Source organism: Parabacteroides sp. B2-S-102 (assembly GCF_023656665.1).
Taxonomy (GTDB): Bacteria; Bacteroidota; Bacteroidia; order Bacteroidales; family Tannerellaceae; genus Parabacteroides; species Parabacteroides distasonis.
In genome coordinates, this window is the sequence record NZ_JAMOKM010000018.1 from 1 (window position 1) to 57,671 (window position 57,671).

Below are 57,671 nucleotides of genomic sequence, written 5' to 3' on the forward strand. Positions count from 1 at the left end.
GTACCAATGTGGGGGACCTTCCTCTCAGAACCCCTATCCATCGTCGGTTTGGTGGGCCGTTACCCCGCCAACTGCCTAATGGAACGCATGCCTATCTATCAGCGATGAATCTTTAGCAAATATTCCCATGCGGGATCCCTGCTTCATGCGGTATTAGTCCGACTTTCGCCGGGTTATCCCCCTCTGATAGGCAAGTTGCATACGCGTTACTCACCCGTGCGCCGGTCGCCGGCGGGTATCGCTACCCCCGCTGCCCCTCGACTTGCATGTGTTAAGCCTGTCGCTAGCGTTCATCCTGAGCCAGGATCAAACTCTTCGTTGTTTAAATTGTTTTATCATATCCTCGCTCCGGAATCCGTTTATCGTAGTCCAAAGTCATACTTCTATTGACGGTATCGATCCGGAAAATTTCTTTTCCTAATACTTGTACTACTTGTTGAATTATGTAAATCTCTCAAAGAACTCTTGTCGCTATCGTTTCTCGATTGCGGCTGCAAAGGTAAGGACTTTTTCTTAACCTCCAAATTTTTCGGTGAAAAATTTTCAAGTTTTTTTTCTCAAGCCGATCTCCGGGCGGTTGGAAATTATCGCTTGGCCTAGCCAACCTCATCCCCTACCCAAGGATACCTCCACGTTTTCATCATTTCTGAAGCGCCGTTCTCTCTCGAATGCGGGTGCAAAAGTAATGCTATAAAACATACAATCCAAATTTATCGGGCATTATTTTTTAGGCTTTTTTTTCAAGACTTAACAAGTTATATAATGTACGTACGATAAAACACAATATATAGTATCCTTTTTTCCAAAATCCACTCATACCCCCTCCTATTTAAATAAAATCTGTTTTCTGTTCACCCCATGTTTTTTTAATGAAAGATGTATGAATCCCTTCGTACGATAAAGGATCGCCTGATCAAAATTCAGACAGCTTGCCACCAAGTCCTCCAATAGTCGGTTGCGATCCACCGTGTAAATGTCTACCGCCTCCCCCTTCATATGTTGCGAGCTAGGGGCACCTCCCAACAATCGGTTTAACTCTTCGCTTCGATAGCCACTCATGATATACATAGGCTGTCGATGATATATACGCAAAGGTTCCAACAACCGTACCGTTAGATTCCGTATCGCCGGTATTACCTCCGAAGGCAACGCATTATTAAGTCCAAGTTCCACCGCCATCGCACTATAAACAAACTCGTCCATACGAAAATGCTCTGTCAATCTCTTCTCATCCTTTTCCATCTTAACTCAAATTTTCAATTTTCAATCCTTAATTTTCAATTTATAAGAGTAGTCCACCCCAAACAACGCACCGGCAAACGTACAGATCTCCCCAAATGCGACCAGCACGCTGTTATCTATCTCACCGGAAGGAGCCACCCAAAAACCACAGAATACTAAGGCAAGGCCGGCCACGCAAAGCAGCACGGCCATTACCAGTTGCACGTTAAATCTCACTCGGGCTATCACTATCAGAGCCACCAGCCTCCGCAGTGGCACCATCTTGGGAGATCCGTGAGTACTCCAGTGTCTTCTTCGTATCCTTCAACTCACCTCCCGGAGTGAAAATGATACGCGGCGGGCGCAGCATACTCGAATTGAAATCCTTTTTATCTGTTACACCATCACTACTCACCGAGATCCGAAAACTCCCGAAATCGCCGAACTTTACGATACGCCCCTCCTGAAGTTCCATATCTAATACGAAATTAAGGTTATCCAATACCGCCTTCACATCTGCCGACGACACCGTACTACGTGCCGAGATCAACTTACATAGCGTTTTCATACTAGAGGTACCATTCGTTTTCGACACCGCATAAAACTTTTTCTCTGAATCCTTCTCGCCCGGCTTCGACGGACGCAACACCAACTTAAAACCTTGTGCCATATCTTTTAATTTTTATGGTTATATACCCCTTATGGAGCACGACACAAAGGTAAGATGAGCCGGAAGAGGTCAGCGTCCGTGGTTTTATCCATCAAACAAATAGTATTCAACGAATTAAAAATAAAAATGCCCAAAAATTCCCCTTTTCAAAGACAACAAAAACCTGCTATTCTTAACTAACATTCAAATCCATATCTCTTTTAAAACTCATCCGTCACCTCCCTCTTTCCAGCGAGCACCAAGACTGCTTCCGCAGAATGCCCCGCCTCTCGCAAATGAGAAGCCAAGCCACGCACCGAGCCCGGATAATCAAACCCCATCAACAGGCAAGAGGCTATTTCCAAAGAGGAAGGGGGAGTCTCACGATCCGTAAACTCCACAAGCTTCACTAGCTCCAACAAGAGTTCCGGACGAAATGGGGAATACAACAAATCACCACGCACCGTATACTTACGTATATAACACCGTTCGCACTCCCGGTCATGCTCCATATACTTCCGGATAAATTTACGGTACGCCCCGGGCATCTTCCTATAATAATCTCCATATCCCAAACTACACACATCCATTTTCCAAGACTCCCGCTCATCCGGCCCCAACGTTACCAAGAACGCGTCAAAATTCTTCACCGTGGGCTTATGCCCCAATCTCTCTCTCAAACGCTCATAGATCTTTTTCATCATGCGAACGCAGGGGGAATGTTTATCCCTGCGCCGCATATGGCCGGACACCGTACTTACATACGGATTTTCAAATACATATATAAAAACAGAACCGGCCTTCTAAATCCCTTTACGGGAAAAGAAGACCGGTACAAAACCTTGACCTTATATCGATTCTACAAAATCTCTATCATCCTATCTTTTCATCACAAAACCCACATGGTTCTTTCTCTTTTCTTGCAAATGCCTCTGGGGAGGCTCTTCTTTTTTGACGCTATATTTAAATCAACATTAATAGCATAGGCCCTCACGGATAAATCCATAATTTACTTTTTATTTCGCTCTATTCATCCAACACCTCATATTTAGAATGCTGGCTCTTGAACTCGGGAACGATCTCCTTCATCCGCTTCACGATCTGCATATCCCCCTCCACGGCACAAGCACGTACCAAGGCATCAATCCGCAGATTGGCGTCAGCATAGTCATACGCACGGACTTGGGCGATCTTGATCTTCGGATGAAAAGTAGGCTTGGAGGTCTCCTCCTCATTGAGTACCTCCTCATACAACTTCTCCCCGTCTCGCAATCCCGTGAACCGGATCTCGATTCCCTTCACCCCGCTCAGACGGATCATACGCTCAGCCAGATCCACGATCCGTACAGGTTTACCCATATCGAACACGAAGATCTCTCCCCCATTACCCATCGTACCGGCCTCTAGGACCAGCTTACAAGCCTCCGGTATCAGCATGAAGAAACGAATGATATCCTTGTGCGTCACCGTAACAGGACCGCCCCGCTTGATCTGCTCCTTGAATAACGGGATCACGGAACCGTTCGATCCCAGCACATTGCCGAAACGAGTCGTCACGAATTGCGTACGCCCCCTCACCTTCCCATCCTTGATGGCTTGATCCAAGCTCTGCACGTAGATCTCGCAAATACGTTTCGAGCAGCCCATCACGTTCGTGGGATTCACCGCCTTGTCGGTCGATACCATCACGAACTTCCTCGTGCCGTATTTCACCGCCAAGTCTGCGATCACCCGGGTACCGTCCACGTTGTTGCGGACACTCTCCTCCGGATTATCCTCCATCATAGGTACATGCTTGTAAGCCGCAGCATGAAACACATAATCCGGACGATGCTCCTCGAACAATTCCTCCATGCGTTCACGCACACAAATATCGCTCACAACCGTATAGGATTCTATATCCGGCCACCTACGAGCCATCATCAAGCGGACATCGTGTAAGGGAGTCTCCGCCTGATCTATCAAGACCATACGTTCCGGGGCGAACTGGGCTACCTGCCGCACGATCTCACTACCGATACTTCCGGCGGCTCCTGTTATCAGAATCCGCTTACCGGTAAGCTGCTCCCTCACCGCCTCCAAGTCTATCTCGATCTTATCACGGGGCAGTAAATCCTCTATATTCACCTCCCTCAACTGGGTATGGTTCAAGTCGCTCCTCCCGTCCCACTCTTGGGCGGCAGGAGTCATATAGATCTTTATATTCGCCTTGATCAGCCTGTCCACCATCTCCTGATTATTCCGGATCGCCTCAACTTTCAATGGAGACACCAGCAAGACATTAGACCGTTTTTTCCTCATCACAGAAACCAATTCCTCATCATTCGGGTAAACCTTGACTCCCATTAAATATCGATACTCTATCTCCGCTATGTCCGAGATAAACCCCGCCAGCACAAACCGGGCCGGATCCTGATTCTGGATACTCTTCGCCAAACTCACCCCACCTTGCTTCACGCCATAGATAAACGCACGCTCCGCCTTAGCCACCCGGAAAGTACTCACATAAAAGAATTTAACGAACACACGCATCATCCACATCAAGCTCATAGCCAACAATGCGGAGAGGATCAGATCCCGTTTACGGATATACACCAAATAAGGAGAAAAGTCCGTCAACGCCTGAAACACGACCACGCAAATCAAGCCAAACAAGACGGCGAATCCCACCTTTTGCAAGTCCACGAAAGAGGAATAACGTATAATCCCCGAATAGGTATGGAACAGGCGAAAGCCTACCAGATAAGGAATCAGGCATACCAACAGCGTGACCAATAGATGTCCTAAGATATCCAAGGTTGATAATACGCCATTATTCAAGGTATGCACCAACAACGCAGAAAATAAGATCAAGCAGCAATCCAGCAAGATAATACCCCAATAGGGTAAGGATTTCTTGGAAAAGTACCAGGTAGATAGTCGAGAAAAAAGACTCATAATAATCTCAATATATTTTTCTTTAAACAATTTACGATATAGGCCATATCCTTAGCACATAAGGATCAGGGGGGTATCACTCATGTAAGCAAGTAAAATCCACATAAAAACCATAACTTAATTCTCTTTTATAATCGAAGCTAAATATTCTTCATGCAAACAATAGTATTTTTTCATAAATACCACATACAACAACGCCACCACCACTACTACCGCCAACAAATACAACCAATGTGCCGTTACGGTATCAGGTATCACATAGATAAATGCCAAAGAAACCGCCAACTGTAAACACATATATACCAACGACACTTTAACGTGACCAATCTTAAGTTCATTCGCCATCAACTGATAAGCATGTTTACGATGCGCTTGACCTAGATTCTCATGCAGTAGAACGCGATGTATTATCGTCAAACAACCATCCACACCATAAACCAATAAAAAGACCAAGTAAGTCACGTCCGTTGTCTTAATAATCAGACTGCCTATCATAAACAGCAAAATATAGGCTATACTTATAGAACCTACATCTCCGGCGAAGCACTTAGCCTTTCCCTTGGGACGAAAGTTAAAAAGACAGAACACCAAAACACTAAGTGCCGAAACGTAGATCAAAGACGGATCAACAAAACTGGACTTCTCGTTTACCAACATCAATGGAAGCAATACTGATAGAGAATAACCAGCCGTAATGCCATTTATACCATCCATGAAATTAATGATATTCGAGGCTCCCACACAAACGATAAGCGCCAACAACAACACCCACCACATATTCAGGCGCAATATATCCAATTGATAAAACATCATCACCATGGCAATGAATTGGCCCACCAAACGCACAGAATCAGGCAAGCTACGTACATCATCTATAAAACTTACGCCCCCAATTAAGGTAACGGCCATAAGAAACCACGGCGTAGAAAATCCAAAAAAGAAAGCCCATGTCCATAAACCCAGTAAAAAGATAATGCCACCACCTCTCAAGACAATAGAGGCATGGGAACTGCGCTCGTTGGGTTTATCAATGATATTAAACTTATCCGCTATATGGAAATAAAAAAGCTCCGCAAAAAATAGCAAAGCGAAAATCAGTACATAAAGCAAGCCGTTCATATCTTATCACTTCTTAAAGCTAAGAATAGTACAAGCCAATCCCTCTTTTGCGGATACCGGCATCTTTTGTAACCCCAAAGCCTTTTTTATTTTAGCATTACTTACCACATAATTCTCTGTCAGCTTCTGCATACGAAACGGATTGAGTGGAAGATGTAGCCATCCACCCATCTCTGCCATCACGTTCATTACCCCTTTAGGGATATACAAAATTCTCGTCTTCTTACCCAACGCCTCACAAATCACCTCGATTAATTCATTGGTAGACAACGGATCGTCATCAGCCATATGATAGATGCCGCTCTCTACCTTTTGAGTCAAGAAACCTTCTATCACTGTACAGAGGTTCTGTACGCTAGTGAATGAACGACGATTCTCAAATGCCCCAAGCGGCCAAGGAATCCCTTTACTCACTACATTATATAACAGATTCAAATTCCCCTTATTTCCCGGGCCATGAATCATACAAGGACGCATGATATATACCTGTTTGCCGGGATAGATAGAACTATCTCCAAACGCATGATACAAATTGCCTAACGCTTCAGGCGCAAACCTCTCGATGATATAGTTCTCAGCCTTGATTTTACTTTCACCGTACGGTCCTATGGGAACAGGTACACATTCTTCGGTTAGTATATCTCCTTGTACAGAATCAGCCGCACTTTTTACCGTAGAAAAAAAGATAAATTTCTTGATAGAAGGCCGAGCCAAAAACCAATCAAAAATTCGTTGGGTCAATCCCGTATTAATCTTAAAATAAGTATCTGCGGCATTCCTATTTTTAGTATCATGCGCTTTCCCCGCCAAATGGATCACCGCGTCAAATTCCGGCATCTCCTTATCTAAGTCATCCCAAGAAAAAGTCTTTATCACACCGTCCTTTTCCGAGGTAACAATATCCAAACCATAGAGGCCATGACGCACCTTCAAGGCAACAACCAGATTGGAACCCACAAAACCGTGGATCCCTGTTATTAATATATTCATCGTGAATTTATTTACGGCATGTCATTTCAAGTCTTCCAACTTGACCAACGGAGTCTTATCCCATTCTATGATAGAGTCAGCCTGTTTTACACTCATAAAGTCATAATGGCTCAACAAGCGTTGGAATTTACCAAAAGCACCCTTAATACCCACATAACTTTTAAATCGTCTCATAACAGGCAAGGATCGGATAATCGGTTGCCCCGTGTCAAAATCACGAGGATGGAAATAAGTCATCATATAGGTACAATCCTTAGCCCAATGATCAATCAGCCAATAAGGAAATAAACGGAAAAATCCTCCTCCCGAGAAAACGATATATTTTCCACATATTGCTTGTATATTAATAGGGAACTCCTTGATAAACCCACCGAAACCCAAGTCTATCCGTTTCGGAACACCCATTCCATAACTAGGCATTCCACCATAATCATGGGGGGCAGGGAACATAGAACAATCATACTCGAACCCCAACTCTCCCAAACAACGAAGTGCCCACGTATTATTTTTAGTAATCGAGAACCCCGGAGCACGAAAGGCGTTCACTTCTTCCCCTATTAGATCTTCTATCAACGATTTAGCCATAGCAGTATCCCTTTTGAAGTCTTTTTCATTGAAGCGAAAAGATAACTCATGCTGATACGAATGACAACCAATATGATGCCCTTGCTTTTGGATAGAACGAATCACACCAGGATGCCTTTCGGCTATCCAACCTAAACAGAAAAACGTCCCTTTCAAGTTTCGTTTATCCAACTCCTCCAAAATGCGATCCACCCCTTGATATATGCGAACCTCGTGTCTATCCCAGTCAAAATCCTCTGATATAAAATCACAATTATACCAGTCTTCGATGTCGAAAGTCAAGATATTCATCCTTTATCAAACTAAATCATAACTTGACAAATTCACGTCCCAATTCTTTATATCATATAGAGTATCATCAAAATATGATTTGTCAATCAAATTACAAGTAAAATGAAAATGTTTAGGTTCAAATCTATGAGGTATCTTAATCAATGAAACCGGAACAAAATCTAAATCCCCCACATACATGATCAAATCAATATCCTTTGATCGCTCTTGGTATATGGATCGTACCGCAAACTCAAAATTTGAGCGGTTCATAGGATATACATCTAAAAGAAAAGCGGTCTTAACTGGATTAAAATTTTGATGGCGATCTTTATGATCCTCTATTCGATAAACATACTTACAGCCTTTTATATCCCGTATTTCATATTGCCCCTTATTCCATCTATAACGGACTTTATCGAAAGACTCACGATCCTTCTCAAAAACAAAGGAACGAATCTTTTTCCCTTTAGATAAATGGGACATCTTGATCAAAGACCAAGAAAAAAGTCTAAAGAAAGGATCAAGCCATCTCATCCTCGGAATGATCGGACCAATCTTGATCGGAAGGATATAAGTGGTCAAACGGCCTATATCCTTTACCTTAAACCCTTTTATCATCACCGGATAAGACTCGTCATTCGGGAAACCAAACAACAATTTGCACCCTATGCCTCGGAGACAAGGCCAACAAGCCCTTTCCGTCTCATAAAAAGTAAAGAAATCCCGGTATTCCTTCTTTACCATTGAATCAAAACCTAGAGCCGCAATGAATTTCTCACCCTTCTTCTTATAATAAAAAGGCATATATACATAATAAGCGACTAAGAGGCCCTTGTCATACATCAAACTATGTACGGAATATCCCAATGGAGCATTAAAACACTCCTCACGAACCGTAAGGATATCTCTTTGCAAGCCAAATACCTCGAAAAAGAGTGTATTTATGGACTCTATCTCCGCATCGGATAACTCTCCGGTTTTTTTCACGACCGAATCCATATCACAGTTTTTGCGTTAATACCCTTTCTATATCCTCGAAACACTTCATCCCGGAGATCTCCTCCGGATCGAACTCGACACCAAACTCGGATTCCAACTCCACGATCAAATTCAAATGGCGCAAGGAATCCCATTTATCACAGTTCTGTTGGGATAACGCTTTTGTCGCACTCTCCAATCCTAGCACGTTCTTTAATACGAACAATATCTTTTCTTCCATACTATCAATATGTTATTTTATAATAGGATGGGATTTTTATCTCCGCACCCATGTTCAAATGGTAGAACTTGCTTCCGTCCTTATCCTGGCTATCCAAGACAAAATCGGTTCGCTCATAGAAGCCTGAAACTTGCATATTCTTAGCTGTCGGAATATAAGACGCTTTTACGAGCTTAACACCTCTATTCCTCAGTATATTAAGAATACCGGACAAGAAAACCTCCTCTATCCCTTTCCCCAGAATCCGGCAACTGAGCAAGAAACTATCGATCTCATACCCCCCATCGATAGGTCTCAACAATACCGCTCCGGTTATCCCATTATCCCCGAAACGATCCTTGACGGAAAGACAATAGATCAACCAGCCCTCGGAGGAAAATCCCATGAGATCCGACTCCGAATACCTTCGGGTCGTCAGATTGAACTGGTTCGTCTTATGGGTCATCTGGGCGATACGGGATACATTGAACGAGCTTATCGGTTCGATCCTCATCTCGATCTCCAGACTCTGTAGATACTGATCGAAATCCACAAATTTCTTTCGCTCCTGTGTACGGCTCGCATTCGCCTTGTACTGCTCGGTCTTCCGCCGATCCTCCTCCGTCACCGAATAGACACGGAAATAACGATCCGACAAGGAGATCAAGAAATCGGGTAGCATATAAGGCTGTTTTGGAAACTCGGGAACCTCCACCATCGGAAGCATTTGGCGGACCAACTCACGCTCCGTCGGGTTATCATCCACGAAGACGAGACTGTCCAGACCTATGTTCAGCTCCTCCGAAAGCTCCCTTATGTTATCCGCCTTGTTCCGCCAATTAATACGCCAAGCCGAGAAATGTTCCTTCCGTAACAACACGAAAGGATTCTTCTCCCACAAATCCAACACGTCCCGCTCGTTGTTCTTGCTACAGATCGTCAGTATGACACCTCTCTTGGCCAGTTCCAACAAGCCTTCCTGAAAATACAGGAACGCCTTGCCCGGATAATCACCTCCTATCTTTATTCCATCTATACCGTCCTCCCCGAGGACCCCCCCCCAAAGCGTATTGTCCAGATCCAATACCAGACACTTCTTCCGGCAGAGGCTTATCTCCCTCAAACGATCCTCAAACCAGCAAGAGAAGTCGGAAGCCAGCTTAGGGTTAATGCCCATTTGGGAAATAAAATAGAAACGCCAGTCAAATAATTGGCTGGAAGAATAACGGCGAGTGAAATCCGGCAGATCCATATACCGGACATTACACCTCTCCGAGGCGAGCGAGCGTAGATACTTGTTATAGGTCTCTATGCTCTCCTGTACCTCCCATTCTGAACCGACCCATTGAAACGGACAAAGATCAACCAAGGAGAAGACCAGCACGCTCTTATGTGCCGGTATCTTTTCTATTACCCACCTTAACTTATCGATATAGGATAACACCTCCTCCGCCACACGGCACCTATCAAACCCGAAAGGGACTTGGTAGAACCAGATATAGCGATCCGCCCCCTCTTCCAGCGAGGAAATATCCCCATAGCCGGAGTAACGAGCATCCAGATTCCCGAACAAAGGCTCAAGCGTGTTGTTCCGAAATATATAATATCTCATCTTAATATTCTATCAGCTTTGAGATTCTTAGATTTTCCAAGGAAAGATAAGCCGTTCCCCAGGCCAAGCCCGCCCCAAAACCGGCCATAAGCACATGCCGCCGTCTCGGGAAACTGCCGTCATACATGGTATGGACCATGTTCAAGGGAATGGAGGCGGCACTGGTATTGCCAAAATACCCCAAGCTATACGGCACCCTATCCAACGGGAACCTCAATTTCTTGGCGAAGAAATCCGTCATGAAACGGTTGGCCTGGTGGAAATGGATTATATCCACATCTTCGATCCCCATACCTAATACTTTCAATATCTCCTTTATACCCGAGGGAACAACCCGCAAACCAAAATTGAAGACATCCATTCCACGCATGTGCAACTGCTCACCGCTCAGGATATTTCCCTCCTCATCCACTTTACGCTCAAATCCCTCCGTGCTACTAGGATTCCGGTATCCCCCGTACGGTACACGGAGCATATCCGAACCACCCCCATCAGAATGAAGCACGAAACAGGAGGAGCCATATCCCTCGCCTTTCTCTATCAGCGTGGCGGTACCGGCGTCGCCGAACAACGGTGTCGTCACCTTGTCATGATCCGATACGGTCTTGGACATGGTCTCTCCCACCAGCAAAAGGACACGCCCTATCCCGTCTTGCGAGGCTAGGGAATAAGCGATGGATAGCCCATATACATATCCGGAGCAAGCCATATTGATATCAAACGCCATCACTGTTTTCGGCAAGCCCAAACGATCCTGCAAAGAAGGCGCCGTGGACGGTTGGCGGTAATCTGGAGTCTGGGAGATGAAGATAAGAGCTCCGATAGAATCCCGCTCGATACCATGATCCGAGAACAACCGTTCCGCAGCTTTACAGCACAGATCGGAGGAACAGACATCCCGCTCCGCTATCCTCCTCTCACGAATACCGATGGAATGGATGGTCTTATCCAGATCCTCCTTGGATATCAGATAATCCAGTTCTGAATTTCGCACAACCTTTTGGGGAACACAAGCTGAGACCGAATGAATCCCAACATCTGTATATTTCAGTATCGCCATAGACTACAAGACCGTAAATCCTCCATCGACAACAAGGCTGGCGCCCGTGGTGAAACCGCTTGCATCCGACAAGAAATAAATGATGGCCCACGCTATCTCTTCCGGAGAGGCCGCACGTTTCAAGGGATACTGACTCTTCGTACTGAGCAATTGCTCCTCCGTAAACTCCGAGCCATAAATAATGGGAGTATCGGTCATTCCTGGCAATACGGCGTTAACCCTGATCTTTTTGGAGGCTAATTCCACGGACAGCCCCCTCATCATACCTTGCACCGCACTTTTAGAGGCGGAGTACACCGAGTTCCCCGGGTGTACCGTCAGAGGTCCCTCTATGGAGGAGATAAAGACTATCGAAGAAGGCTTCCTTATCTTTTTTTGTTTTAGCAGGCCGGTTGTCAATAAAGTCGGGGCAAAGAAATTCACGTCGAAAAGATGCTGCATATCCTGTTTTTTTAGGAATGTCACCGGTATTGTCTTTACAATACCCGCAATATGAGCTATGCCATCCAAAGCGGGTAACCTATTTACCAAGAGCGAGAGATCCTCTTCCTTTCCTAAATCAGCCACCAATTGAATATGACTATCCCCCTGCAATAAGGAGAACGTATCACTCAACCGTTTCTCATCCCGTCCCGTAATCACGACCCCAGCACCTAATTTCGAGCACTCAACAGCCGTGGCCTTTCCTATACCGGAGGACGCTCCCGTCACCAAGATCGTCTTCCCTTCTAATGAATATGGATTATAACTCATAATTACTTATATTTCTACCAAATCACTTATCACTACATTTTCATCCAACTCAAAATAACCGGTTCCCCAGGACAGACCAACCCCAAAACCACAAATAGCAATCTTGCTTCTCCGTCCTCTCAACGAACAAGCTGTCACCAACGTCAAAGGTATGGAGGCGCTACTCGTATTGCCAAAAAGAGGCATGGAATACGGTACCTTCTCCTCCGGTAACTTCAATTTCTTCCGAATCTTATTATTCATGAAATAATTAGCTTGATGCATCACGAAATAATCCAAGGACTCTCGATCCAACGAGAAGCGCTCCATCAACAGGTTAAAACTTTGAGGAGCTTTCGTTATCCCGAACGAGAAAACGCTCATGCCATCCATCTCCGTGTTCAAGCGAGTCCTTCGTAAGCCCTCCGGAGTCGTATACACATCCAATGATTGGTTATCAAAAGGATGCCTATAGCCACCATCACGGATAATGATAGCCTCATACCCGCTTCCATCCGTAGAAAAATGAAAACGGACAGGCTCATATCCTTCTTGATATTCTAAAGCCGTGGCAGTTCCGGCATCACCAAATAAGGGATAGGCGCTCTTATCCAACGGTGAGGATTGCAAATGGCAGATTTCCCCGGAAAGGAGCAAGCCCTTCTTTATCTGCCCGGAGGACAGCAGGGAGGTGATCACGCTCAAACCATAAACCCAACCCGAACAACCCAAGGATATATCCATGGCATAGCAGCTCTCGGGCAGTCCCAAACGCTCCTGCAGGATACAGGACGTGGCCGGCAGGATGTAATCCGCCGTCTGGGAGACAAAGAGCAAGCACTCGATCTCCGATTTATCCCAACCTAGATCTTCTATAAGACGTTCCGCAGCCGAATAGCAAAGATCAGAGGAGCAAACCCCGGGATCAGCGATACGCCTTTCCCTAACGGAGGTAGAGGCGATGTATTTCTCCGCCTCACCTTCCTCAAAATAGGGATAATCCTTATTGTACTCCACATGTTTCGGAACTCCGGCTGAGATACCGGAGATCCGTACATTCTTGAATTCCAGAAAAGCCATCAGAGACGGGATTTTACGATTTCGTAAAGATCATTGACCGTTTGCGAATTACGCACATCGTCACCCTTGATCTTCACGTCATACTCCTCATCTATCATGGCGATCACGGACAAGGCCGTCAACGAGGACCACTCTTCCAACTCCTTGAACTTTGTTTCCGGAGTAAACACGCTTGCATCAGTATCATCGAACTGATCGGCGAAATTTTGAATGAATTCTTTTATTTCCATAATGTCATTACTTTTTTGATTAATAAATGAATCAATGAATCTGATAATATATTTTTCTTTAACTTCAATATAGGCCCGGACAAGAATCCATAGGTACAAATAATCGAGGCGTCAAACCATGTGAATATATACTTATCGTTTTTCCTGTTCTTCAGTTTCTTGAGCACATAGTCGCAGATAGTCCATGGATACATCTTTATAACAACCTTCCTATCTCCAACATAAATATCATTAAAAGTGAGTTCTCTCAGAATATTTAGCTCTTGTTTAGATGGGCATGAAGCAAAGCGAAGTAAAGTAGTCACGCCTATATCCTCAAAAAGAGAAGATAGATCGTGTTTCAACACATCAGAGTTCATTACAAAATCCAAGAATCCTTCCATCAAGCTTAAAATATATTGATTTTTCCCTTTAACGGAATCGGATATAACATCTGGTGAAAATTCCGGATATATTATCCCATTCTCCTTACGATACTTTAGCAATGTGGAATCATTAGAGGCAGAAAAATAATTTTCCAACACATATACCAATGCAAATAAATTATAAGAATATTCTATATTCTTGATATAATCCTCAAAATAATATCCAGCTTCATAATCTCCTATGCTTGAGATTGAATGACGGGTATTTCTCATTCCAAAGAAAAATGATAAATAAGAAAATGGATTTTGTTCACGATGCAATATATAATTTAATATGCGGTTTGTATTACCATTCCAACCAATATCCACTATTCCTATTTTGGGACTATCCAAGAATCCTTCCTGTCGCAAATACGAGAGTAGCAAACATCTAGCCTCCTTTGATTTTTTCAACAAAGTCATAGATAAAGAAGACCGCCTTATTCTATCATAAAATAACGATTGCTTTCCCCTATCTAAAGGCTCATCCAACTCGTCAGCACTAAATTTATCCATAAACTCGCACTCCTCCAACCGTAACGAGGAAAACAACTGACGAGGAGTATACCCTGTTATATCAGAAAAAACTAATCCAAATTCATAGTCAGATAAATCATAGAAACAAGAGATAAAGACCACTTTTCTTGATATATATAGATAATGAAAACTCATTCCCGGAAACAAATGGCGCAGCCTCAACGCCATCCGATACCAGACGAAGCTATCCCTAGCCAGAAAAAACAGATTGTCCACGCCTCTATCCCTGGCGGCACACAAGACATTATACACAAACAAGAAGTAAGGAACCAGCAATACGTCCACGAAAAAATCCAGACGATCCGAACCGGGAAGGGATAATCGATAGGCCCGAGCCAACCCCGACAAATAAGAAGGCAGGAATTTCCTATAGGGAGACCGCGTATCATTCTGCCACAGATTCTCTGAAGGGGTATAAGGAAGATAAATCCTCCTTGACCGAATAAGCATAGACTTAGGCACGTAATAATCGCTATATGTATTATCCCCTACATGCTTCCATGAGCATCTCGATATCTTCTCTTCCCTTTGAATATACCGGAATAAATTCCCGGAATACTTTGTCAAGCCGATCTCCCCGGATACATATATCCGGTCCCCCTCTTCCCAGAAGCCAAACCTCCGCAATTGGAACCTCAGGAAATCGGAAGGCAAATACATATCCGATATGAACAATATCCGCTTTCCTCTTTTCCGGTAGTCACGTATCAAATCCAAGACTTGCCGTACCGGAGATAAATTCTCACGCTCCACGTCCAGTTCCAACCGCTTAAGAGCTGGTATCGACAAATTCGGAAAAGATTCCAAGCTAAGATTACGGTATATATCATCCAAGGAGACATCCTCCTTGCCGGAATTTCTCCTTGCGGTTTTCTCCGCATTCAAACGGGAATTGATCAAATCTTTCAGATAAGACCTATCAACCTCTCCCAATGCACGATCTGCCCATATACGAAAGATATTATCAGAAGATCCACACTTCCGGACAAGGCAGGTATCAAAAATGTCGAAAGAATACGTCTTTACCATCTCAAGGAATCATAAACCAGTTTCAATTGCTCCGCATATACCTCTTCTGTAAAAGAGTTTATGGCCTTCTCTTTCGCCCTATCCCGAATATCAGTTGTATCCATACTCAAGACCTTTTCCATCAATACGGTTAACTCATCATTGGTATTAAACAAGAATCCAGTTTTTCCATGTTCTATCAATTCCGGAGTACCACCAGAATTCCTACCTATAACCAAACAGTCATTTAACATTGCCTCAGCAGTTACCCGTCCAAATGCCTCATGCTTTGAACACATCAATAGCGCAATAGCCTTTCTCATCAACTCTTTGGAATCAGACCGATACCCCAATAGCACTACTTTCTCTTGAAGATTTTCCTTCTGTATGACAGCTTGAATCATCTTAACAATATGAGTTGGTCCCGTACCCGCAATATACAATTGCAGACCTCTACCTTTCAACATCTTTGAAAAAGAATATATAGCATCGAAAATACCTTTTTTCTCACTCAAGCCCCCACAATACAGAAAATAAGATTCCTTCTTTTCTCTTATATTATGAAGATTACGAACAGAGTCTACCGCATTATAAATAACTCTAGCTTTCGCTCCTTGAATATGAAAATGCTCTTTTACGGCCTCCGACACACAGATAATAGAATCTGACTCATTAAAATCTTTACATAATTTCTTAAACGGCTTAAAGGGCCTCATATTAAAATCCAAATCCAAGAACTCTCTTATATGCCATACATGTTTAACTCTTAAATATCTAGCAGCATAAAAACCAACAGATACTCTGGCATTATTCGTATGAACAATCTCCACCTTATGAGCTAATATAAAACGAACAACCTCATAAACAGCGCAAACATTTAGAATACTAAAATAAAAGAAATGCATCCAATATCCCAAAAAATTATAGTGAGAGGCACAATTATATCTATATCTAATTATTTTACACGAAATCCCCATTGATTTTATCTTATCGACCAACGGCCCATCATTTGGTAAAATAACAAAGCAATTATACTTATCACATATTGAAAGCATATTCAATAGTGATTGATTAGCCCCATATAAATGAGAGGAGCAAGCGACAAAAAGTATATTCATATCAGAGACCTTTTAAATACAGCTAATCACATAACATCCTACAAAGTAAAGATCATATAATTTTTCAATATATAGAAATTCTCCAAAAGCCAATAACAGAAAAACAAAAATACTAGAGTTTCTTTTATTATCTTCTTTTTATTTTGAGCACACAAATTCACCAGCAAATAAGTTATTATCAAATAATTTTGCTGCCAAAAGCGTTCATAAACATAATGGGAAATATCTATTGCAGATAAACACATAGTCATAATCACAACGAAATACAAATATTTAACAAGAAAAAAATTCACATTATCGCATGTATTTCTTTTTCTCAAAGCATATACAATTATCATTAGTGATATAACAAGCATTATCATTTTCTTAACCATAGACACAAAATACGTAATATCTCCCCACGGATATTCTTCATCTATATATCTTTCCAATGCATACAGAGGAATATTATCATTATTCATATAATCTATAATGATAAAAAAAATCTGATTAGACAACAAAGAAAGACAAACACCCAATACAAATATACAAACAGACGTTCTAATTTTCGTAAATGGTATAAAAGCTAGCAGCATTGGTAAGAAATTCATAGCTAAAGTTGGATGAATCCATATTGACAATAAAACAAATATAAAATTAAAATATTTTTTCTTTTCCATCGATGAAATGAACCCATAAAAGAATAAAGAATAAGCTAAAAAAGCTCTCAGAACATTTGCATTCATGAAGAAAAGGAATATATTTGCAAAAAACAAGAACAATAAATATTTATTCTTACATAAAGAAGCTATTTTAAACACAAAGAAATATCCAATTACAAACACAGACAATCGAAAGCAATAATAACTATCACAAACAGAAAACAGAAAGACAAAAAACTGAGAAAATGTACTTACTGTATCAAATGTATTTGGAGATGCTTTATAAGTAATAAATTCTATTTTATAATTCAAGAAGTCTGAAGCAAAAAGCGAATACGTAGACAATACTACAAAAATAATATAGCATACAATACAAACAACATCTTTTCTTTTCAAACTTATGCGTAAAACAGAAAGACCGAATGTAATAAATATCCATATATTATATAAAATCCAAACGATTAAATAGAGACTATCTGTTTGATATTTCAATAAATCTAAACTCATGACTACAACTCATTTTTTGCACATCATCCCATAAACACCATCCGAAAATTCTTTTGTAACCGAGGATTCCTTACGAGAAGGATGATTATCTAAAAGATGATTATTGCAAATAGGGATGAATGTAAATAAATCGACTAACCTTAGCGATATGCTTCCTGTTAACGTAATAAATCAATAGACCTATCCCTTAAACAACAATCTACCGATCTATCTTGTTAAACCTAATAACCCTAACCGCCAGTTCCTATAAACCAACGAAACAAAGCAAAACACTTCCACCCCTACGGCCATTACCGTAACCGTATACATGGTTATGCTTCCTGTCAGCCACAACAAGCCCATAGCCGTCAAGAAAAACAGACAATTTCCAACCATCACTCTCATATACACGGACGAATAGCCTAGCGGGACCAGACGATTTCCTCCAAGGAAACCATTGATAGATGTCAAGATCGCAGAGATTCCCAACAATCGCATAATGACAGAAGCCTCCTCTATATGTTCTCCGGCGAGAAGATACACCAGCCAGTCACTGCCGATGAACATACTAATGTAGAAAAACAAAGCGATCCCTACCGACAAGAACATCACATGATTGATGAAACGAATATTCCGTTCACGGGAGATCTTCGGGAAAACAGCTTGCGCTATCATGGAGGCTGGGAGTTTCATCAAATGAAGCACCTTATCCGCCATATCATAAATAGAAACCTCAGACATCCCCAGGAAAGAGCCGATCACCAATTTATTAACGTTCACATAAATCTGCGTGGACAGGATCGAAACAAACAAGGGCAAGCTCTCCTTATAGGCCGATCGCAATTCCCTTACCGGCATCAAGGATAACCTTACTCTCTCTTTTCCCAACACGATATATAAAGAGAGACAACCCGCCAGTATAGCCCCGATCCCGTTTAACAAGGGGATCAGCAAATAATCCTCTTGCCGATGGACAAACAAGAATATAGCAACCACGAACAACAGGCGGGCAGATAGGTTCACGAATGTGATATATTTCATTTTCTCAATCCCCTGAAAGAACCAGATAGGTAACAGAAGCTCGTTGAATGTCAAAAGGAAAGAGAGGACATACACCCAATAATGATCCTCAAAGAACGGAACCATACTGATGACCGATAAATACAGGACTAGGCAAACAAGCCATAAAATGAACTTACACCAATAAATGGATGTGACGATCCGGGATAATCTTGCCCTATCCTGCTTGTAAATCGCCACGTTCCTCGCTCCGGACATATTGAACCCGAAGTTGATCACCAGCGATACATAGTTTATTATAGATTGAGCGAATATGATCACGCCATACAATTCCAAGCCTATAACCCGAAGCAAGTAAGGATAGGTAAGCAATGGAAATAGAATAGCGAATACCTGCAGCAAACTCAGATAGGAAAAATTAGCCAGTATGGTCTTATTCCTTCCCAGCCTCTCTTGTAAAGCCATCATCTAAAGATTCAATCCCTACCGAAGATATCCCTCGTATAGACCTTTCCCGACACATCGTCCAGACAATCATCATAACGATTGGCTATGATGGCGTGGCTCATCTCCTTGAAACGGGCGAGATCATTCACCACGGCACTGCCGAAGAAAGAACTCCCGTCTTCCAATGCAGGCTCATAGACGATCACCTTGGCCCCTTTCGCCTTGATACGTTTCATCACGCCTTGAATAGAGGACTGGCGAAAATTGTCACTGTTCGATTTCATCGTCAAACGGTATACACCCACGACGCATTCTCGCTCCTCGGAGCACCGGAAACTGTTCCTCTCGCTATAATCGTAATACCCGGCCTTGCGCAACACCTGGTCCGCAATAAAATCCTTCCGGGTATGATTGCTCTCCACGATCGCGGTCATCATATTTTGAGGGACATCCTGATAATTGGCGAGCAACTGCTTGGTGTCCTTCGGCAGACAGTAGCCTCCGTAACCAAAGCTGGGATTGTTATAATGCGTGCCAATACGAGGATCCAGCCCCACGCCCTGGATGATGGCACTCGAATCCAAACCTTTCACCTCCGCATAGGTATCCAACTCGTTAAAATAACTTACACGCAAAGCCAGATAGGTATTAGCAAACAACTTCACGGCCTCGGCCTCCTTCATTCCCATGAATAGCGCCGGAATATCCTGTTTAATGGCACCTTCTTGAAGCAGGGCGGCGAACGTGTGGGCAGCCTTCTCCAAACCCGGAATATCCGCAATCCTCTCGATCGCCTCATTCTCCGCATTGAATTGCTCATCGCTTAGCAATTTGGGATAACCAACGATTATACGGCTGGGATAAAGATTGTCATAAAGCGCCTTGCTCTCACGCAAAAACTCCGGAGAAAACAGCAGATTGAGTCGCTCAATACCCTTTTGGGCGTATCTCAGATAAAGACTCCGGCAATATCCGACCGGAATGGTCGACTTGATCACCATCACCGCCCTTGGATTAACACTCAATACCAGATCGATCACATCCTCAATATGGTGCGTATCAAAATAGTTCTTCACCGGATCATAATTGGTAGGAGCCGCAATAACGATGAAATCGGCATCACGATAAGCGGACGCTCCATCAAGCGTAGCCGTCAAGTTCAACTCCTTCTCCTTTAGGTATTTTTCGATATACTCATCCTGAATAGGAGATTGCTTCCGGTTTAGCGTCTCCACCTTCTCCGGTATAACGTCAACCGCAGTGACCGGATGATGCTGTGCCAACAGCGTAGCAATACTCAACCCGACATAACCGGTTCCAGCTACAGCAATTTTGATTTCCTCTGACATAATGATTATTGTATATAAGTAGTCACTTCAGATCCGTAACAGACCCAAAGCATTTGTTTTGACTAAAAAAATATCCTAGGTTCATCCACCATGTATCTTAGGTGCGTTGGTAAAATATCTTAGGTTAGTGGCGCAAGTCACCTAAGATTGCTCATGGGGGTCTATCGCCCCATTGCCCATCTCATCGGACGGCATTTCCTTATGAGTGCCTTTCAGATGGAAATCAAGATCACCTTACGTAAGGTCTCTTTTATCGAATTTAGCACGTCCGCTTTCATTAATTTATGACAATTATTTTTCCTCTAGAGTAAATATACGAAATTTCATGCTAATTGCCAACCATCAATCAAAATCATTATACCATAATTGAGTTTATTACTTTTCCAGCGCTTCATATTTGGAGTTCATGTCAGCTGGGGCAAGCCTTCCACCTCGCCAGCGTGCCATACATGGTAATCCGCCATGGGAAGCCCGGGGACGGTCAATAGCTTGTAATCCGTCTCGTCCCTCCTCAAGATATGTTTACGGGCGTACAAACGGAGTGAGCGATCCGTAACGGACACCATCACGATCGGGAACGGATAAGCGAACAGGCGCAGCGGCGTAGTCTCGCTATCCGGAAACACACGACGCAACTGATAGGCAGAACGCTCGAACGACACCCAGTAAGATCCCGTACAATACAGGTGTATTGAGTTCAGGTTCGCACGCTCACGATCCATGATCTCTGTCAAATGGTCACGCAACAGGTTCATCAAACGGATGCCCGAAGGAAGGGAAGACATGTCTTGAATTATGATGTATGATGTATGAATTTTGAATTATTCATTATTCATTATTCATTATGTTTCAGCCAACCGTCGTAATCACGTAGACGACGTATCAACACAGACTTACTTTTCTTGGGAGAAGGCTCGTCCAGCCACGGGTCAACCCCCTCGTGCGCCATGCGTTGGTAGAGGCTGCTGTCCGTACAGCCGTACAGCGTGACCAGCAACAAGGCACGGGATTGCCCCGCTTTTATCACCGGGAGCATGCTGCGCATCGTGGCGTGCAAACGATCGAACTCATCCGACTCGCCCAAAAGCAGATAGGCTGGAAGGAGCAAAGAGTAAAGCTTGCAACGGATCACGTCGGTCTCACCACGGAGAGAGGCGTAGCCACGCAGGACCTCACGGGCCAGACGGGCATCCTCATCCACTACCACGCCAGAGGCGTGGTAACGGCCCAAGGCATCGTGCAAGCCCTCCGACAGACGGTCGTTGTCCAAATGGGTATACACGTGCTTGCCCCCCGTGTTCAGCTCGATCAACTCATACTCGCCTCGCCTCACCTCGAACAAGGGAACCCACATGCAATCGAGGATACGCACCATCACGTCCTTATGGCCACCGCCCGGCTGTACCACCACCTCGGCCTCCATGTCGGTAAAAGGGCCGGAGGTGATACGCACACGGTCGCCTTTCAACAAGCGACCGCTATCTGGCACGTACACCGGAAGCTCGTTGGAGTAAGAAGCCGCGACCCAACGCAAGGTATCCATCTCACGATCCGAGAGGTACGGGAAATAAGACCGCCCGCCGGAGGAAACCCGGGGGAGGAAATTATACAGGGGAAGCGTACGCTTCAGGCGGAAGATCTCGTCCTCCGAGGCGTGGACGAACACGTAGTTGTACAACAGGGGCCGTTTCGTGTTGACCATCTTGCCGCCCACCTTCCTCGCCTCGACATACGAGGGGGAGAAATACTCGAACAACGCCTCACCACGACGCTCACGGCGGGAAAGCTCAGCGTCCAGCCCCTTCGAGGGGCTGATCCTGTCACGCCCGCCACCGGCGGTAGGGAGCGTGAGCACGTACCAGCGGACGGCCTCTTGGTCACGTCGCTTCAGAACATGCGCCATGAACCTATCCGAGCACTTGCCTGTCAATATATCCATCTCTATGATTATCTTTTCCAGTGGTTATCCCGTGGCCCGAAAACAGACCCCACGGCAATTCAGAGCCCTACCAAGAATCTTTTATATTATCTTGATAAACAGTGCTTTATATTTCCAAATATGGCATTACTGAAAATTACCATCTCTCGAAATCTTAGGCTACTTGGGGAGTAGCGTTCATTTCACGGTGCAAATGTAGCAAAAAATAGCAAATAACAAGCAATCATTAGTTTTAGTTTGTGCTCCGGCCTTGATTCTCCTTAAATCTTCGTTCTTATTCCTAGTGTATAGACATGGCAATAGAGACGAAATGATCTCGTATTTCCTACATCATCACGTCCCTTCTAAAAAATCGAACATACATTCCTGTAGAGACGGGGCGTGCCCCGTCTCTACAACCGGGTGATAACCGTTCTCGCACCTTTTAGGCTACTCCCCAAGTAGCCTCATCCCACCTCTGGCATATAATTATATACATTCTCAAAGCAAGACTTGTTTACCACCGTCATTTTCTCCAACGAGAAACTTCTCAGATAAATCTGGGTTGTCTTGATGGATTTATGGCCTAATAACTCGCTGATCATCTCTATGGGGACATTTTGTTCCTTCAATGACATGGCAAAGGAATGACGGATCGTGTAGGAAGTCACATCCGAGACTATTCCGGCAACCTCTTTCAACGTCTTCAAGTTCCGGTTAAACCGGGACAAGGCCGCAGTGTACTCGAGATATTCCTCATGGCCGTTCTTCGTCCCACTTAAAAAGGGAAATAAATAGCCGGAGCCTCCACCCCTCTCACCTGCCAGCTCCTTATACATAGCTTCCGCCGTATCCAAGACCTCCAACCGCATAGAGGTCCCGGTCTTCTGGCGATTGTAATCCAATATGCCGTTCTTGATATTACCCCTATTCAAATGGGCGAAATCAACGAACGACATCCCCCCATATTGAAACATCAAGCAAAGGGCCAGTTGTGTCTTCCTCAACTTCTCTCCTTTTACCGGGACAGTCATCAGGCGATTCAAATCACCCAGAGGCAAGGATTTCTTGCGCTGGCTTTCCACACCCGTAAAAACCCCCTTGAATAATGAAGGGATAAACGCCGCCTCGCCATTCTCCACCGCCTTGTTATAGATACAACGCAAACGGCGGATATACGTGGAGACCGTATTACGCATGCAGCCTTTCTCCAACAAATAAGCCTCGTACCGGCGAAGAGTATCCTTATTTATATATGTATATGGGATACGATCCGTCCCGCTATACCGTATAAAAGAGTTCATCGCATCCTGATAACTTTTCGCCGAGGAATACCGTCCTTCCTTTTGTAACAGACTTATATACTCTCGCATCCCTTCCACCAAATCTTTCTCATCCATATCTCTCTATTTTAAATTCCAACTGAAAACAAACACGCAAAGTTAGACATCTTGACGATTACTAACTCTCAAACAAGCATTTACAATTAAAACATCTTCATATATTTTTTTCACTGTAAAGAGTCATTTATTTCATAGTTATGACTTTTTATTTCATAGTTATGATTTTTCCAAATCATAACTATGAAATTTTCAATACAAAAAAACATATAAAAACGTGGATCTAAATCTATCGTCCGGAAATGCCACAACTACGAATTTCTCACTTCAGACAGGATAGAAATTTCAAATTAAAAGTTAAAGCACAGATTGTCGAAAAAATAAAAATCCTAAAATATGAACGTTTTCAAACTTTTTAGAGGCTCTCTATGTTTATTATGAGATAAAAATAAAAACCTATGCGATTTAAACTAATAGGCCTCATCTGTCTTATAATGCAGTGTAATTTATCTTGCACTCAACACATTATAAACAAAGAAACCGTCCAGACTTTGGATTTACACCGCTATATGGGGAAATGGTTTGAAATAGCACGCTTTGATCATCGCTTTGAGCATAATCTCGTAGGGGCTACCGTGGAATACTCATTTCTCCCGAATGGAGATATAGAAGTTGTTAACAGCGGATATTGGGGTAATTTTTCCGGTTCCTTCAAACGAGCGAAAGGTATAGCCAAAATAACAGATCCTACGTGTCCTAGTAAATTAAAAGTGTGTTTCTTTATGCGGTTCTACGCCGAGTACAACATTATGGAAATTGACGAGGATAATTACTCATACGCTCTCGTAGGCAGTAATACCTCAGACTATTTATGGCTACTTAGTCGTACGCCTACACTCCCAGAAGAGGCTATTCTCTTTTTATTGACTAAGGCCAAAGAAAGAGGATATAACACATCAATGCTCAAATGGGTCAAACAAAAACATGAAAATCAAAAATAATTTCTTCAAATTTCGCTATAAGCATTGAAAATATTCAACTTATGGCTAATTTTGTTGTTATAATATAAAAAGCGTTGTTTTATGAAAAAAATATTACAAGAGTTTAAGCAGTTCGCCATGCGAGGTAACGTAGTGGACATGGCGGTAGGTATCATTATCGGTGGTGCCTTTGGAAAGATCGTATCTTCTATCGTAGCGGATCTGATCATGCCGGCGGTAGGTTTACTTGTAGGTGGCGTCAATTTCACGGATTTAAAAATCACCTTGAAGCATGCTGTAATGGAGGGAGACAAGGTGATCTCTCCGGCGGTCTCCATTAACTACGGAAATTTCATACAAGTGACACTGGATTTCATAATCATAGCTTTCGCCGTCTTTTTACTTGTCAAAGGTGTTAATGCTTTAAGCAAGAAGAAGGAAGAGGCCCCGAAAGCTCCGGCCGCTCCCCCTGCGGATATCCAATTACTTACCGAGATTAGGGATTTACTGAAAAATAACAAATAAACACCAACCTTATTGGTTGACTTGCTGTTTCATAACTACAAAAAATAATGTTTTAACTCATAAAAAGTAGTAGTTATGAAAAATGTATTATTCGGTTTAGCCGTAGGTGTAGTTGTTGGTTACGTACTTCGCAGGATGGAAGATCAAGGACAGTTCGAATGTCTGGAGAACGAACTCCACGGTCTTACAGATAAGGCGAAGAAAAAAGTAAAGGACGTGGTAGACACGGGTAAAAATCAAGTCGAATACGTCAAAGACAGAGTAGAACATATGGTTGAAAAACCTAAAAGTAATTAATCGACCTCCCTGTTATTAGGGCAAGAAAAAGAAGCTATCACAAAAAAAGTCAATGATAGCTTTTTTTTTTCATTTTAGATGTAACGTTTTTTCAACTCCATTCGTCTTATAAGAAAAGAGTATAAATTAATTACACTTCATATGAGAACAAGAATGATGGCCTTATTTGCGTTGATCGCTTTTTGCGTGATGCCTATCGAGGCGAAGAAAGTAAAAGGGAATGGGGATATTATCACGAAAGAAATCTCCGTCAGAGACTATTCAGCGATAAAAGTCGGCTCAACCGCCATGGGGTATAGCGACAGTTGGTTCAGCCTATTCAGCCGTGGGGGAAATCCGTCGTACGTTTTCGGATATACGCAAGGAGAATCAGCGTCCTTACGAATCACGATCGACGAGAACTTATATCCTTATATAAACGTTCAAGTAAAAAACGAAGAACTTTCAATCTCCACAGAGAATGGTACACAATTAAGCCCTACCCGATTTAAAATAGAGGGCACTTCCAAGAAGCTGGAAAAAATCCAGATGTCCGGTTGTATGGATTTTGTCCTGAGAAGCGCTTTATCCGGAGATGATCTGGAAATTATAGCGACAAGGGGTAGCGACGTGAAAATGGAGAAACCGGTCAACGTATCTAATTGCATAATTGAGGCGACCAGCGGTAGCGATATCATCATCAACGATCTTACTACCCGAATAATACGAGGCCGTGCCAGCGGAGGTAGCGATCTCAAGCTTACGGGAAAAGCGGAGAACGGCGAATATTCCGCCTCAGGTGGCTCGGATATCAAGGCTTATGATCTTATCTTAAACCAGTTGGAATGTTCCGCCAGTGGTGGCTCCGATATTTATACGCACGTAACCGATTATATCAAGGCTTCGGCAAGCGGAGGTAGTGATGTACATTACAAAGGTTCGGCAAGATCGGATACATCCACTTCCGGAGGAAGCGATATTATAAAAGAGGGTAATTAACACCCTCTTTTTTTACCCTCTTATACATTGAATTTTATAACAAAAGTACTTCCTTTTCCAACTGCGCTATCAACAGAAAGTGTTCCTCCATGAGCTTCCACGAAGTCTTTACTGATAGCCAGCCCTAGACCACTCCCTTGTACCTTCGTTCCCGGCACACGGAAATAGCGATCGAATATACTTTGATGATATCGGGGATCAATACCCTTACCGAAATCTTGCACATAGATCTCCACGCTATGATCTTGCTGGCGGGCACCGATTATGATACGGCCATTCTCCGGGGTATAATGAATTGCGTTCGACAATAGATTCGTCAAGACCCACGCGATTTTCTCGCTATCCACAAAAAGCTTGGAAATCTTCTCCGGGTATTCCACCTCTATATGGCAATTGAAGCGATCAGCTTGCACTTGGTTCGCCTTTATCGCATACTCGATCAATTCGATCGGTTTGGTTATTTTCGGATTCAATTGTAGCTTGCCAGCCTCCACCTGCGTCATTTTCAATAGCTCACTGGTTATTTCCAGTAATCGATTACTACTTTCCTTGATACTTTCCGCCAGTGCTTTTTGCTCGTCGTTCATGGCTCCCACACGGGCATCCTCCAACAATTTCAGGCTCATCATGATCGCCGATATCGGAGTTTTCAATTCATGGGAGATCGTCGAGATAAAAGTGGTCTTAGCGGAATCCAACTCCTTAAACTCCGTGATGTTCTTCAATAAGATCACGTCGCCCACATACACCTCCGCCTCGCCATTCTCCAACACACGGATCGGTATATATTGCACTTGAAAATAACTTTCCTTATTATCCGCGTAAATTTTAAGCGGCTCTTTTTTCTCGCCCGGCTGGATCAGTTCCCGAACTAACCTGCGAAGCAAATCGTTCCGTAAGGATAATTCCGAGGCAGACTTTCCGATCACGTTTTCCCGCTTGAGATTCAAGATCGTCAAAGCCTCGTTATTGGCGAAAAGAATCTTACGATCCCGATCCAAGCCTATGATTGGCTCCGTGATACTATTCACGATAGCCTCTATATATTTCTTTCCTTGAATAATATCCGCCAACGTACTTTTCCGGTATTCCGTAAGCCGTTCCGCCATCCGGTTAAAGGATTTCGCTACCCCCTCGAATTCATCATATTTAACGAGATCCAATCGTTTCTCGTAATTATGGTTAGCGATCTCCATGATACCGTCCATCAACATACGGATAGGGGTATTTATCGAACGGGGGAAACGTATTAAAAAAGCGAAAGCGACCACCATACAAGAGAGGCCAATCCCCCAAATCCAAAATAAAGCCTTTTGAGACGTAGACTCCGCCACTTGGCTTTTCCTGTAGATAGAAGCCATATTCAAACTCATGACTTGATTTAAGGCGAGACGTACACGACGGATATTCTCCTCATTACGCTCTTTCGCCAATTGCTCGTATTGAGCGACTAGATGTGAGGTGGCCACGTTCTCATCGACCTCCGTGATATTCTTTTTCTGTAGCCCTAGGTTTTTCTCGAAATCGGCTTGAGCCGAAGGATCGCTATCGATTCGTTCCAGCGCATCCAGCATCCGGCGTGAATAGAGTAAAGAATTATAATTATCGGCCAATATGTTCCTTGTGTCGGCAGACATATCGGAGATGTTCTTTACCGATAGACCTCCCAGCAAAACGATCATGGCAAACAGCAGCCCGATTCCGTATCTTAGTTTTGTTTTAATCTTCAGACTCATAGGTGATGTATTTTAAGCGATTATTATTAAGTTTACGTTCAGCAAAGATAAACTATTTAGCAATGTCCGTTTCTCCTTGCATATCTTCAAGATGCTTTCGGGTATACATATAATGCAGAATATGAGATTAAAGCCCATACTCCTCAATCTTCCGATAAAGAGTAGTGAGGCCTATACCTAGAAGGCGGGAAGTTTCGGTTTTATTGCCTTTTGTGTATTTGAGCACTTTTTGGATATGCATTTTCTCTACGCCACTCAGGTCAAAACCGCTATAAGATTCCGTACTCGCCGCAGAGGAGGTTTGCATATTCAAAGGGAGAGCATCCAAGGTTAAGGTATCTCCATCGGCAATAATCAGGCTACGCTCAATTGCATTACGCAACTCACGTACGTTACCTTTCCAAGCTCGTTTTTTCAGGGCATCTATATATTCGGGCGAAATTGTTCGGATATTCTTTCCCATCTTGGAGGAAAAAGCGGAAACAAAGGCTTTTATATGGAGAGGGATATCCTCGACCCGTTCACGAAGCGCGGGAAGATGGATCTGGAAAACGGAAAGCCGATAAAATAGATCTTCCCGGAAATGCCCTTGCTCGATCTCTTTCTCTAAATCACGGTTGGTAGCGGCAATAATTCGTACATCCACTTTCGTTGGTTTCGTATCGCCGATCTTGATAAACTCCCCGGTCTCAAGGATACGGAGCAATTTCGCTTGCAAGTCGAAAGCCATTTCCCCGATCTCATCCAAGAAGATCGTACCTCCGGAAGCTTCCTCAAACAAGCCTTTTGTCTCTTTCAAAGCACCGGTAAAAGCCCCCGCTTTATGACCGAACATCTCGCTTTCCAATAAATCCCGACTAAAAGAGGAACAATTGATAGCGACAAAAGACTTCCCTTTCCGGGAACTATGTTGATGGATGGATTGAGCAAAGACCTCTTTTCCCGTACCGGTCTCACCAGTCAACAGAACTGGAACCTCCGTAGCCGAGACTTTCTGAGCCAACGCTATCGCCGCCTGGATAGCGGGTGATTTACCGACAATCGTATCAAACGAATATTGCCTCCCGACGGACGTAGCTTCCTTCTTTTGCTGCTGATAAGCGGCAGAAGCTTTCTCCATCGCTTTGGCTACCAGAGGAATGATCTTATTATTATCATCCCCTTTCGTGATATAATCGAAGGCTCCATTCTTGATTGCCTGTACGCCATCCGGAATATTACCATGCGCGGTAAGTAGGATGATCTCGGATAGAGGGCGAAGTTTCTTTAAGTCCGACACCAAATCCACGCCATTACCATCCGGCAAGAACACATCGCACAGCACCACCTCCGGCGAATGTTGCTCCATCTGCCTCAGCCCCGCCTTACAAGTAGCAGCCTGTAAAACCTCGTATCCCTCCAAACCGATAATGCGTGAAAGTAAACCTAAAATCTGCTTCTCGTCGTCGATAATTAAAACTTTGCCCATACACCGGAGTTATTTATTTGGGCACAAATGTACGCTTTTTACCTTTTTCCCAAAAGCATTAAAGCATACATGTTAACGCCGTCTTATTTAAAATCGTCACCTTTCTCCTTGTAATGCTGATAAATCCCTCATCCACCAATCTCCCGATTTCCTTCGATAAAGCCGGGCGGGTAACACCAAAATACTCTGCTAACTGCTCTTGGGTATGTTCTAGTTCCACGACATTCGAATCCTTTTGCTGATGTTCGAATAAGTAATAAATAAAGCGGTTCCGGATGCCACGAAACGAAAGCACCTTCAAACGAGTCATCGTACATTTATTACAGCTAGTACTGACGCAAAGGAAATTATGCAGGAATAACGGCATAGAATGCATTAAGGTAAATACAGACTCCTTGGTGCCCTTAAGCAATACCACATCCTCGTCGACGGTAAAAGTAGCGGGGAATTGGTTTTTCTCGGAAAAGATATGAGGCGTAGCGAACGTGCGTGGAGCCTGTATCGTCTCCACGCGCACGATGTTACCTGATACGTCCAAAACATCCACGTTCAATTTTCCCTCCAATAAAACATGAAGGGCGTTACAAGTCGTCCCTTGATGAATTATGGTTTTTCCTTTTGGATGCTCCTCTACTGTATATTCAAGTTTATCCAAAAACTCTTCCCGCATCTTAAGCGTAAAATTCTTAAAAAGCGGGATTTTAAACATATCGGTTATATCCATCGTATCTTGTTTTGAAAAAAGGTTTACTCCTGCAAATATACCCTTTTCCTTGAGAACTGTTACCATTTCGTCGTGAATATAGTTGGATTAATATTTATTGATAACCAACCCCAATCTTGCCAATGAGACGGATTTCCACCCTTCACGACCTTCATGGTATTCGTTCCCAACATCGTAGAATATCCCGCCGATAATTTCACGTCTTTCATGATTACCCAATCCACTTGGAAATCCAATTCCGAACCTAAACCTTTACTCAATTTATCATTACCTTCGTATACGTCGCCCGTGATGGAGAAATAATGATAGGCTAAAGACAGGTTTACCTTGGAAGAAGGTTTATAGGCGACATTTACCTGATTATCCCATAAGCCCGGATTCAATCCGTTGACAAAAGAGGAGGCGTAGAAATAATCCATGGCACCATAAAACTTATGATGGGTTCCGTACAGAGGATCAAACGCCTTATATTTCCCGTCGGCCCCATCCGAGCCACTCAGATAATCACTACCTACACCGATCTTCCATTGCGGATCGATTTGATAAGCGGCGTTTACCGCCCATAAAAAAGCGGAAACATCCCGTCCGCTTTTCGTCTTGCCGAATTGATAATAGAAAGTACCACCTATCGTCCAGTTACTAGGCCTATAGATCAGATTCGTTCCTAAGGTTTGCAGATATTTTGTATCCGAGTTTTGTTTCTCGGCATCACCGCCTTCCATCCCTAAGTTCATAAACAAGAAGGATGCGTTAAAACTCTTGTCGAAGAGATGCTTATACCAAAGGGTTTGCATCGTTTTATAGGGTTGCGCACCCGGAGCGTAATACGTTCCTCCGATCGTTTTCTCATCATTCTGGTTGAATGCGAGAATTAAATGCATTTGGTTATTCGTGTTCTCGTAGCCTAGCTTCAAAGCATCATGATAACGACCGGCCACGTTCCAATCCAACGCACCCATGATACGCTCGTCATCGTATACCAACGACTGGCGACCTAACTTAGCGAAGAAACCCGATCCGAAATCCAGTTTCGCCCACGCCTCATTCAAGATAAAACGACCATTCTTATCGATTTGAGGATCCTGCCCCCATACGCCAACATGTTGCGCAGACAAACCGATAGACAAACGATCCCGCTCATACCCCAAAGAAAGGCGGGCACGGTTATTGATAAACCCGGTGGACTCGGCATCTTTAGGCCGGGGGAATAAGACCCCGTTCCGGTACTCGGCTCTCGGACGTATCTGCACTTTCATCGAAAACGTATTCTCTTTCGTATTTTGTGTTTCTTCCGCTTGCGCGAAAAGGGCCACAGAGAGCAAGCCCGCTACTAAAACAACTAGTTTTTTCATATACCTCTGATTTTAATTATTCCATATTATAAGTATGTACACTATATCCTCGTGCGGAGGGTAGATAATTCACGCCAATCCAACACACCTGTAGCAAAAGAAAAGAGAAAACCAAAAGCCCCAACGCCGCCGAATAACGCAAGTGATGACGAAGGCGATAATGGATATAAATCAAGTACCCCAACCAAGTGGCAGCCGCCCATGTCTCCTTCGGGTCCCAATTCCAATAATGCCCCCACGCCTCCTTGGCCCATAAAGCGCCGAACAGCATCCCAATCGTGAGGAAGGCCATACCGACATATACCAAGTTATCGCATAAACTCATCATCCCCTCGTCAATCCCCTTCTTCCTCGCACGGATCAGCAGGTAAATGGCGATAAGGGCTGCGGCGCCCAGCATGGCATAAGAGAACATATAGACAATCACGTGCGGAGCGAACCACGGACTTTGCAAAGCGGGCATCAAGGTCTTGTTATGTATCTCCGGCTTAAACAGATTGACACAGATAAAGACAAAGGCCAACAATGTACTAAAGGATAGTATCCATTTATACCGCCAACGGACATAAGTGATCACGCCCGCCACCGGCAAGAAGAAAGAATACCATAGACGAGTCTCGCCCATCGTGCGCAAGGGCGGCCTCTCCAACGAGATCCACATCCCTACGATAAAAGCGGAAAATATAACCAAGCCAAACACGGTCCAAACGACAGCCCCCTTGGAAAAAGAAGGACGATAAGCCAACCATGCCCCACCTATCCAGCAAAGTAACGCCGGAGCGGCGAAATAAATAAAGTAACTCCAATCCATACTATTCTTTTTTTACGGGAGCGGACAGGAATAATCCGATCGCCCCGGCTATCATCATTAAGATCCCTGTATAAACGATCGGCAACCATGGATCTCTTACCAACTCAAATACACTCATCCGGCTCCATTTACCTTTCGTCTCGTCGTAACTCAACTGGTAGATTTTCCATCCGGCGATAGAGAGCGGCTTATTCACCTCGATACACGCCTCCTTGGTCTGTTTATCTTTCGTATAGACCATTACGTCCGAGGCAAAGCGTCTCGGTTCCCGTTCCGGCATCACCATACTGACCGCATCATCCAGTTGGAGCGATATGTATGGAAAGATATAGCTGCCACAACTCACCCAGCCTTCCTTCTGCCGTCCGGTAAGTTCGTTACGTGCTTTTACGTATAAAGCGGTGGTTGCCCCCTCGGAGTGAAATTCCACGAAGTTTACCGTATCCTGCCCCATCACGCAAGCCGCCATCGGTAGTGAACGGGTAACCTCAACCTTCCAGCCTTGCAGGTTTCCGGCTAAGGGAATTTCCTCCACCAATATGTTCTCGGGTTGCTTTTCAGGAAGCGCTTTTCCGGTCGTATTGTCGATTAGCATTAACTTAGGAGGATATTCATCGATCGTAAACGAACGAAGCTCGATGGCGAGCGGTAGCTCTATCATCTCGTTCTTCTCGTCCGAAGCCCTCCACTCGGGATTCTCCAACGGAACCGTCATCCGTAAACGACGTAAATCCCCGTTTCCCAAGATCGCCGCCAACAGCGTGATAAATAAGCCGGCATGGTTCAGCATAAACGGAACATCCCGCCAGCGAAACGATACGATACGCTTCAATGTGACAAAGCCCAAGACAAACAAGAAATAGAGAAACAGCAGGACAAAAGGCCACGACATCGTAATCCGCTCGATACCCGGACCCACAAATCCCATAACCAACACGACCGACAAAAGAGCCGACAAAGAGGTAATGCTCGCCGTTAACCCGGAAAACCACTGGACAACCGTGATTTTCCGGCTAACAACAAACCCTATACATAGAACCAGCAGAAAAATCAATCCTCCGGCCACATTCACCGGATATTGGAACAACCCTGCCTGAACCGGGCCGGTGATCAGTTGCAAGCCAAATCCCGTAATCAGTAAACCGACACAGATGGCCCAGCCTTCAGCATATCCCCAAGGTTGTTTCCACATAATCAAATGTTCTTCGCTAAACGATTATTCTCTTGCGCCTCTTTCACCCATTGCGGAACGATCGTATTCAGGAATTTCTCCTTTGCGGTACGTTCTGCGGCCATATCCAAACCGATATATTGCTGAGCCTTTTCTTTCGTAGAGAAGTCCGGCATCGGAACATCATCCGTATAACCTAATTTCGCTAACACCTTCGCGGTAGCCAGACGAGCTTGCATCGCCTTATCCAATCCATTGCCTAATATCCTTTGAATCTCTTGCGGAGCGTGGAACGCGCCACCATGAGAAGCCACGCCGAAATCCCAACGCCATTGCGCCTGACGGATCAGTTTCAATACGTCTTTCATCTGATCCTCGGTAGCCCCCTTATCCCACGCGAACTTCGCCTCGATATGCGCTTTCGCCAACTCGGTCTCCAAGCGGTTACGCATCTCGTTCGCCTTATTCTGACGCTCGTACACATTATTGCGTAAGGTCTCCTCGCTCTCACGATGGCAAACCTGGCACGTACGGTCGATCATAGCCAACGGGCTTTGGATATGGTGGTCACTATATTTCACGCCACCCTCGCTCTTGTACGGCATATGGCAATCGGCGCAAGATACGCCCCGCTGCGCATGGATACCCATCTGGGAGATCTCATAATCCGGGTGCTGTGCCTTTAAGATCGGAGCACGGCTTAGCTTATGCGTATAATCGGCGAAACCGGCCTCATCGTAATAAGCCTCCATATCCTCAACCGTAGAACCTTTATCCCAAGGGAAAGTCAAGTATTTGCCATCGCCCTTGAAATAATATTCCACGTGGCATTGCGCGCAAACCAAGGAACGCATCTCTTGCTGGGTCGCTTTCGTGATGTCCTTGCCTTGACGCTGGAAAGCCTCGATCAAAGCCGGGCGACTGATATGCAGGTTCATATTCTCCGGCTCATGGCAATCGGCGCAACCGATCGGATTCACGATCTCTTTACCCAGAGAAGCCCATTTGCCCTTATAGAAATTATCCACGCCCATCGCTTGCATCATACGGGGAACATCCGGGCTTTTACAAGTCCAGCAAGTAGCCGGTTGCGGCCCCTCGTTCTCTGTCATCGGAGCGCCTACACGCAACGTGTTACGCATATCCTCGATCGCATACATATGCCCTCTCGGGGTAGAATAATCCTTAGAGAAAGCGTAACCAGCCCAAAGGATCACCATTTCCGGACGAGCCTCCAGCACATCGACCGCCTGATTCCCGTTGTATAAACTCTTGAAACTCGTATCCGCCGTAGCTTCCCAAGTCTGGTACTCACGTGGATAATTCGGTTCGAACTTATCATTGCGAGCCTCGATTCCTGTGATCTCCGTCTTCTTATTATTCATTACGCTAGAGACCTCCGCATGTCTCTCGTTCACGGAAGCAGCGATCATACCCAAAACAAAAACAACGACCATGGTTCCTCCAAACAGCAACCAACCTTGCCATGATTTTAATTTCTTTTCCATAACTATACTGATTTATTATTATTTACTTAGCATATCTTTTAACCAGTCCGGCGATACGGACTTCGGATAAGGCACCAACGCATTCGGTGTAGAAGACAGGCTGTTCATACCTCCGTGCGGCACCTCGCGATGGCAATCCCAGCAAGCTTTCCCTTCTCCCGCCATTGCCATCTCATGATCGATCCTTCCGGTATTCACGAATTCCGTATTCAACTGCGTATGGCAACGGATACAGTTATTCATGATTACCTCCGCGCTCTCGTCGATCGCCTGTATCACTTGCGGTTCCCCTCGCATCATGAATACCGAGGCGTGGCGCATTCCGTCCATACCCTTGAAGAACCACTTCTTCACGGCGTTCTCGTGCGGCACATGGCAGTCGTTGCAAGTGGCGTTACGGCTGTGCGAGCTATGATTCCATGTAGCGTAATAAGGGCCCATGATGTGGCAATTCACGCAAGTAGCCGGGTCATCGGACAAATAGGTCCACGCCCGGGAAGCATATAAGGTATAAGACCCCAGCCCGCAAAGGACACCTCCGGCTATAATAGCGGCTAGTTTCCAAGTTCTTGTCGGGAACAGCGTTTGTATTATTTCTCTTATTTTCATACCGCTGATTCTTTAATATTGGTTTATGAGATACAAATATCCTAAACTTGCGTGCGGGAAATTGTAATAAATATTACATTGCACGAAATTTTATGCGTAAAATGAAAAGATTGTTATTTATCTCGGTCTCCGCACTCCTTTTATGTTCTTCGTGCGTGAGTAAAAAGAAATACCTCCTTGCCGAGAACGGCCGGTTGGAGGCGATCGGACGTGGCGACGCCTTGAAGGAGGAATTGATTAAATGCAAGGACGATAACGACGCACTCAACAACCGGATCGCCGCCTTGATAAGGGATACGACCACAATGGGGCGTGATATCCGTAATTACCAGACCATGTTGAATACCAATATGGGTGAGCAGGACAAACTGAATGCCTTGTTACAGCAAAAGATGAGTGAGCTGGACGAGCGTGAGCGTACCATCAACGAGCTACAGGATATGATGAACGCACAGAACGCAAAGGTACAGAATCTGTTGAGTAGCGTGAAAGACGCTTTGCTGGGTTTCAACAGCGACGAGCTGACCGTAACCGAGAAGAATGGTAAAGTATATGTAGCCATGTCGGATAAGCTTCTGTTCCAATCGGGTAGCGCAAAGGTCGATAAACGAGGCAAGGAAGCGTTGGCTAAGTTGGCCGAGGTGTTGAATAAGCAAAACGATATAGACGTTTATATAGAGGGCCATACGGACAGCAAGCCGATCAATACCGCCCAATTCAAGGATAATTGGGATCTAAGCGTGATCCGTGCGACCTCCGTAGTGCGTATCCTTACCAAGGACTACGGGGTGAATCCGCTACAGATACAGCCTTGTGGTCGTGGGGAGTTTATGCCGGTCGCTGATAACGAGACCGCCGATGGACGTAGCAAGAACCGCCGTACGGAAATCATCATGGCTCCGAAGTTGGATAAGTTGATGCAGATGTTGCAGTGATAATGATATTGTCAAGCTCCGGGTATTATCTACTGCCGGAGCTTGGCTAAAACGTTCACTCTTCCAAATGATAGACAACACACCGATACCTCAATTCCGATGGTTTACAAGGAATCCATACATCCATATCCTCTCCATTCGCGGAACGAATGATATGGAGGAGAGCCGTATCATACCTATCCGTCCTTTCCCCGACAGAGACCGATCCCCCTTGAGCGCACGACCGGATATGGAACTGAACATCCGCAAGATCATATACCTCAGATCTAAGATAAGGATAAAAACCTATTATTGAACTCAATGTATCCTCCCAAACCCAAATACTATTTCCATCATCCTGATACGTATATTCCGTCCTTACCACATAGGACTTATAGGTGTAAGAACCCGTATAACCAAACTCATCCCCTACGTTATAAGGCAAACGTCCTTCACTAGTAGCCAGCTCATGCGCAAGAGTGAACCCTACAATATCCAAGGTATCACCACTTACGATCTCTATCGTCGGTTCAGAATGCAAATCATCCTTACCAAGATCTTCCACCCGTGAGCAAGCCACATTAAGGCCCATCATAAAAGCCAAACATACAACGATTAAATGTCTCATATCATTCTATATTTTTTAATTGATCAAAGTTTACACGAAGATAACGCCATCGCAACTCCTCCGGCCGTACAGGAAGCCAGCGATCGATCTTCTCTCCATCTGAGTTCTTCTCTACATATATTAAATAGGTACATGCTATCACTTGCCTCTTATCATCTCGCATATGCTGTGAACTGATAACGAAGCCTTGCGAACTAAAATCCTTCAAAAAACCCGCTTTCTCTTCCGCATACGAGTTCTGCCCTATATCATAAATACTATCCTCTAAAGAAACCACCCTTGCCTCATACGAGAAATAGAGATAAGAGGCATTCATATCAAACTCTTGCGCAACATCCCCGGGCAATGTTCCCCATTTCGCATCATACGCCTCACAAGCCGTGAAGCCCTTCACCAATATGGAATCCATCCCTAAGTCCCCCCCCAGATGAATCGTATCCGGCCTTGAGTATAAAGTCATCTGATTAGCGATTTTAACCTCATCATCCCCACAACCAGCCAGAAATAGAGCTATAAATAGCCCACACAAAAACAAACCTTTATTCATATCCTCTCTCTTTTATTTTATTTAAAATGAAAACGATATAGATAAGCAGATATTGCTAGAGCGTAACATTTACCCCATGAAACCCAAGCCTTCATACACAAGCCATGCTGGTTTATTATCCGGATTCCATAAGTAAAAAACAGCATTCCAAATTTACCGCTTGCATTTGATAGCGAAATACAAGATATACAAGAAAGCGATCAACGGGACGATGAAGCCCAGCGCCATATTCTCCTCGCCGATATATCCCATCAGCATCGGACTGAAAGCGCCGCCGACGACTCCCATCACGATATAAGAAGAGGCTTTCTTGGTATAAACGCCCATACCTTCCAGCCCCAACGCGAAAATCGTAGGGAACATGATGGACATGAAGAAAAAGGATAAATAAAGAGCGTATAGCGAAAGCGTACCTACGGAAGCCACCACCAAAGCCATACAAACGGCACTCAACAAAGAATACCAAGTCAGCAAGCGGCCCGGAGCCAACCACTTCATCGTAAAACTACCGCTCAAACGCCCGATCATAAACAAGGCCATTCCACCGAATGCCAAAATACGAGACGCTCGCAAATTACTGATACCCGGGTCCATCTCCGTCACGTAATTAATAAAGAACCCGAAGATTCCCGTCTGCGCGGCGCAATAACAGAATTGGGCGACCACGGAACGCACAAACTGCCTACGTTTCCATAGGGAGGCAGCGGGTTTCTCCTCGACAATAGCGGTCACCTCCTCCTCTTCTTCCGGCTTAATCTCCGGCAACTTCGTGAAAAAGAAAAGCAACGCTACGAACAAGACGATACCACCTACCAAGATATAAGGTTTAGTCAACGCCATCGAATCTCCCTCCGGTGCCCCGAATATCAACAAACCACCTACCAATGGCCCCAATATCCAACCTAATCCATTAAAAGACTGGGATAAGTTCAGCCGTTGGGCGGCGGAAGCGGGCGGCCCCAATATCGTAGAATAAGGATTCGCCGCCGTCTCCAAGATACAAAGCCCGCAAGCGATCACAAACAAGGCGATCAAGAAAGGTGTAGCCGAATGCAAAAAAGCCGCCGGGATAAACCCGAAAGCTCCGATAGCGAACAATAGCAAACCCATGATAATCCCTTTCCTATATCCGTAACGTTTCATGAACGCTCCTGCCGGCAACGCCATCAAGAAATAAGCGATATACGTAGAGAATTGCACCAAGCCGCTCTCTGCCTTGGTCATCGTGAAGACTCCTTGGAAATGCTTGTTCAGCACATCCAAGAGTCCGTGGGCGAATCCCCAAAGCAAGAACAAACTCGTGATCAAGATAAATGGGACCAAATAAGATTTCCCTCCCGGGGCGGCCACCAGCGACTGTTTCTTTTGTTTTTCCATCCTTCCGTCTATTTACTCGCACCCGGCAATTTAAACATACATTCCATTAACTGCCATTTCTCCGACGAGGAGCTTCCCGGAGCGGCTTTCTGATACTTCGCCACGAAGTCCTCCCATTCCGCTTGCTTATCCATCGTCGCCAAACGGGCGAACGCCGCATCCCAATCAAAATCATCCGGCGTCTCCACGATCATGAACAACCGGGTTCCCAAACGGTAAATCTCCATATTCAAGATCCCTACCGCACGGATTCCTTCCGGTATCTCCGGCCAGATATGTTCCGGCGAATGCCAATAGCAATACTCTTTTATCAACTGCTCGTCCTCTTTCAGATCCAAGGTCTGACAATATCTTTTCATAACATTGTTTTTAAAATGAAGTCGCGAAGGTACAAAAGTATCCTTAATCCAGATAAACATCTTCGCCCGGATGCTTATAATAGGCGTACATCCGTTGGATCTGCTCCGGCAGCACACGCTCCAAGGACAACGGGGGCAACTCCTCCAATCGAAAGAAGCCTTTCCCCAAGATATCGAAGGTCTCGGTAAACGACCCGCCCTTCAACTCGCAAAGGATAAAAAACTTATATACATAATAAGGTATAGCGGGATGCGGATGCTTGCTCATATCCATCACGGCCAGCAAGCGGACCGGAAGCACATCCAAGCCCGTCTCCTCTTTCACCTCTTTCGCCGCTACCTCTTTCGGGGAATACCCCACATCGCTCCATCCGCCGGGCAACGACCAACATCCGTCCATTTTCTCACGGACCAGCAAAATCTCGTCTTTCTCGTTAAAGACAACCGCACGGATATCGACTTTCGGGGTTACATACTCTTGGGCCGGGCGGTAACCACTCGCCACATCATCGGGCTTCAATCCGGTAGCCAGAGCCGTTATCTCATCACTTAGGCGGCTCAACTCTTCATAACGTTCCGTATCGTACTCGCTTAATGAATAAACCAACCCCGTCTGGGACAAGGCCCGGATACGTTGGGCCAATAAAATCAATTCCTTACTTCTAGACATAATAGCTTTACTGTTTTAGATAACATGATCCCATATGATTCATGAATAGAACGTCTAAAGATAAAAGTTATTATCCAACCCGTCATTCTATCGTGCCAAAATAACGTATATTATGCCAATATTACAGATTCCCGTTTCATTGTATCTTATTCCAGTTTCTAAAAGATATTATTCCCTGCACCCGCATCCCCCGAATCATAAGTTCCCCATGCGTGAGTTAAACCTTATTCAATCTCTTTTATCCGCATTAACACACACATTATCAGATTGGCATGCCATTTGAAGTATCTATAGCGAATTCGAGATTAAAAAGAACGAGTTCAGAAATAAGAATAGTAAATAGAATGTTTAACTAATAATTGGAGGACTGTATTATGACACCGATGAGAAGAAGTCAAAATTGGTTACCGTATGTATTCAATGATTTATTTGACAACGACTGGATGATAAAAGCAAACTCTACAGCTCCAGCCATCAACGTGATAGAATCCGATAAGGATTATCGAGTTGAGGTAGCCGCTCCCGGTATGACGAAGAACGATTTCAACATCAAGATCGATGAGAACAACAACTTGGTCGTATCTATGGAGAAAAAAGAAGAAAAGAATGAGGATAAGAAAGACGGACGCTATCTGAGACGCGAATTCTCTTATAGCAAGTTCCAACAAACCATGGTTTTGCCTGACAATGTAGAGAAAGACAAGATTGAGGCGAAGGTTGAGAACGGCGTCTTGAGTATCAGCATACCGAAAAGAACTGAGGAAGAGGCTAAAATGGCCGAGAAAGTAATCGAGATCAAATAACCTCGATACACTTTCCTTCGTAAAAACTCAACAAAACCGATAATGGCTTGTTCTATTTATAAACAACATAAAATAGAATAAGCCATTATGATTTTAAGCAGAAAATTATCAGATGCTCTCAACGAGCAAATCAACATGGAGATGTGGTCATCCAACCTATATTTATCCATGTCGGTACATTTCACTCAGATAGGGCTGGATGGTTTCGCGCATTGGACGTTAAAACAATCGCAAGAGGAACTTGAACATGCCTATAAAATGATCGATTACTCAATCAAGCGTGGCGGACAAGTGACGATCGGAGTAGTTAATTCCGTTCCTACAGCATGGGGAGAGCCGTTGGAGATTTTCCAGCATATCTACGAGCATGAGGTGCATGTATCCGGATCAATCGACAAGATTGTCGATATCGCTTCCGAAGAGAAAGACAAGGCGACACAAGATTTCCTATGGGGCTTCGTCCGAGAGCAGGTAGAGGAAGAGGCTACAGCGAAAAATATTGTCGAGAAACTTAAATTATACGGAGAACATCATGCCGTATTAATGGATCATCGATTAGGAAAAAGATAAACGAATACTTGCTTGTCATACCTATAAATGGACCTAAAAAGCCATGTCGTCTTCTTGGGATGGCATGGCTTTTTTATAGAGGTCAAAGCCCTAAAGCCTGACGAATCGCCTCACTCCACAATTCGCCTAACCGGACCGCTCCTTTCTCATTCGGATGAAGATAGAACACTCCGGCGTTGCCCTTCTCCGCTTGGAAATCTGTCAAATGGTTTTCCTTAAAGTAATCAAATCCCTTCGTATCTCCCAGAAAGACTTGTCCGGGAAAATGAGACGCATAATAATCGACTAATCGTTGTATTTGCGGATAATAATCTTGGAGCCTTCGCAAGCCTTCTTCCAAATATTTAGCTCCATTATACGTATTCGGGCTATACCATAGAGGACGATGTACCACAATACGGCAATTCGGGTATAAAGCTAATAAGCGATTGATAATTGTCTTCATGTTCTCATAATACCGCTCGGGCGTTACCGGGCAGCCGTTCGTGCCTTCTATCGCGCTATCGTTCGTCCCCAGCATAATAGAGAACACCAAATCCGCCCAAGTCTCATCCTTAAATTTATCGGCAGCACGTACGGCCCACGGGAAGAGCGTATTCGTATCCGGCAAATAATCAACGGTAGTACAGCCGCTCTGTCCTCTATTGGAATACTTGACCGAAGCCACTTCCGGGCACTTGCTTAAAAACAACGCAGCCTTTACAGGAGGCGCATCATGGACAGGCTTCGGTAACCCGGCGCCAAACGTGATACTATTCCCGATAAATACGATATTCACATAACGTTTATTGTTTGCGGCTGAAGCAGACCAACACATAACGATACTTATTAAAATACATATGACTCCCTTAATTTGTCTCATGGCTCCCATTCAATTGATTCTCCTGCGAAGGTAAGAATAATTTGATTATCTCGGGATGTTTTTCAAGCCAAGCACGGGCTGATCGCGATTCCGTACGTGTCCCGTCTTCCATATAATACATCAATTCGCTCAGTTGTTCATCGGTTAACTTAAAGTTCTTGAAAAAAGAGGCTGCATATGGATCTTTCTCAGAGAATCCTTTCGTAGCGATAACCTCGATATGCTCCGAGTCTCCAAATTCCTCTTTCGGGTCTTCCAAGAATTTTAACGGATAACGTGAGAACATCCAATGAGGGGTCCATCCGGTAACCACGATCCATTCGTTCGCATCAATCGATTTCTTCAAGAAAGCAACCATCGTAGCCCCACTGGAAGATTTCAAATCAAAATCCAAAGAATAATCTTGAACCGCCTTATCCGCCGAGTTCATCAAACCGGCGCCGGCATCGATCCCTATAATCTCACCTTTAAATTGATCTTTATGGGCATTCAAATCCTCGATGGAACGAATGGTAACGTACTCCGGAACTACCAAGCCCAATTTCGCATGCTCATAAACCGTTCCGAGTGTCTCAAGCCGGTCCCCGTATTGTTCCATATAATCCGCATGGGTCACCGGTAACCATGCATCCATGAACACATCCGCTTTTCCCGAAGCGACAGAAGTAAAGATCGGGGCGATATCCGCATTTTTTAATGTTACCCGATATCCTTGATCCTCTAATATCACTTTGGCTAAGTTGGTCATAGCGATGCCCTCCGCCCAATTAGCGTACGCTATCGATATTTTCTTTCGATCCTTGCTATCCACACAACTGAAAATAAATTGCAAGGTCACCAAAAGCATACAGCATCCAATAATAATCGTAAATCGTCTCATATATCTATTTCTTTCTTTTCTATGTTTCTTATTTCTTTTGTTTATTCACTTTACCTTTCGCCCAGCCCTGCGTAATACGATCCAAGATAATAGCCAAGATAACGACCGCTATACCTCCTTCGAAACCTAAACCTATTTTCATTTGGGTAATTCCTCGCAAGACAATCTCACCCAATCCTCCTGCCGAGATCATGGCCGCTATCACTACCATAGAAAGTGAAAGCATGATCGTTTGATTCACTCCCGTCATGATCGTTGGCAAAGCCAATGGCAATTGCACCTTATAAAGCAACTGAAAGGAAGTAGCGCCAAATGAGCGGGTAGCCTCCACAATATCGGCCGGGACTTGACGGATTCCCAGATCGGTCAACCGCACAACCGGGGGCATGGCGAAAATCACCGTTGCGAAAGCGCCGGGTACCGGACCTAAACCAAAAAACAAAACGGCTGGTATCAAGTAGACGAAAGCCGGCATCGTTTGCATCAAATCCAAGACCGGATGGATGATCTTATCCGCCCGATCACTGCGTGCGGTCCAAATTCCTAACGGAACTCCGATCATCAAGGCGATAATGGTAGAAGACAGTACCAAGGCCAAAGTCTGCATCGTTTCCACCCAGAAACCCATTCCGTAAATTAACAATAGACCCAATGCCGTGAACACGCCGACTCCTTTTCCTGCCTTGAACCAAGCCAACAATGCCAAGCCCAAAATCATCACATAAAACGGAATCCAAGTCAGCCCATCTTGAAAAGCATCGATAAATCCTCCGACCCCATCATTTATCACATCAAAAAAACGAGCGAAATGCTCAGTCAGCCAATTAATGGCAATCTCTATATATTTTCCTATATTTATCATAATTCTATCGCGTTTTGAACAATTTGATCTATTTCCTCTTTATCCTTCCCCGTCATCTCGATTATAATCGATGAAGTAGAAACCAAGCCAGCCAATTGATTGGCCTCATTAACGACCGGTAAGGCCTGCCGGATCTCCGGTAACAAAGGAAGCATATCCTCAACCGTCGTGTTTTCCAGAACCGAAGGAACCTCTTTCATCACAATCGATGAAAGATCATGATTCCCCGCTTTCCGAAGAGCCAAGACATCTTTCAAACGAACCTCGCCCAGAAATTGCCTATTTCCATCCACGACCGGCAATACATATAAGTTTTTCTCTTTCATTTTCCTCAACACGGTCTCCGGGCCATCTTTACGGATACGAGCGACAACCGGCTGGGTTATCATTATCGATGAGGCTGTAACGATACGTCCACGATCTACATTTTCCGTAAATCTAGAGACATAATGATTGGCCGGATCTGTCAAGATCTCCTCAGGGGTACCTACTTGCACGACCTCCCCGTCTTTCATAATGGCGATACGATCCCCCAACTTAATCGCCTCGTCAAGATCATGCGTAATAAAGATGATCGTTTTTTGCATCTTCTCTTGTAGTTTCAATAGCTCATCCTGCATCTGTACACGGATCAATGGGTCTAAGGCAGAAAAAGCCTCATCCATCAAGAGCACCTCGGGATCATTTGCGATCGCACGGGCCAATCCGACACGTTGCTGCATACCTCCAGACAACTCGCTAACCTTCTGGTTCTCGTATCCTTTTAACCCTACTAGGGCTACACTTTCCACAGCTTTCTGGTCTCTTTCTTTTTTAGGAACCCCTTGTAACTCCAAGCCAAAAGCGATATTACTCAATACCGTGCGATGGGGCAGCAATCCAAAATGCTGGAAAACCATAGCCATTTCCTTACGCCGTATATCCAATAATTCTTTATCCGAGGAAGTCGTTATGTTTTTTCCGTTGATAAAGACTTCTCCCAAAGAGGGCTCGTTCAATCGGTTAATACAACGTAACAGCGTAGATTTTCCACTTCCGGAAAGTCCCATTATCACAAATAACTCCCCTTCCTCAATCTTTAGGTTCGCATTACGTACAGCTACCGTGCAACCCGTTTCTTTCAAAATGTTTTGTTTACTTTTTCCCGCTACTAGCATTCTTTTCGCACGCATTTTCTCCGGGCCGAAAAGAATAGATAAATTCTTTATTTCTATTTTCGTCATATAAAATCCTTGATTACAGGTATGATACAAAAAGATTAGGCCATAAGTCCAGAATTTCTTATGGCAAAACATAAACCAAAAGCATGTATAAGTTAATGCTTATTATGGAAATTGACTACAACCTAAATCATCTCTTATATAGACAACCGAATTTCAAAGAGTATTGTTCACTAGTTTTTCCAACTATTGGGTCTTTTCATAGGTAAAGTGAAAATAAATGTAGAACCAAATCCTTCTTCGGAAATCACTGAAATATTACCGCCCATTTTTAATACCAGACCTTTACAAATTGCTAATCCCAATCCGACTCCTTGCTCAAAATCGCTTAATTGCACGAATCGGGCAAAGATATTATCCAATTCATCCTTGGGAATGCCACAACCTGTATCCGAAACATAAAACTTAATCATTTTCTCCTCAGCCTCAAGCGTATAACCAAACCAAATACGACCTTTTTTAGTATGCTTAACCGCATTCGTCAATAAATTCATGCAGATTTGCCATAATCGATTTCGATCTATATTAAATATGATATCGGGACATGCATCCAAGGTCATTTCCACCCCTTCCGGTCTACGTAATTGTATGGAGTTATATAGATCTTTCATAAAGGAAGGTAAATAAACATCCATATAAGTAAACGTCATCATATCAGACTCGATTCTGGAAATATCCAAAACATCATTTACTATACTTAAAAGTAAATCATTGTTCATCTTGATTAAACTAATATAATTTTGGCGCAATTCCGAATCCTCCTCCACTCCTAACAAATCAGAGAAACCGACAATAGCGTTCAACGGTGTACGGATCTCATGGGTCATATTCGCTAAGAAAGTCGACTTAAGCATATCCGCCTCCTCCGCTTTTTCCTTGGCTAAGATCAAGTCTTCCTCAAACTCCAATCGTTCTTGATCATCGATCATACAGCCAACAATCAAATTCGGGAAACCATTTTCATCCTTTTCATGCGTCTTACCGATCACCTCATAGATCCGATAGGTGTTATCATCGTTCTTTAGACGAAAATCTATTTTATATTCATCCAATTTATTCGTACGGATCGTATTGAATAGATAGAAAAAGTCGCCAGAATCGTCCGGGTGACGAAGTTGTGGCAAAGCCTGACAAATGAACTGATTACGTTTCAATAAACTATTGGTCGTGCCATAAAACTGGAAACAACGGTTACAATGTACTTTATCGCAAGACTTAAACCGGCTGAAATTAAAAGAATAAGTCGTAATCTTGCTATTCTGCAAAGCAAGCTCCATCATCATCCGGCTTTCGGACAACTTACTGCTTAACGCCTCATTCGCTTTCTCCTGCTCAACGAGCTCCGATACATTCCGTATATAAATAATCACATACCGGTCATGTACCGGTACCAACCGTAGTTTAAAATAAACGATCGGAGCGTTATGTCCCGGAATCGATAAATCTAAATTCATGATCTCCGACTTATTCAAGCAACTTTGCACGATCGCGGCCACACGACGCTTAGTCTCATCCGGATAAATGAAACCCGGAAGATCATCGATACGCCGATTGATCGACTCCGGCGTTATACAAGTCTCCACAGCATAAGCGATAATCCTCTCTACAACCAGTTGCTTGTTTACCAAAAGGATCGTATCAGGAACCGCTTCCGCCATCTTTTGCGACATGTCCGTCAATTCCTTCAATTCCCGGTCATAACCGGCTGCCTCCTGCCCGACCGCCGGATTACCCGTTAATAATAAGGTATACCCAAGAATATCTCTATCCTCATTCATTGAGGGGATGATGGAGTACGGTACAGGCAAAGAACCGGAAACCACGCTTCCCCCACGCAGATATTGTTTTTGAAGATCGGTCAACAAATCTGTACGAAAAAGATTATTTAATAAGAAGTCCGCTTCATTCGTAAAAGGAAATTTCTCGTTTAAGGACTTATTTATATCAATTAGTGCACCGTTTTTATCATACAGAGCACCTCCCATGGGATAATATGTAAAAAAATCTGTCAGCAAACGCTGTTTTACCTCGGAAACCTCCATATACTTTCTTTATTAACATCAATAAGTTACAAAGAAATAAAATCTTTGAAAATCAGAGAAATTTTAAAGCATAAACTTTAGGTCTATTTCACAAGAAAATCAGTCTCTTTACTAAAAAGCAACAACAAACCTTCACTTACGCTTGTTACTTAACAAACAAATTAATTATAATATGAAAGCATTAATAGGTAAAAAGGCACCGGAATTCCACGCTCCGGCAGTAGTGAATGGCAATGAGATCATCGAGGATTTCTCTTTGGAACAATATGTAGGCAAGAAGTATGTAGTCATGTTTTTCTATCCGATGGACTTTACATTCGTTTGCCCGACAGAATTACATGCCTTCCAACAAAAGTTACAGGAATTCGAAAGACGTAACGTAGCGGTGGTTGGTTGCTCCGTCGATTCTCAATTTTCTCATTTCGCATGGTTAAACCAAGATAAGAATAAAGGAGGTATCCATGGGGTGACTTATCCACTCGTATCCGATTTTTCCAAAACCATCTCTGAAAACTTTGGCGTATTGGCCGCTGATTATATTACGAACGAAAGTGGAGAACTTATCTCCAGAGGAAATCCGGTCGCTTACCGGGGTCTGTTCCTGATTGACAAAGAGGGCTTGATCCGTCATTATGTAATCAACGATTTACCATTAGGCCGTAACGTAGACGAGGCTCTCCGTATGGTCGACGCCTTACAGCACTTCGAAGAATATGGCGAGGTTTGCCCGGCAAATTGGTCCAAAGGAAAAGACGCCATGAAAGCGACAAACGCAGGAGTCTCTAATTATTTAAGCCATCATTGATATATTGCAAGAAAGGGGGCTAGGCCCCCTTTTTTATACTATTGAGACAATCGTTTACACTTTCCCGAGATATGCGAGATATCTAGACGTAAGATATTAGTCCGGTAAAAAGATTTCTCAATATACTTTTCGCCGATCTCCTTAAACGCCGATGAATATTTATTCACGAGTAGCCGCAAGGCATACCGACGCTCTTCTTCCGGCAAATCCAAATGCATCTCTCCAAAAGCGATAGTGCTCTCGTAACCTGTCGTGAATTTTCCCGGAACGATTTGTGTAGCGCCAACTACCGTGAAACTCACTTTCGGGTTTTCTCGTAGACATTCCAGCTTATACCCTTCCGGAGCGCAATGGAAATAAATAGAATCCCCTTCCTTTACATAATTGATCGGGATTCCATACCCATACCCATTTATCCCCGACATGGCCAAAAAACCATATTCCGCCTCCTCCAATAAACGAATTGCCAACTCATTATCCAAAATCCGGTCTTTTCGTCTGATCTCTCTAAACATAGGTCTAATTTATTTATAAACGAGTATAATACACTAATCGTGGCAAATCTATAAAAAAATAATATACATTTGCGTCATAAAGTTGACACATGATAAATATTATAGATCTATGAGAGCAAGAATAACCTTATTATTATTCGCCATTCTTTACAGTTTCACTTGTCTGGCACAAACTAATTTTGAAAAACACTTCACGAAGAAAAGTCTCCGGATTGATTTCGCATTGAGTGGGAATTGGGATTTCCAAGCCGCCGCTATACAACAACTCCGGGAAGAACCTGTCTGGGCAGGGCCGGTCAAAAACTTGATCGATCCGTTTGGTTATGGAGGGTATTATATTAATGTATATGATAAAGCCGGTAAAGAGTTGATCTACTCACGAGGATTCAATACGTTATTCGAAGAATGGAGAAGTACAGAGCAAGCGAAGACCGAGACACAATCTTGGACAAATAGCATCTCTATCCCCTATCCGAAAGCTCCTGTCATCATTGAGATTACGGCAAGAGACAAGGCCGACATGCAGTTCCATCTTTTATTGAAACAAGAGATTGATCCGGCCAGTATTTTTATTGACCGGGGGAAACTCAAGGAAAACCGGATCACAAAAATCCAATATAACGGGGATTCCTCCGGGAAAGTAGACCTCGTATTCTTAGCGGAAGGTTATACGGCGGACGAGCAAGAGAAATTTGTAGCTGATGCCAAACGTTTTACGGAGGCATTGTTTAAGACCCCGCCTTATGACACTCGCCGGGAAGATTTCAATGTCTGGGCAGTAGATGCCGTTTCGGAAGAATCGGGAACAGATGTATCCGGTAAAGGTATATTCAAGAATACCGCATTGAATTCCGGTTATTATACGTTTGGGGTAGATCGCTATTTAACCACCCCGGATATGAAGTCTATACGTGACGCCGTATGGAACGCTCCTTGCGACGCAATCTTCATCTTGGTAAACACGGACGCTTACGGTGGTGGCGGTATGTATAATTTTTATGCCATGGGAACCGCCGATAACCCACGTACCCCAGTCGTATTCGTTCACGAGTTCGGACATAGTTTCGCCGGCCTAGCCGATGAATACTTCAGTTCCGAGGTCGCTTATCAAGATTTTTATAATTTGAAGTACGAGCCTTGGGAACCGAACATCACGACCTTGGTTAACTTCGATGCTAAATGGAAAGATCTTCTGCCGGCTAATACACCGGTACCTACCCCATTAGATGACGCTCATAAAGATAAGGCAGGCGTATTCGAGGGAGGCGGTTACATCGCTAAAGGCATTTATCGCCCGATGGATCACTGTATGATGCGTGATTACGCTCCATTCTGTCCAGCTTGTAGCCGGGCGATCTTACAGATGATCGATTACTTCACGGATAAACCGATAAAACATTAAAAGGAAAGAGCGGGTACCCTAATAGCTTTGTTACATCAACTATTAAGATACCCGCCAGCACTAACCTATCAACATTTATTTCATCATCGGAACTTCTATCAAAAGAACTTTAGCGTGCTTCAAGACTTCTATCGTAATGCTTTCGGTTTCCCAGAATCCGGCCCCGTCACGCTTAGACAGGATCGTATTACTTACCTCCACCTCTCCGTCAATCACGAATAAATAAACCCCATTATTTTTACTATGTAGCTTATACTCCTTTACTTGACCGGCATCTAGGTTTCCTAAAGAGAACCAAGCGTCTTGGTTGATCGACGCAGGAGCGCTACCATCCGGAGCGATGATCAAGGACAACTTATTCTTTTCCGAAGTAACCGGACGCACGTCATAACTGGCATAATGAGGCTTGGTATTCTCCTCACGGGGAAATACCCATATTTGCAAGAACTCCAATTGTTCATTATCGCTGTCGTTGAACTCACTATGCACGATACCGGTACCGGCGCTCATCACCTGAATATCTCCCGGCGTAATCACCTCGCTATTCTTTATGCTATCCCCATGGCGTAAATATCCCTTTAACGGGATGGAGATAACCTCCATATTCTTATGTGGATGCATATCGAATCCCTCACCCGGCGCCACGGAATCATCATTCAATACACGTAGCATCCCGAAATGAACCCTTTCCGGATTGTAATAATTAGCAAAACTAAACGTGTGATGTGTTTTCAACCAACCGTGATTCGCATACCCTCTGGATTGAGCCTTATCAACTACAACTCTCATATTTTCCTCCTTTTTAAATCTACATTAATAACAAATCCATAACTATAAATGTTGCGTGACGCATATTTCGAACATTTCATGTAAACATGTGATTCATATATGAACAGAAATCGCTACTTTTGCGCAATTAAAAAAACTCATCCTGTAAATATAAAATCTTATGGCAATCTACTTAAACGATGTATCGAGAACATTTGGTGAGTATTTACTTATTCCCGGTTTAACCACCAAAGAATGTATTCCCGCAAACGTTTCATTGAAAACGCCGCTTGTGAAATTCAAGTCTGGCGAGAAATCCGCTATTGAATTAAATATTCCTTTCGTTTCCGCGATCATGCAATCGGTTTCCGGCCCTAAACTGGCAATCGAGTTGGCTCGCAACGGAGGACTTTCCTTCATCTTCGGCTCGCAACCGATCGAGAGCCAAGCGGATATGGTTCGCAAAGTAAAGAAATTCAAGGCCGGATTCGTTATCAGCGACTCTAACCTTACGCCCGAGAATACCTTGGCCGACGTGCTTGAGCTAGTCCGCCGGACAGAACATTCTACGATTGGTGTGACAGATGACGGTACGCCTAACGGCAAATTGCTAGGTATGGTAACCAGTCGCGATTACCGTGAAGGCAAAGACCCGATCGACATGAAAGTGAAAGATTTCATGACCCCGTTCGCTAAACTAATCGTTGGCGAGCTAGGCATGACCTTGAAAGAGGCGAACCAGATTATCTGGGATCATAAGTTGAATACATTGCCAATCATCGACAAGGATCAGAAGCTTCAATACTTCGTATTCCGCAAGGACTACGATAGCCACCGTGAGAATCCGAAAGAGTTATCCGGCGGAGATAAGAAATTATTAGTAGGTGCCGGTATCAACACCCGCGACTATAAGGAACGTGTTCCGGCATTGGTAGAGGCAGGCGTTGACGTATTGTGTATCGACTCTTCCGACGGCTATTCCGAATGGCAGTACGAGACCTTGCACTGGATCAAGGATACCTACGGAGACAAGGTACTGGTTGGTGCCGGAAACGTGGTTGACCAAGATGGTTTCAACTACTTGGCTGACGCCGGAGCGGATTTCATCAAGGTAGGTATCGGTGGTGGTTCCATCTGTATCACCCGTGAGCAGAAAGGTATCGGTCGCGGACAGGCTACCGCCTTGATCGACGTAGCGAAAGCTCGCGACGAATATTTCAAGAGACACGGCGTTTATATCCCTATCTGTAGCGATGGTGGCTTGGTACACGATTACCATATGGTATTAGCGTTGGCTATGGGTGCCGACTTCCTGATGATGGGCCGTTATTTCGCCCGCTTCGACGAGTCTCCTACGAAGAAGATGAAAATAGGAAACAACTTCGTGAAGGAGTATTGGGGTGAGGGATCTAACCGTGCGAAGAACTGGCAGCGCTATGACATGGGTGGAAACGAGTCCTTGAAATTCGAGGAAGGCGTGGACAGCTATGTACCGTATGCCGGAAAATTGAAAGATAATTTAAACGTAACATTGGGTAAGATGATCGCTACGATGTGTAGCTGCGGTTCCATCTCTATCCAAGAGTTGCAGCAGCATGCCAAGATCACGCTTGTCTCCTCTACGAGTATCGTTGAGGGTGGCGCTCACGACGTGATCCTGAAAGAGCAGAATTAATTACAATATGTATTCTAGTAGAGGCGTGGCACGCTACGTCTCTACTATTTACACATTCAAATAATTTACCATGAAAAATCTATTACTTACAGTTATCCTTTTGTGTTTTTGTTTGCCATTCGTAAAAGCCGCCGATCAAAAGATGATCTTAATCTCAACCAATGAGACGGACTTGATTTTACAAGTAGCCCCCAATGGACGGCTCTACCAAACTTATCTAGGGAATAAATTAGTAAACGAATCCGAATTTGAGAACCTCTCATGGAATATCCAAGCCGGAACGGATGGCAGCGTATCAACCCGTGGATGGGAAGTATATCCTTGCTCAGGAGCGGAAGATTATTTCGAACCAGCTTTCGCCATCCAGCATAACGACGGAAACATGACTAGCATATTCAAGTATGTTTCCAGCGAATCTAAGAAACTAGACAATAACGTTACGGAGACAATTATCTCCCTGAAAGACGATGTATACCCAGTGGAGGCTAAATTACATTATGTAACCTTCGCTAAAGAAAACGTGATCAAGGCTTGGACTGAGATTCGTCATATGGAGAAAAAACCGGTCACGATTACCCAATACGCTTCCAATATGCTTTATTTCGAGAGTCCTCGCTATGTATTGACCGAGTTTAGCGGTGACTGGGCCAAAGAAGTACAGATGAGCAGCCAAGACTTGAAATTCGGGAAAAAGATTATCGATACGAAACTAGGCTCCCGTGCCGCCATGCACGCTTACCCGTTTTTTGAGATTGGGTTAGGTGCCCCGGCCAGCGAGAATACAGGAGATGTTTTAATGGGAACGATAGGTTGGACTGGAAACTACCGCTTTACGTTCGAGGTGGACAACGCCGGTAACCTTCGTGTCATCTCCGGCATCAATCCCTATGCGTCCGCCTATGAATTGAAACCGAACGAATGGTTCGTCACTCCTGAGTTTATCTTTACGTTGAGTAATCAAGGAACCGGAAAAGCCAGTCGTGATATCCATGATTGGGCACGTAATTACCAGATCAAGGATGGTAAAGGCGATCGACTTACCCTACTGAACAACTGGGAATCGACTGGTTTCAATTTCAACGAGAAGAAATTGGAGGAACTAATGAAAGAAGCCAAGCATCTAGGTGTAGATATGTTTTTGCTGGATGATGGTTGGTTCGCTAATAAATACCCTCGTCAAAACGATAAGGCCGGATTGGGCGATTGGGAGGTTACACACGATAAGTTGCCAAACGGCATTCCTCATCTGGTGCAGGTCGCTAAAGATGCCGGCTTGAAATTCGGTATCTGGATCGAGCCGGAGATGGTAAACCCCAAGAGCGAACTTTTCGAGAAACACCCGGACTGGGCGATCCATCTACCGAATCGTGAGACCTATTACTATCGCAATCAACTTGTCTTAGACTTAAGCAACCCGAAAGTACAGGATTATGTATTCAGCGTGGTGGATAATATCATGATCGAGAATCCGGATCTGGCTTTCTTCAAATGGGATTGCAACAGCCCGATTACCAATGTCTATTCCCCCTATCTTAAAGAGAAACAGAATCAATTGTATATCGACCATGTACGAGGTGTCTATAACGTATTCAAACGGGTAGCCGAGAAATACCCTCACCTACCGATCATGCTTTGCTCCGGTGGGGGTGCCCGCTGTGATTACGAGGCATTGAAATATTTCACGGAATTCTGGTGCAGCGACAACACCGATCCGATCGAGCGTTTGTATATCCAATGGGGATTCTCCCAGTTCTTCCCGGCAAAGGCAATGTGCGCCCACGTGACTAGCTGGAACAAGAATACCTCCATCAAGTTCCGTACCGACGTGGCCATGATGTGTAAGATGGGCTTCGATATCAGCTTAAAGGAAATGAACGATGACGAGATGAAATACTGCCAAGAAGCAGTTGCCAACTACAAACGTCTAAAGGGCACGATCCTCGACGGCGATCTGTACCGTCTAGTCTCCCCTTACGATACCAACCATTCATCCGTGATGTACGTGGATAAGGCAAAAAGCAAATCCGTCCTATTCGCTTATGATATCCACCCTCGCTTCGGAGAAAAGACTTTCCCCGTAAAGCTACAAGGATTGGACCCGAATAAGAAATATAAGGTACAAGAGATAAACCTCATGCCGGGCCAGAAATCGACCTTGGTTACCGACGGAGGTACCTTCAGCGGAGATTTCTTGATGAAAATAGGAATGAACGTATTCTCTACGGCTCATGTCCATAGCAAGGTCATAGAGCTGACCGAGGCTCACTAACTAAATTGTCAACAGAGAATGGACATTATCCGCGAGATAACCCCACTATCGGAAAAGGACTGCTTTTACATCGTAGACCGGCGTAAGACAGAATTTACCTATCCGATCCATTGCCACTCGGAGTACGAGCTCAATTTCATTGAGCACGCTCCGGGGGTAAGGCGTGTGGTCGGTGACTCCGCGGAAGTGATCGGAGAATACGAGTTAGTATTGATAACCGGGAAAGAACTGGAGCATGTCTGGGAGCAGAACGCATGTAAATCGCCTCTGATCCATGAGATCACGGTCCAGTTCTCTCCCGATCTCTTCGGGAAGAATCTATTGGAGAAAAACCAATTCAACAGTATCCGGAAAATGTTGGAGAAAGCCCAATGCGGCATCAGTTTCCCGATGTCTTCCATCCTGAAGGTTTACCATTTACTGGAAAAGCTGGTTTCCGAGGAGCAAAGCTTTTATGCGGTCATCAACTTCTTAACCATCTTATATGAGCTTTCTGTCGAGGAGAACTACAAAGTATTGGCCAGCTCCTCATTCGCTAAAATAACAGATATCCATTCCGAGAGCCGTCGTATCCAGAAAGTACAAAATTACATTAACGAACGATACCAACAGGATATCCGCCTAAACCAACTGGCGGAACTCGTAGGTATGGCCCCTTCCGCTTTCAGCCGTTTCTTCAAGTTGAGGACCGGGAAGACCCTCTCCGACTATATCACCGATATCCGTATCGGTTACGCCGCCCGCATGCTGGTGGACACGCAACGATCCATCGCGGAGATTTGTTATGACTGCGGCTTCAATAACCTCTCGAATTTCAACCGTATCTTTAAGAAAAAGAAAAGCTGCTCTCCCAAAGAGTTCCGGGATAACTACAAAAAGACAAAAATCATTGTATAAGAGACCCTTTTAACAGGGATAAATACATATCCCCCCCTATTTCTATACAAAATCCCCCCTTCTCTTTTCCTTCACACTTCTATCTTTGCGACCAGTCACAAAGGCTTTCATGCCTACGGCTACCCCATCGATGTGTTAAAAATACACTCCGGCAAAAAAGTATTATTCTTGGATAAAATAGTATTTGAACGCACTTGGGATCCGACGTAATTTTGCGACAGAAATTAACAATGCATATTAACAACAAAAAAACAATTGCCTATGAGGAAGGACCGAGAATCTAATGTTTTTAGCAGTTAACCGCTAATGACCTTATTGAGTAAATGAATTTTAGTTTAGCCTTATATGATTTAATGTAAAAAATAATGAATTCAACAATTAAGAAAACGACGCTGTTTTTAGGCGCATGTATGGCCTTCCAGCTAGGTGGCATACCACAAATGTTAGCCGCCCCTAGTACTTCGATGGAAGTCATGCAACAAACAAAAAGAATCACTGGTACCGTGAAAGACGCAACAGGAATGGAAGTCATCGGTGCCAATGTTATCGTAAAGGGAACGACAAACGGAGTGATAACCGATTTGGATGGTAAGTTCAGCTTAGAGGCCGCCCCCGGCTCTATCATAGAGATCTCCTACATCGGTTATATGACCCAAGAGATTCCCGTAACCGCCCAAACATCCGACTTACAGATCACCTTGAAAGAGGACTCACAGAGTTTGGACGAGGTAGTGGTAGTAGGTTATGGTGTACAAAAGAAAAAGTTGGTGACAGGTGCGACCGTAGAGGTAAAAGGCGATGAAGTCGCTAAACGTAATACGATCAGCCCACTAAGCGCATTACAGAATCAAAGCCCGGGTGTCAATATCGTGGCTTCTTCCGGTCAGCCGGGTGACGGATTTAAAGTAAACATCCGTGGTGCCGGTACGAATGGAGATACGGCTCCTATCTATGTTATTGATGGTGTGGCCGGTGGCGATATCAATTCCTTGAACCCTGCCGATATCGAGCGTATCGACGTATTAAAGGATGCCGCTTCCTCCGCCATCTATGGTGCCCGCGCGGCGAATGGTGTTATCTTGGTTACCACAAAACAAGGTAAAGAAGGAAAAGTGCAAGTATCCTATGACGGCAACATCGGTTGGCAGAATGTAGTAAAGATGCCGGATATGCTTACCGCCAAAGAATACATGGCCGTTCAAGACCAGATCAACTTCAACGCCGGCGTATCGCCCTTCAATTGGTCACAATACCTAGACGCAGATTTACTGGAATCCTATCAAAACGGTTCCAACCCGGGTACGAACTGGCTGGAGTTACTTCGCAACAAGAACGCAATAACCACATCTCACTCCGTGAACGTGACCGGAGGTTCAGAGCTCTCCAAGTTCTCTACTGGCGTAGGTTATCAGTATCAAGACGGTATTTTCGGTGGTCCGGTTAAATCCGACTACAGCCGCTTCACCATTCGTTTAAATTCCGAGCATATCCTT

The 57,671-nt window shown here is 44.2% G+C and carries 56 protein-coding genes and 1 rRNA gene (1 of these 57 running past the window's edge); 13 read left to right on the forward strand and 44 right to left on the reverse strand.

Translation table 11 applies throughout. The features are described 5' to 3' along the window. The 24 genes from NBH07_RS17850 to NBH07_RS17965 all read right to left on the reverse strand — a co-directional run. Positions 1-322 (reverse strand): 16S ribosomal RNA (locus NBH07_RS17850); the annotation flags it as partial. Between the two features lie 503 nt (positions 323-825). Next, a complete protein-coding gene (locus NBH07_RS17855; RefSeq protein WP_009018668.1) occupies positions 826-1,242 on the reverse strand; it encodes a D-Ala-D-Ala carboxypeptidase family metallohydrolase in 417 nt (138 codons plus the stop codon). A gap of 21 nt (positions 1,243-1,263) precedes the next feature. Next, positions 1,264-1,458: a hypothetical protein gene (locus tag NBH07_RS17860; protein WP_140394020.1), complete on the reverse strand. Its 195-nt coding sequence runs from the start codon at positions 1,456-1,458 to the stop codon at positions 1,264-1,266. Further along, on the reverse strand, positions 1,448-1,891 hold the full coding sequence (locus tag NBH07_RS17865; RefSeq protein ID WP_008774393.1) for an HU family DNA-binding protein: 444 nt from the start codon (positions 1,889-1,891) through the stop codon (positions 1,448-1,450). Before NBH07_RS17865 ends, NBH07_RS17860 begins: the two co-directional genes overlap by 11 nt. A gap of 200 nt (positions 1,892-2,091) precedes the next feature. Then, positions 2,092-2,574, reverse strand: a complete 483-nt coding sequence (locus NBH07_RS17870) for a hypothetical protein (protein ID WP_008777799.1) — start codon at positions 2,572-2,574, stop codon at positions 2,092-2,094. 322 nt (positions 2,575-2,896) lie between these two features. Further along, positions 2,897-4,807, reverse strand: a complete 1,911-nt coding sequence (locus NBH07_RS17875; protein ID WP_009018667.1) for a polysaccharide biosynthesis protein — start codon at positions 4,805-4,807, stop codon at positions 2,897-2,899. A 117-nt stretch (positions 4,808-4,924) separates the two neighbouring features. Then, positions 4,925-5,926: an MraY family glycosyltransferase gene (locus NBH07_RS17880; protein ID WP_156682413.1), complete on the reverse strand. Its 1,002-nt coding sequence runs from the start codon at positions 5,924-5,926 to the stop codon at positions 4,925-4,927. A 6-nt stretch (positions 5,927-5,932) separates the two neighbouring features. Next, complete coding sequence (locus NBH07_RS17885) at positions 5,933-6,916, reverse strand: NAD-dependent epimerase/dehydratase family protein (RefSeq protein WP_009018665.1); 984 nt, start codon at positions 6,914-6,916, stop codon at positions 5,933-5,935. A gap of 21 nt (positions 6,917-6,937) precedes the next feature. Then, complete coding sequence (locus NBH07_RS17890) at positions 6,938-7,792, reverse strand: polysaccharide deacetylase family protein (RefSeq protein WP_009018664.1); 855 nt, start codon at positions 7,790-7,792, stop codon at positions 6,938-6,940. Positions 7,793-7,798: 6 nt separating this feature from the next. Then, complete coding sequence (locus NBH07_RS17895; protein ID WP_009018663.1) at positions 7,799-8,773, reverse strand: hypothetical protein; 975 nt, start codon at positions 8,771-8,773, stop codon at positions 7,799-7,801. A 1-nt stretch (position 8,774) separates the two neighbouring features. Continuing rightward, positions 8,775-8,993 (reverse strand): acyl carrier protein, encoded by a 219-nt coding sequence (locus tag NBH07_RS17900; RefSeq protein ID WP_009018662.1) that lies wholly within the window; start codon positions 8,991-8,993, stop codon positions 8,775-8,777. 4 nt (positions 8,994-8,997) lie between these two features. Next, positions 8,998-10,584: an HAD-IIIC family phosphatase gene (locus tag NBH07_RS17905; RefSeq protein ID WP_009018661.1), complete on the reverse strand. Its 1,587-nt coding sequence runs from the start codon at positions 10,582-10,584 to the stop codon at positions 8,998-9,000. A gap of 1 nt (position 10,585) precedes the next feature. Continuing rightward, entirely contained in the window at positions 10,586-11,578 is a 993-nt protein-coding gene (locus tag NBH07_RS17910; RefSeq protein WP_232284163.1) for a 3-oxoacyl-ACP synthase III family protein, read from the reverse strand. A gap of 69 nt (positions 11,579-11,647) precedes the next feature. Further along, positions 11,648-12,397: an SDR family NAD(P)-dependent oxidoreductase gene (locus tag NBH07_RS17915; protein WP_009018659.1), complete on the reverse strand. Its 750-nt coding sequence runs from the start codon at positions 12,395-12,397 to the stop codon at positions 11,648-11,650. 6 nt (positions 12,398-12,403) lie between these two features. Then, on the reverse strand, positions 12,404-13,456 hold the full coding sequence (locus NBH07_RS17920; protein ID WP_039849078.1) for a 3-oxoacyl-ACP synthase III family protein: 1,053 nt from the start codon (positions 13,454-13,456) through the stop codon (positions 12,404-12,406). Further along, on the reverse strand, positions 13,456-13,686 hold the full coding sequence (locus NBH07_RS17925) for an acyl carrier protein (RefSeq protein WP_009018657.1): 231 nt from the start codon (positions 13,684-13,686) through the stop codon (positions 13,456-13,458). Before NBH07_RS17925 ends, NBH07_RS17920 begins: the two co-directional genes overlap by 1 nt. Continuing rightward, positions 13,677-15,656, reverse strand: coding sequence for a hypothetical protein (locus NBH07_RS17930; RefSeq protein WP_009018656.1), 1,980 nt, complete (start codon positions 15,654-15,656; stop codon positions 13,677-13,679). The genes NBH07_RS17925 and NBH07_RS17930 overlap by 10 nt, the downstream gene beginning before the upstream one ends. After that, entirely contained in the window at positions 15,650-16,753 is a 1,104-nt protein-coding gene (locus tag NBH07_RS17935) for a glycosyltransferase (protein WP_009018655.1), read from the reverse strand. The genes NBH07_RS17930 and NBH07_RS17935 overlap by 7 nt, the downstream gene beginning before the upstream one ends. A 38-nt stretch (positions 16,754-16,791) precedes the next feature. Beyond that, a complete protein-coding gene (locus NBH07_RS17940) occupies positions 16,792-17,901 on the reverse strand; it encodes an EpsG family protein (protein ID WP_009018654.1) in 1,110 nt (369 codons plus the stop codon). Between the two features lie 207 nt (positions 17,902-18,108). Then, positions 18,109-19,368, reverse strand: a complete 1,260-nt coding sequence (locus NBH07_RS17945; protein WP_039849076.1) for an oligosaccharide flippase family protein — start codon at positions 19,366-19,368, stop codon at positions 18,109-18,111. A gap of 8 nt (positions 19,369-19,376) precedes the next feature. Further along, on the reverse strand, positions 19,377-20,696 hold the full coding sequence (locus NBH07_RS17950; RefSeq protein WP_009018652.1) for a nucleotide sugar dehydrogenase: 1,320 nt from the start codon (positions 20,694-20,696) through the stop codon (positions 19,377-19,379). 404 nt (positions 20,697-21,100) lie between these two features. Next, the gene (locus NBH07_RS17955) at positions 21,101-21,481 is read right to left on the reverse strand and encodes a hypothetical protein (RefSeq protein WP_005855337.1); all 381 of its coding nucleotides are present in this window, start codon (positions 21,479-21,481) and stop codon (positions 21,101-21,103) included. Between the two features lie 50 nt (positions 21,482-21,531). Next, complete coding sequence (gene nusG / locus NBH07_RS17960) at positions 21,532-22,635, reverse strand: transcription termination/antitermination protein NusG (protein WP_146334792.1); 1,104 nt, start codon at positions 22,633-22,635, stop codon at positions 21,532-21,534. 446 nt (positions 22,636-23,081) lie between these two features. Beyond that, a complete protein-coding gene (locus NBH07_RS17965) occupies positions 23,082-24,014 on the reverse strand; it encodes a tyrosine-type recombinase/integrase (protein ID WP_008781217.1) in 933 nt (310 codons plus the stop codon). A gap of 398 nt (positions 24,015-24,412) precedes the next feature. On the opposite strand from NBH07_RS17965, the gene NBH07_RS17970 reads away from it, so the two are divergent. The 4 genes from NBH07_RS17970 (at position 24,413) to NBH07_RS17985 (ending at position 26,734) form a co-directional block, all read left to right on the forward strand. Continuing rightward, positions 24,413-24,955: a lipocalin family protein gene (locus NBH07_RS17970; protein WP_005855331.1), complete on the forward strand. Its 543-nt coding sequence runs from the start codon at positions 24,413-24,415 to the stop codon at positions 24,953-24,955. 81 nt (positions 24,956-25,036) lie between these two features. After that, on the forward strand, positions 25,037-25,459 hold the full coding sequence (gene mscL, locus NBH07_RS17975) for a large-conductance mechanosensitive channel protein MscL (protein WP_005865683.1): 423 nt from the start codon (positions 25,037-25,039) through the stop codon (positions 25,457-25,459). A 75-nt stretch (positions 25,460-25,534) separates the two neighbouring features. Next, positions 25,535-25,756 carry a hypothetical protein gene (locus tag NBH07_RS17980; protein WP_005855327.1) on the forward strand — a complete coding sequence of 74 codons (222 nt, stop codon included), beginning with the start codon at positions 25,535-25,537 and terminating at the stop codon, positions 25,754-25,756. A 141-nt stretch (positions 25,757-25,897) separates the two neighbouring features. Beyond that, positions 25,898-26,734, forward strand: a complete 837-nt coding sequence (locus NBH07_RS17985) for a head GIN domain-containing protein (RefSeq protein ID WP_009276823.1) — start codon at positions 25,898-25,900, stop codon at positions 26,732-26,734. Positions 26,735-26,754: 20 nt separating this feature from the next. Here NBH07_RS17985 and NBH07_RS17990 read toward each other — a convergent pair whose 3' ends face one another. From NBH07_RS17990 to nrfH, 8 genes are all read right to left on the reverse strand, one after another. Next, positions 26,755-28,470 (reverse strand): sensor histidine kinase, encoded by a 1,716-nt coding sequence (locus NBH07_RS17990; RefSeq protein WP_009018648.1) that lies wholly within the window; start codon positions 28,468-28,470, stop codon positions 26,755-26,757. Between the two features lie 127 nt (positions 28,471-28,597). Beyond that, positions 28,598-29,938 (reverse strand): sigma-54-dependent transcriptional regulator, encoded by a 1,341-nt coding sequence (locus tag NBH07_RS17995; RefSeq protein ID WP_009018647.1) that lies wholly within the window; start codon positions 29,936-29,938, stop codon positions 28,598-28,600. Positions 29,939-29,996: 58 nt separating this feature from the next. After that, positions 29,997-30,662: a Crp/Fnr family transcriptional regulator gene (locus NBH07_RS18000; RefSeq protein WP_034532394.1), complete on the reverse strand. Its 666-nt coding sequence runs from the start codon at positions 30,660-30,662 to the stop codon at positions 29,997-29,999. A gap of 59 nt (positions 30,663-30,721) precedes the next feature. Beyond that, positions 30,722-32,014, reverse strand: coding sequence for an alginate export family protein (locus NBH07_RS18005; RefSeq protein WP_009018646.1), 1,293 nt, complete (start codon positions 32,012-32,014; stop codon positions 30,722-30,724). A 16-nt stretch (positions 32,015-32,030) separates the two neighbouring features. Beyond that, positions 32,031-32,825 carry a cytochrome c biogenesis protein CcsA gene (gene ccsA, locus NBH07_RS18010; RefSeq protein ID WP_009018645.1) on the reverse strand — a complete coding sequence of 265 codons (795 nt, stop codon included), beginning with the start codon at positions 32,823-32,825 and terminating at the stop codon, positions 32,031-32,033. Between the two features lies 1 nt (position 32,826). Beyond that, the gene (locus NBH07_RS18015) at positions 32,827-34,017 is read right to left on the reverse strand and encodes a cytochrome c biogenesis ResB family protein (RefSeq protein WP_156682351.1); all 1,191 of its coding nucleotides are present in this window, start codon (positions 34,015-34,017) and stop codon (positions 32,827-32,829) included. Positions 34,018-34,019: 2 nt separating this feature from the next. Beyond that, on the reverse strand, positions 34,020-35,504 hold the full coding sequence (nrfA, locus tag NBH07_RS18020) for an ammonia-forming cytochrome c nitrite reductase (RefSeq protein ID WP_009018643.1): 1,485 nt from the start codon (positions 35,502-35,504) through the stop codon (positions 34,020-34,022). 18 nt (positions 35,505-35,522) lie between these two features. Further along, on the reverse strand, positions 35,523-36,113 hold the full coding sequence (gene nrfH, locus NBH07_RS18025) for a cytochrome c nitrite reductase small subunit (protein ID WP_009018642.1): 591 nt from the start codon (positions 36,111-36,113) through the stop codon (positions 35,523-35,525). 101 nt (positions 36,114-36,214) lie between these two features. Here nrfH and NBH07_RS18030 point away from each other — a divergent pair, with 101 nt between their 5' ends. Further along, positions 36,215-37,048 (forward strand): OmpA family protein, encoded by an 834-nt coding sequence (locus NBH07_RS18030; RefSeq protein WP_011965889.1) that lies wholly within the window; start codon positions 36,215-36,217, stop codon positions 37,046-37,048. Positions 37,049-37,103: 55 nt separating this feature from the next. Here NBH07_RS18030 and NBH07_RS18035 read toward each other — a convergent pair whose 3' ends face one another. The 5 genes from NBH07_RS18035 to NBH07_RS18055 all read right to left on the reverse strand — a co-directional run bounded on the left by NBH07_RS18035 (position 37,104) and on the right by NBH07_RS18055 (position 40,608). Further along, positions 37,104-37,655 (reverse strand): hypothetical protein, encoded by a 552-nt coding sequence (locus tag NBH07_RS18035; RefSeq protein ID WP_005855303.1) that lies wholly within the window; start codon positions 37,653-37,655, stop codon positions 37,104-37,106. 1 nt (position 37,656) lies between these two features. Continuing rightward, positions 37,657-38,202: a hypothetical protein gene (locus tag NBH07_RS18040; RefSeq protein ID WP_009018640.1), complete on the reverse strand. Its 546-nt coding sequence runs from the start codon at positions 38,200-38,202 to the stop codon at positions 37,657-37,659. A gap of 153 nt (positions 38,203-38,355) precedes the next feature. Continuing rightward, a complete protein-coding gene (locus NBH07_RS18045) occupies positions 38,356-39,579 on the reverse strand; it encodes a sugar MFS transporter (RefSeq protein ID WP_009018639.1) in 1,224 nt (407 codons plus the stop codon). An 8-nt stretch (positions 39,580-39,587) separates the two neighbouring features. Then, positions 39,588-39,938, reverse strand: a complete 351-nt coding sequence (locus NBH07_RS18050; RefSeq protein ID WP_009018638.1) for an L-rhamnose mutarotase — start codon at positions 39,936-39,938, stop codon at positions 39,588-39,590. A 43-nt stretch (positions 39,939-39,981) separates the two neighbouring features. Then, positions 39,982-40,608, reverse strand: coding sequence for an NUDIX hydrolase (locus NBH07_RS18055; RefSeq protein ID WP_005855292.1), 627 nt, complete (start codon positions 40,606-40,608; stop codon positions 39,982-39,984). Between the two features lie 374 nt (positions 40,609-40,982). Between NBH07_RS18055 and NBH07_RS18060 the strand changes: the two genes are divergently transcribed. Both NBH07_RS18060 and NBH07_RS18065 read left to right on the forward strand, forming a co-directional pair. Continuing rightward, complete coding sequence (locus NBH07_RS18060) at positions 40,983-41,411, forward strand: Hsp20/alpha crystallin family protein (protein ID WP_005855288.1); 429 nt, start codon at positions 40,983-40,985, stop codon at positions 41,409-41,411. Between the two features lie 87 nt (positions 41,412-41,498). Continuing rightward, positions 41,499-41,981, forward strand: a complete 483-nt coding sequence (locus NBH07_RS18065) for a ferritin (protein WP_005865648.1) — start codon at positions 41,499-41,501, stop codon at positions 41,979-41,981. A gap of 82 nt (positions 41,982-42,063) precedes the next feature. Here the strand turns inward: NBH07_RS18065 and NBH07_RS18070 are convergent, their stop codons facing one another. The 5 genes from NBH07_RS18070 to NBH07_RS18090 form a co-directional block, all read right to left on the reverse strand. Continuing rightward, a complete protein-coding gene (locus NBH07_RS18070) occupies positions 42,064-42,843 on the reverse strand; it encodes an SGNH/GDSL hydrolase family protein (RefSeq protein WP_008781006.1) in 780 nt (259 codons plus the stop codon). Beyond that, a complete protein-coding gene (locus tag NBH07_RS18075; RefSeq protein ID WP_005855279.1) occupies positions 42,830-43,723 on the reverse strand; it encodes a glycine betaine ABC transporter substrate-binding protein in 894 nt (297 codons plus the stop codon). Before NBH07_RS18075 ends, NBH07_RS18070 begins: the two co-directional genes overlap by 14 nt. Positions 43,724-43,751: 28 nt before the next feature. Then, positions 43,752-44,585: an ABC transporter permease gene (locus NBH07_RS18080; protein ID WP_005855277.1), complete on the reverse strand. Its 834-nt coding sequence runs from the start codon at positions 44,583-44,585 to the stop codon at positions 43,752-43,754. Beyond that, positions 44,582-45,808: a quaternary amine ABC transporter ATP-binding protein gene (locus NBH07_RS18085; protein ID WP_008781005.1), complete on the reverse strand. Its 1,227-nt coding sequence runs from the start codon at positions 45,806-45,808 to the stop codon at positions 44,582-44,584. Before NBH07_RS18085 ends, NBH07_RS18080 begins: the two co-directional genes overlap by 4 nt. 170 nt (positions 45,809-45,978) lie before the next feature. Then, positions 45,979-47,847 (reverse strand): PAS domain-containing sensor histidine kinase, encoded by a 1,869-nt coding sequence (locus NBH07_RS18090; RefSeq protein ID WP_008781004.1) that lies wholly within the window; start codon positions 47,845-47,847, stop codon positions 45,979-45,981. Between the two features lie 172 nt (positions 47,848-48,019). On the opposite strand from NBH07_RS18090, the gene NBH07_RS18095 reads away from it, so the two are divergent. Further along, positions 48,020-48,652, forward strand: coding sequence for a peroxiredoxin (locus NBH07_RS18095; protein ID WP_008774437.1), 633 nt, complete (start codon positions 48,020-48,022; stop codon positions 48,650-48,652). 38 nt (positions 48,653-48,690) lie between these two features. Here NBH07_RS18095 and NBH07_RS18100 read toward each other — a convergent pair whose 3' ends face one another. Beyond that, the gene (locus NBH07_RS18100) at positions 48,691-49,167 is read right to left on the reverse strand and encodes a pyridoxamine 5'-phosphate oxidase family protein (RefSeq protein WP_009018635.1); all 477 of its coding nucleotides are present in this window, start codon (positions 49,165-49,167) and stop codon (positions 48,691-48,693) included. A gap of 109 nt (positions 49,168-49,276) precedes the next feature. Between NBH07_RS18100 and NBH07_RS18105 the strand changes: the two genes are divergently transcribed. Beyond that, positions 49,277-50,569 (forward strand): M64 family metallopeptidase, encoded by a 1,293-nt coding sequence (locus tag NBH07_RS18105; protein WP_008781002.1) that lies wholly within the window; start codon positions 49,277-49,279, stop codon positions 50,567-50,569. A 75-nt stretch (positions 50,570-50,644) separates the two neighbouring features. Here the strand turns inward: NBH07_RS18105 and NBH07_RS18110 are convergent, their stop codons facing one another. After that, positions 50,645-51,358, reverse strand: coding sequence for a pirin family protein (locus NBH07_RS18110; RefSeq protein WP_156682350.1), 714 nt, complete (start codon positions 51,356-51,358; stop codon positions 50,645-50,647). 160 nt (positions 51,359-51,518) lie between these two features. On the opposite strand from NBH07_RS18110, the gene NBH07_RS18115 reads away from it, so the two are divergent. From NBH07_RS18115 to NBH07_RS18130, 4 genes are all read left to right on the forward strand, one after another. Then, positions 51,519-53,012, forward strand: coding sequence for an IMP dehydrogenase (locus NBH07_RS18115; protein WP_005855263.1), 1,494 nt, complete (start codon positions 51,519-51,521; stop codon positions 53,010-53,012). A 70-nt stretch (positions 53,013-53,082) separates the two neighbouring features. After that, the gene (locus tag NBH07_RS18120; RefSeq protein WP_009018634.1) at positions 53,083-55,281 is read left to right on the forward strand and encodes an alpha-galactosidase; all 2,199 of its coding nucleotides are present in this window, start codon (positions 53,083-53,085) and stop codon (positions 55,279-55,281) included. Between the two features lie 18 nt (positions 55,282-55,299). Further along, positions 55,300-56,178 (forward strand): AraC family transcriptional regulator, encoded by an 879-nt coding sequence (locus NBH07_RS18125; RefSeq protein ID WP_009018633.1) that lies wholly within the window; start codon positions 55,300-55,302, stop codon positions 56,176-56,178. 365 nt (positions 56,179-56,543) lie between these two features. After that, a protein-coding gene (locus tag NBH07_RS18130; RefSeq protein WP_009018632.1) for a SusC/RagA family TonB-linked outer membrane protein crosses the window boundary here: on the forward strand, positions 56,544-57,671 show its start. It continues 2,118 nt past the right edge of the window; the window shows 1,128 of its 3,246 coding nt (coding positions 1-1,128); it begins with the start codon at positions 56,544-56,546; its stop codon lies off the right edge, out of view.

What these genes read in the sequence shown, in the direction of transcription:
- NBH07_RS17855 (WP_009018668.1), bottom strand. Translation starts at nt 1,242, where the DNA reads ATGGAAAAGGATGAGAAGAGATTGACAGAGCATTTTCGTATGGACGAG.
- NBH07_RS17865 (WP_008774393.1), bottom strand. Translation starts at nt 1,891, where the DNA reads ATGGCACAAGGTTTTAAGTTGGTGTTGCGTCCGTCGAAGCCGGGCGAG.
- NBH07_RS17870 (WP_008777799.1), bottom strand. Translation starts at nt 2,574, where the DNA reads ATGATGAAAAAGATCTATGAGCGTTTGAGAGAGAGATTGGGGCATAAG.
- NBH07_RS17875 (WP_009018667.1), bottom strand. Translation starts at nt 4,807, where the DNA reads ATGAGTCTTTTTTCTCGACTATCTACCTGGTACTTTTCCAAGAAATCC.
- NBH07_RS17880 (WP_156682413.1), bottom strand. Translation starts at nt 5,926, where the DNA reads ATGAACGGCTTGCTTTATGTACTGATTTTCGCTTTGCTATTTTTTGCG.
- NBH07_RS17885 (WP_009018665.1), bottom strand. Translation starts at nt 6,916, where the DNA reads ATGAATATATTAATAACAGGGATCCACGGTTTTGTGGGTTCCAATCTG.
- NBH07_RS17890 (WP_009018664.1), bottom strand. Translation starts at nt 7,792, where the DNA reads ATGAATATCTTGACTTTCGACATCGAAGACTGGTATAATTGTGATTTT.
- NBH07_RS17895 (WP_009018663.1), bottom strand. Translation starts at nt 8,773, where the DNA reads ATGGATTCGGTCGTGAAAAAAACCGGAGAGTTATCCGATGCGGAGATA.
- NBH07_RS17900 (WP_009018662.1), bottom strand. Translation starts at nt 8,993, where the DNA reads ATGGAAGAAAAGATATTGTTCGTATTAAAGAACGTGCTAGGATTGGAG.
- NBH07_RS17905 (WP_009018661.1), bottom strand. Translation starts at nt 10,584, where the DNA reads ATGAGATATTATATATTTCGGAACAACACGCTTGAGCCTTTGTTCGGG.
- NBH07_RS17915 (WP_009018659.1), bottom strand. Translation starts at nt 12,397, where the DNA reads ATGAGTTATAATCCATATTCATTAGAAGGGAAGACGATCTTGGTGACG.
- NBH07_RS17920 (WP_039849078.1), bottom strand. Translation starts at nt 13,456, where the DNA reads ATGGCTTTTCTGGAATTCAAGAATGTACGGATCTCCGGTATCTCAGCC.
- NBH07_RS17925 (WP_009018657.1), bottom strand. Translation starts at nt 13,686, where the DNA reads ATGGAAATAAAAGAATTCATTCAAAATTTCGCCGATCAGTTCGATGAT.
- NBH07_RS17930 (WP_009018656.1), bottom strand. Translation starts at nt 15,656, where the DNA reads ATGGTAAAGACGTATTCTTTCGACATTTTTGATACCTGCCTTGTCCGG.
- NBH07_RS17935 (WP_009018655.1), bottom strand. Translation starts at nt 16,753, where the DNA reads ATGAATATACTTTTTGTCGCTTGCTCCTCTCATTTATATGGGGCTAAT.
- NBH07_RS17940 (WP_009018654.1), bottom strand. Translation starts at nt 17,901, where the DNA reads ATGAGTTTAGATTTATTGAAATATCAAACAGATAGTCTCTATTTAATC.
- NBH07_RS17945 (WP_039849076.1), bottom strand. Translation starts at nt 19,368, where the DNA reads ATGATGGCTTTACAAGAGAGGCTGGGAAGGAATAAGACCATACTGGCT.
- NBH07_RS17950 (WP_009018652.1), bottom strand. Translation starts at nt 20,696, where the DNA reads ATGTCAGAGGAAATCAAAATTGCTGTAGCTGGAACCGGTTATGTCGGG.
- NBH07_RS17955 (WP_005855337.1), bottom strand. Translation starts at nt 21,481, where the DNA reads ATGTCTTCCCTTCCTTCGGGCATCCGTTTGATGAACCTGTTGCGTGAC.
- nusG (WP_146334792.1), bottom strand. Translation starts at nt 22,635, where the DNA reads ATGGATATATTGACAGGCAAGTGCTCGGATAGGTTCATGGCGCATGTT.
- NBH07_RS17965 (WP_008781217.1), bottom strand. Translation starts at nt 24,014, where the DNA reads ATGGATGAGAAAGATTTGGTGGAAGGGATGCGAGAGTATATAAGTCTG.
- NBH07_RS17970 (WP_005855331.1), top strand. Translation starts at nt 24,413, where the DNA reads ATGCGATTTAAACTAATAGGCCTCATCTGTCTTATAATGCAGTGTAAT.
- mscL (WP_005865683.1), top strand. Translation starts at nt 25,037, where the DNA reads ATGAAAAAAATATTACAAGAGTTTAAGCAGTTCGCCATGCGAGGTAAC.
- NBH07_RS17980 (WP_005855327.1), top strand. Translation starts at nt 25,535, where the DNA reads ATGAAAAATGTATTATTCGGTTTAGCCGTAGGTGTAGTTGTTGGTTAC.
- NBH07_RS17985 (WP_009276823.1), top strand. Translation starts at nt 25,898, where the DNA reads ATGAGAACAAGAATGATGGCCTTATTTGCGTTGATCGCTTTTTGCGTG.
- NBH07_RS17990 (WP_009018648.1), bottom strand. Translation starts at nt 28,470, where the DNA reads ATGAGTCTGAAGATTAAAACAAAACTAAGATACGGAATCGGGCTGCTG.
- NBH07_RS17995 (WP_009018647.1), bottom strand. Translation starts at nt 29,938, where the DNA reads ATGGGCAAAGTTTTAATTATCGACGACGAGAAGCAGATTTTAGGTTTA.
- NBH07_RS18000 (WP_034532394.1), bottom strand. Translation starts at nt 30,662, where the DNA reads ATGGATATAACCGATATGTTTAAAATCCCGCTTTTTAAGAATTTTACG.
- NBH07_RS18005 (WP_009018646.1), bottom strand. Translation starts at nt 32,014, where the DNA reads ATGAAAAAACTAGTTGTTTTAGTAGCGGGCTTGCTCTCTGTGGCCCTT.
- ccsA (WP_009018645.1), bottom strand. Translation starts at nt 32,825, where the DNA reads ATGGATTGGAGTTACTTTATTTATTTCGCCGCTCCGGCGTTACTTTGC.
- NBH07_RS18015 (WP_156682351.1), bottom strand. Translation starts at nt 34,017, where the DNA reads ATGTGGAAACAACCTTGGGGATATGCTGAAGGCTGGGCCATCTGTGTC.
- nrfA (WP_009018643.1), bottom strand. Translation starts at nt 35,504, where the DNA reads ATGGAAAAGAAATTAAAATCATGGCAAGGTTGGTTGCTGTTTGGAGGA.
- nrfH (WP_009018642.1), bottom strand. Translation starts at nt 36,113, where the DNA reads ATGAAAATAAGAGAAATAATACAAACGCTGTTCCCGACAAGAACTTGG.
- NBH07_RS18030 (WP_011965889.1), top strand. Translation starts at nt 36,215, where the DNA reads ATGAAAAGATTGTTATTTATCTCGGTCTCCGCACTCCTTTTATGTTCT.
- NBH07_RS18035 (WP_005855303.1), bottom strand. Translation starts at nt 37,655, where the DNA reads ATGAGACATTTAATCGTTGTATGTTTGGCTTTTATGATGGGCCTTAAT.
- NBH07_RS18040 (WP_009018640.1), bottom strand. Translation starts at nt 38,202, where the DNA reads ATGAATAAAGGTTTGTTTTTGTGTGGGCTATTTATAGCTCTATTTCTG.
- NBH07_RS18045 (WP_009018639.1), bottom strand. Translation starts at nt 39,579, where the DNA reads ATGGAAAAACAAAAGAAACAGTCGCTGGTGGCCGCCCCGGGAGGGAAA.
- NBH07_RS18050 (WP_009018638.1), bottom strand. Translation starts at nt 39,938, where the DNA reads ATGAAAAGATATTGTCAGACCTTGGATCTGAAAGAGGACGAGCAGTTG.
- NBH07_RS18055 (WP_005855292.1), bottom strand. Translation starts at nt 40,608, where the DNA reads ATGTCTAGAAGTAAGGAATTGATTTTATTGGCCCAACGTATCCGGGCC.
- NBH07_RS18060 (WP_005855288.1), top strand. Translation starts at nt 40,983, where the DNA reads ATGACACCGATGAGAAGAAGTCAAAATTGGTTACCGTATGTATTCAAT.
- NBH07_RS18065 (WP_005865648.1), top strand. Translation starts at nt 41,499, where the DNA reads ATGATTTTAAGCAGAAAATTATCAGATGCTCTCAACGAGCAAATCAAC.
- NBH07_RS18070 (WP_008781006.1), bottom strand. Translation starts at nt 42,843, where the DNA reads ATGAGACAAATTAAGGGAGTCATATGTATTTTAATAAGTATCGTTATG.
- NBH07_RS18075 (WP_005855279.1), bottom strand. Translation starts at nt 43,723, where the DNA reads ATGAGACGATTTACGATTATTATTGGATGCTGTATGCTTTTGGTGACC.
- NBH07_RS18080 (WP_005855277.1), bottom strand. Translation starts at nt 44,585, where the DNA reads ATGATAAATATAGGAAAATATATAGAGATTGCCATTAATTGGCTGACT.
- NBH07_RS18085 (WP_008781005.1), bottom strand. Translation starts at nt 45,808, where the DNA reads ATGACGAAAATAGAAATAAAGAATTTATCTATTCTTTTCGGCCCGGAG.
- NBH07_RS18090 (WP_008781004.1), bottom strand. Translation starts at nt 47,847, where the DNA reads ATGGAGGTTTCCGAGGTAAAACAGCGTTTGCTGACAGATTTTTTTACA.
- NBH07_RS18095 (WP_008774437.1), top strand. Translation starts at nt 48,020, where the DNA reads ATGAAAGCATTAATAGGTAAAAAGGCACCGGAATTCCACGCTCCGGCA.
- NBH07_RS18100 (WP_009018635.1), bottom strand. Translation starts at nt 49,167, where the DNA reads ATGTTTAGAGAGATCAGACGAAAAGACCGGATTTTGGATAATGAGTTG.
- NBH07_RS18105 (WP_008781002.1), top strand. Translation starts at nt 49,277, where the DNA reads ATGAGAGCAAGAATAACCTTATTATTATTCGCCATTCTTTACAGTTTC.
- NBH07_RS18110 (WP_156682350.1), bottom strand. Translation starts at nt 51,358, where the DNA reads ATGAGAGTTGTAGTTGATAAGGCTCAATCCAGAGGGTATGCGAATCAC.
- NBH07_RS18115 (WP_005855263.1), top strand. Translation starts at nt 51,519, where the DNA reads ATGGCAATCTACTTAAACGATGTATCGAGAACATTTGGTGAGTATTTA.
- NBH07_RS18120 (WP_009018634.1), top strand. Translation starts at nt 53,083, where the DNA reads ATGAAAAATCTATTACTTACAGTTATCCTTTTGTGTTTTTGTTTGCCA.
- NBH07_RS18125 (WP_009018633.1), top strand. Translation starts at nt 55,300, where the DNA reads ATGGACATTATCCGCGAGATAACCCCACTATCGGAAAAGGACTGCTTT.